The sequence below is a fragment of the Streptomyces sp. NPDC048297 genome (assembly GCF_043201585.1).
Classification (GTDB): domain Bacteria; phylum Actinomycetota; class Actinomycetes; order Streptomycetales; family Streptomycetaceae; genus Streptomyces.
Genome location: NZ_JBICZA010000038.1, coordinates 1 through 56,543, shown reverse-complemented (window position 1 = coordinate 56,543; position 56,543 = coordinate 1). Strand labels below are relative to the sequence as shown.

General features: G+C 70.8%; 54 protein-coding genes, 1 pseudogene and 1 riboswitch (1 of these 56 running past the window's edge). Of the genes and pseudogenes, 13 read left to right on the top strand and 42 right to left on the bottom strand.

What is annotated here, in order from left to right:
- Positions 1-526 carry the start of a PucR family transcriptional regulator gene (locus tag ACGFYV_RS31875; protein ID WP_393881988.1) on the bottom strand. It extends 1,064 nt beyond the left edge of the window, so the window shows 526 of its 1,590 coding nt (coding positions 1-526); the start codon lies at positions 524-526; the stop codon falls past the left edge of the window.
- Between the two features lie 149 nt (positions 527-675).
- On the bottom strand, positions 676-2,706 hold the full coding sequence (locus ACGFYV_RS31870) for an ATP-binding protein (protein WP_393881987.1): 2,031 nt from the start codon (positions 2,704-2,706) through the stop codon (positions 676-678).
- 405 nt (positions 2,707-3,111) lie between these two features.
- On the opposite strand from ACGFYV_RS31870, the gene gabT reads away from it, so the two are divergent.
- Positions 3,112-4,446 (top strand): 4-aminobutyrate--2-oxoglutarate transaminase, encoded by a 1,335-nt coding sequence (gene gabT, locus ACGFYV_RS31865; protein WP_393881986.1) that lies wholly within the window; start codon positions 3,112-3,114, stop codon positions 4,444-4,446.
- Positions 4,447-4,815: 369 nt separating this feature from the next.
- A pseudogene (locus ACGFYV_RS31860) lies at positions 4,816-5,490 on the top strand (phosphatase PAP2 family protein); the annotation flags it as partial.
- On the opposite strand, the gene ACGFYV_RS31855 reads toward ACGFYV_RS31860, so the two are convergent.
- From ACGFYV_RS31855 to ACGFYV_RS31820, 8 genes are all read right to left on the bottom strand, one after another.
- Positions 5,432-7,231: a chitinase gene (locus tag ACGFYV_RS31855; protein WP_393881985.1), complete on the bottom strand. Its 1,800-nt coding sequence runs from the start codon at positions 7,229-7,231 to the stop codon at positions 5,432-5,434. The pseudogene ACGFYV_RS31860 and the gene ACGFYV_RS31855 sit on opposite strands and share 59 nt — an antisense overlap.
- 68 nt (positions 7,232-7,299) lie before the next feature.
- Entirely contained in the window at positions 7,300-7,767 is a 468-nt protein-coding gene (locus ACGFYV_RS31850) for a hypothetical protein (RefSeq protein WP_393881984.1), read from the bottom strand.
- 253 nt (positions 7,768-8,020) lie between these two features.
- Positions 8,021-9,451: an NAD(P)/FAD-dependent oxidoreductase gene (locus ACGFYV_RS31845; RefSeq protein ID WP_393881983.1), complete on the bottom strand. Its 1,431-nt coding sequence runs from the start codon at positions 9,449-9,451 to the stop codon at positions 8,021-8,023.
- Positions 9,452-9,483: 32 nt separating this feature from the next.
- Positions 9,484-10,284: an ABC transporter permease gene (locus tag ACGFYV_RS31840; protein WP_393881982.1), complete on the bottom strand. Its 801-nt coding sequence runs from the start codon at positions 10,282-10,284 to the stop codon at positions 9,484-9,486.
- The gene (locus ACGFYV_RS31835; protein ID WP_393881981.1) at positions 10,285-11,214 is read right to left on the bottom strand and encodes an ABC transporter permease; all 930 of its coding nucleotides are present in this window, start codon (positions 11,212-11,214) and stop codon (positions 10,285-10,287) included.
- A gap of 2 nt (positions 11,215-11,216) precedes the next feature.
- The gene (locus ACGFYV_RS31830) at positions 11,217-12,389 is read right to left on the bottom strand and encodes an ABC transporter ATP-binding protein (protein WP_393881980.1); all 1,173 of its coding nucleotides are present in this window, start codon (positions 12,387-12,389) and stop codon (positions 11,217-11,219) included.
- Positions 12,390-12,397: 8 nt separating this feature from the next.
- Positions 12,398-13,645: a PotD/PotF family extracellular solute-binding protein gene (locus tag ACGFYV_RS31825; RefSeq protein ID WP_393881979.1), complete on the bottom strand. Its 1,248-nt coding sequence runs from the start codon at positions 13,643-13,645 to the stop codon at positions 12,398-12,400.
- A gap of 52 nt (positions 13,646-13,697) precedes the next feature.
- Positions 13,698-15,233, bottom strand: a complete 1,536-nt coding sequence (locus tag ACGFYV_RS31820; RefSeq protein ID WP_393881978.1) for a gamma-aminobutyraldehyde dehydrogenase — start codon at positions 15,231-15,233, stop codon at positions 13,698-13,700.
- A 209-nt stretch (positions 15,234-15,442) separates the two neighbouring features.
- Between ACGFYV_RS31820 and ACGFYV_RS31815 the strand changes: the two genes are divergently transcribed.
- Entirely contained in the window at positions 15,443-16,003 is a 561-nt protein-coding gene (locus ACGFYV_RS31815) for an NADAR family protein (RefSeq protein ID WP_393881977.1), read from the top strand.
- 179 nt (positions 16,004-16,182) lie between these two features.
- On the opposite strand, the gene ACGFYV_RS31810 is transcribed toward ACGFYV_RS31815, so the two are convergent.
- The gene (locus ACGFYV_RS31810) at positions 16,183-16,959 is read right to left on the bottom strand and encodes a DUF4190 domain-containing protein (protein ID WP_393881976.1); all 777 of its coding nucleotides are present in this window, start codon (positions 16,957-16,959) and stop codon (positions 16,183-16,185) included.
- 757 nt (positions 16,960-17,716) lie between these two features.
- On the opposite strand from ACGFYV_RS31810, the gene ACGFYV_RS31805 reads away from it, so the two are divergent.
- Positions 17,717-18,778, top strand: coding sequence for an adenosine deaminase (locus ACGFYV_RS31805; RefSeq protein WP_393882000.1), 1,062 nt, complete (start codon positions 17,717-17,719; stop codon positions 18,776-18,778).
- 28 nt (positions 18,779-18,806) lie between these two features.
- A complete protein-coding gene (locus tag ACGFYV_RS31800; RefSeq protein WP_393881975.1) occupies positions 18,807-19,490 on the top strand; it encodes a glycerophosphodiester phosphodiesterase in 684 nt (227 codons plus the stop codon).
- 68 nt (positions 19,491-19,558) lie between these two features.
- Here the strand turns inward: ACGFYV_RS31800 and ACGFYV_RS31795 are convergent, their stop codons facing one another.
- The 4 genes from ACGFYV_RS31795 to ACGFYV_RS31780 all read right to left on the bottom strand — a co-directional run bounded on the left by ACGFYV_RS31795 (position 19,559) and on the right by ACGFYV_RS31780 (position 23,279).
- Positions 19,559-19,765, bottom strand: coding sequence for a hypothetical protein (locus ACGFYV_RS31795; protein WP_393881974.1), 207 nt, complete (start codon positions 19,763-19,765; stop codon positions 19,559-19,561).
- 112 nt (positions 19,766-19,877) lie between these two features.
- Entirely contained in the window at positions 19,878-20,405 is a 528-nt protein-coding gene (locus ACGFYV_RS31790) for a hypothetical protein (protein ID WP_393881973.1), read from the bottom strand.
- A 62-nt stretch (positions 20,406-20,467) separates the two neighbouring features.
- A complete protein-coding gene (locus tag ACGFYV_RS31785) occupies positions 20,468-21,661 on the bottom strand; it encodes a PotD/PotF family extracellular solute-binding protein (RefSeq protein ID WP_393881972.1) in 1,194 nt (397 codons plus the stop codon).
- A gap of 178 nt (positions 21,662-21,839) precedes the next feature.
- Positions 21,840-23,279 (bottom strand): gamma-aminobutyraldehyde dehydrogenase, encoded by a 1,440-nt coding sequence (locus tag ACGFYV_RS31780; RefSeq protein ID WP_393881971.1) that lies wholly within the window; start codon positions 23,277-23,279, stop codon positions 21,840-21,842.
- Between the two features lie 205 nt (positions 23,280-23,484).
- On the opposite strand from ACGFYV_RS31780, the gene ACGFYV_RS31775 reads away from it, so the two are divergent.
- From ACGFYV_RS31775 to ACGFYV_RS31750, 6 genes are all read left to right on the top strand, one after another.
- Positions 23,485-24,003 (top strand): Lrp/AsnC family transcriptional regulator, encoded by a 519-nt coding sequence (locus ACGFYV_RS31775; RefSeq protein ID WP_393881970.1) that lies wholly within the window; start codon positions 23,485-23,487, stop codon positions 24,001-24,003.
- Positions 23,988-25,370 (top strand): aspartate aminotransferase family protein, encoded by a 1,383-nt coding sequence (locus ACGFYV_RS31770; protein ID WP_393881969.1) that lies wholly within the window; start codon positions 23,988-23,990, stop codon positions 25,368-25,370. Before ACGFYV_RS31775 ends, ACGFYV_RS31770 begins: the two co-directional genes overlap by 16 nt.
- A 258-nt stretch (positions 25,371-25,628) precedes the next feature.
- Positions 25,629-26,369, top strand: coding sequence for an ABC transporter ATP-binding protein (locus ACGFYV_RS31765; RefSeq protein WP_393881968.1), 741 nt, complete (start codon positions 25,629-25,631; stop codon positions 26,367-26,369).
- Positions 26,351-27,874 carry a hypothetical protein gene (locus tag ACGFYV_RS31760; RefSeq protein WP_393881967.1) on the top strand — a complete coding sequence of 508 codons (1,524 nt, stop codon included), beginning with the start codon at positions 26,351-26,353 and terminating at the stop codon, positions 27,872-27,874. The genes ACGFYV_RS31765 and ACGFYV_RS31760 overlap by 19 nt, the downstream gene beginning before the upstream one ends.
- 101 nt (positions 27,875-27,975) lie before the next feature.
- The gene (locus tag ACGFYV_RS31755; protein ID WP_393881966.1) at positions 27,976-28,389 is read left to right on the top strand and encodes a VOC family protein; all 414 of its coding nucleotides are present in this window, start codon (positions 27,976-27,978) and stop codon (positions 28,387-28,389) included.
- Positions 28,390-28,576: 187 nt separating this feature from the next.
- A complete protein-coding gene (locus tag ACGFYV_RS31750) occupies positions 28,577-29,284 on the top strand; it encodes an LAETG motif-containing sortase-dependent surface protein (RefSeq protein WP_393881965.1) in 708 nt (235 codons plus the stop codon).
- A gap of 168 nt (positions 29,285-29,452) precedes the next feature.
- Here ACGFYV_RS31750 and ACGFYV_RS31745 read toward each other — a convergent pair whose 3' ends face one another.
- The 10 genes from ACGFYV_RS31745 to rpsB all read right to left on the bottom strand — a co-directional run bounded on the left by ACGFYV_RS31745 (position 29,453) and on the right by rpsB (position 40,540).
- Positions 29,453-30,250 carry a maleylpyruvate isomerase family mycothiol-dependent enzyme gene (locus tag ACGFYV_RS31745; protein ID WP_393881964.1) on the bottom strand — a complete coding sequence of 266 codons (798 nt, stop codon included), beginning with the start codon at positions 30,248-30,250 and terminating at the stop codon, positions 29,453-29,455.
- 24 nt (positions 30,251-30,274) lie between these two features.
- The gene (locus ACGFYV_RS31740; RefSeq protein WP_393881963.1) at positions 30,275-31,297 is read right to left on the bottom strand and encodes an ABC transporter ATP-binding protein; all 1,023 of its coding nucleotides are present in this window, start codon (positions 31,295-31,297) and stop codon (positions 30,275-30,277) included.
- A complete protein-coding gene (locus ACGFYV_RS31735; RefSeq protein WP_393881962.1) occupies positions 31,297-32,898 on the bottom strand; it encodes an ABC transporter permease in 1,602 nt (533 codons plus the stop codon). The genes ACGFYV_RS31740 and ACGFYV_RS31735 overlap by 1 nt, the downstream gene beginning before the upstream one ends.
- 59 nt (positions 32,899-32,957) lie before the next feature.
- Complete coding sequence (locus tag ACGFYV_RS31730) at positions 32,958-34,040, bottom strand: thiamine ABC transporter substrate binding subunit (RefSeq protein WP_393881961.1); 1,083 nt, start codon at positions 34,038-34,040, stop codon at positions 32,958-32,960.
- Positions 34,041-34,107: 67 nt separating this feature from the next.
- Positions 34,108-34,215, bottom strand: a riboswitch (TPP riboswitch).
- Positions 34,216-34,248: 33 nt separating this feature from the next.
- Positions 34,249-35,355: a 23S rRNA (adenine(2503)-C(2))-methyltransferase RlmN gene (rlmN, locus tag ACGFYV_RS31725; RefSeq protein ID WP_393881960.1), complete on the bottom strand. Its 1,107-nt coding sequence runs from the start codon at positions 35,353-35,355 to the stop codon at positions 34,249-34,251.
- 165 nt (positions 35,356-35,520) lie between these two features.
- Positions 35,521-36,879 carry a phosphatidate cytidylyltransferase gene (locus tag ACGFYV_RS31720; RefSeq protein WP_393881959.1) on the bottom strand — a complete coding sequence of 453 codons (1,359 nt, stop codon included), beginning with the start codon at positions 36,877-36,879 and terminating at the stop codon, positions 35,521-35,523.
- Complete coding sequence (gene frr / locus ACGFYV_RS31715) at positions 36,879-37,436, bottom strand: ribosome recycling factor (protein WP_393881958.1); 558 nt, start codon at positions 37,434-37,436, stop codon at positions 36,879-36,881. The genes ACGFYV_RS31720 and frr overlap by 1 nt, the downstream gene beginning before the upstream one ends.
- A gap of 184 nt (positions 37,437-37,620) precedes the next feature.
- Positions 37,621-38,379: a UMP kinase gene (gene pyrH, locus ACGFYV_RS31710; RefSeq protein WP_393881957.1), complete on the bottom strand. Its 759-nt coding sequence runs from the start codon at positions 38,377-38,379 to the stop codon at positions 37,621-37,623.
- Between the two features lie 204 nt (positions 38,380-38,583).
- Complete coding sequence (gene tsf / locus ACGFYV_RS31705; RefSeq protein WP_393881956.1) at positions 38,584-39,420, bottom strand: translation elongation factor Ts; 837 nt, start codon at positions 39,418-39,420, stop codon at positions 38,584-38,586.
- 175 nt (positions 39,421-39,595) lie between these two features.
- Entirely contained in the window at positions 39,596-40,540 is a 945-nt protein-coding gene (gene rpsB / locus ACGFYV_RS31700) for a 30S ribosomal protein S2 (RefSeq protein ID WP_393881955.1), read from the bottom strand.
- A 407-nt stretch (positions 40,541-40,947) separates the two neighbouring features.
- Here rpsB and ACGFYV_RS31695 point away from each other — a divergent pair, with 407 nt between their 5' ends.
- Positions 40,948-41,502 (top strand): murein hydrolase activator EnvC family protein, encoded by a 555-nt coding sequence (locus ACGFYV_RS31695; protein WP_393881954.1) that lies wholly within the window; start codon positions 40,948-40,950, stop codon positions 41,500-41,502.
- Between the two features lie 26 nt (positions 41,503-41,528).
- On the opposite strand, the gene ACGFYV_RS31690 is transcribed toward ACGFYV_RS31695, so the two are convergent.
- The 17 genes from ACGFYV_RS31690 to ACGFYV_RS31610 form a co-directional block, all read right to left on the bottom strand.
- A complete protein-coding gene (locus ACGFYV_RS31690) occupies positions 41,529-42,086 on the bottom strand; it encodes a TetR/AcrR family transcriptional regulator (RefSeq protein ID WP_393881999.1) in 558 nt (185 codons plus the stop codon).
- A gap of 153 nt (positions 42,087-42,239) precedes the next feature.
- Positions 42,240-43,082 carry an RNA polymerase sigma factor WhiG gene (whiG, locus tag ACGFYV_RS31685; protein ID WP_393881953.1) on the bottom strand — a complete coding sequence of 281 codons (843 nt, stop codon included), beginning with the start codon at positions 43,080-43,082 and terminating at the stop codon, positions 42,240-42,242.
- A gap of 364 nt (positions 43,083-43,446) precedes the next feature.
- Positions 43,447-44,547 (bottom strand): DNA-processing protein DprA, encoded by a 1,101-nt coding sequence (gene dprA, locus ACGFYV_RS31680; protein WP_393881998.1) that lies wholly within the window; start codon positions 44,545-44,547, stop codon positions 43,447-43,449.
- A 56-nt stretch (positions 44,548-44,603) separates the two neighbouring features.
- Positions 44,604-46,229: a YifB family Mg chelatase-like AAA ATPase gene (locus tag ACGFYV_RS31675; RefSeq protein WP_393881952.1), complete on the bottom strand. Its 1,626-nt coding sequence runs from the start codon at positions 46,227-46,229 to the stop codon at positions 44,604-44,606.
- Between the two features lies 1 nt (position 46,230).
- A complete protein-coding gene (locus ACGFYV_RS31670; RefSeq protein ID WP_393881951.1) occupies positions 46,231-46,596 on the bottom strand; it encodes a YraN family protein in 366 nt (121 codons plus the stop codon).
- 160 nt (positions 46,597-46,756) lie between these two features.
- Complete coding sequence (locus ACGFYV_RS31665) at positions 46,757-47,065, bottom strand: DUF2469 domain-containing protein (protein ID WP_003965949.1); 309 nt, start codon at positions 47,063-47,065, stop codon at positions 46,757-46,759.
- 56 nt (positions 47,066-47,121) lie between these two features.
- Complete coding sequence (locus ACGFYV_RS31660; protein ID WP_393881997.1) at positions 47,122-47,658, bottom strand: NUDIX hydrolase; 537 nt, start codon at positions 47,656-47,658, stop codon at positions 47,122-47,124.
- 1 nt (position 47,659) lies between these two features.
- On the bottom strand, positions 47,660-48,442 hold the full coding sequence (gene lepB / locus ACGFYV_RS31655; protein WP_393881950.1) for a signal peptidase I: 783 nt from the start codon (positions 48,440-48,442) through the stop codon (positions 47,660-47,662).
- Positions 48,443-48,530: 88 nt separating this feature from the next.
- Positions 48,531-49,538 (bottom strand): signal peptidase I, encoded by a 1,008-nt coding sequence (gene lepB / locus ACGFYV_RS31650; protein ID WP_393881949.1) that lies wholly within the window; start codon positions 49,536-49,538, stop codon positions 48,531-48,533.
- Positions 49,420-50,526, bottom strand: a complete 1,107-nt coding sequence (lepB, locus tag ACGFYV_RS31645) for a signal peptidase I (RefSeq protein ID WP_393881948.1) — start codon at positions 50,524-50,526, stop codon at positions 49,420-49,422. Before lepB (ACGFYV_RS31645) ends, lepB (ACGFYV_RS31650) begins: the two co-directional genes overlap by 119 nt.
- Positions 50,519-51,235, bottom strand: coding sequence for a signal peptidase I (gene lepB, locus ACGFYV_RS31640; protein ID WP_393881947.1), 717 nt, complete (start codon positions 51,233-51,235; stop codon positions 50,519-50,521). Before lepB (ACGFYV_RS31640) ends, lepB (ACGFYV_RS31645) begins: the two co-directional genes overlap by 8 nt.
- A 66-nt stretch (positions 51,236-51,301) precedes the next feature.
- Positions 51,302-51,652, bottom strand: a complete 351-nt coding sequence (rplS, locus tag ACGFYV_RS31635; RefSeq protein ID WP_362119592.1) for a 50S ribosomal protein L19 — start codon at positions 51,650-51,652, stop codon at positions 51,302-51,304.
- A gap of 135 nt (positions 51,653-51,787) precedes the next feature.
- On the bottom strand, positions 51,788-52,621 hold the full coding sequence (trmD, locus tag ACGFYV_RS31630) for a tRNA (guanosine(37)-N1)-methyltransferase TrmD (protein ID WP_393881946.1): 834 nt from the start codon (positions 52,619-52,621) through the stop codon (positions 51,788-51,790).
- Positions 52,621-53,295 (bottom strand): ribosome maturation factor RimM, encoded by a 675-nt coding sequence (gene rimM, locus ACGFYV_RS31625; protein ID WP_393881945.1) that lies wholly within the window; start codon positions 53,293-53,295, stop codon positions 52,621-52,623. Before rimM ends, trmD begins: the two co-directional genes overlap by 1 nt.
- Before the next feature lie 82 nt (positions 53,296-53,377).
- On the bottom strand, positions 53,378-53,617 hold the full coding sequence (locus tag ACGFYV_RS31620; RefSeq protein ID WP_005479813.1) for an RNA-binding protein: 240 nt from the start codon (positions 53,615-53,617) through the stop codon (positions 53,378-53,380).
- A gap of 5 nt (positions 53,618-53,622) precedes the next feature.
- On the bottom strand, positions 53,623-54,051 hold the full coding sequence (gene rpsP / locus ACGFYV_RS31615; protein ID WP_393881944.1) for a 30S ribosomal protein S16: 429 nt from the start codon (positions 54,049-54,051) through the stop codon (positions 53,623-53,625).
- Between the two features lie 298 nt (positions 54,052-54,349).
- Entirely contained in the window at positions 54,350-54,952 is a 603-nt protein-coding gene (locus ACGFYV_RS31610; RefSeq protein ID WP_393881943.1) for a hypothetical protein, read from the bottom strand.
- 512 nt (positions 54,953-55,464) lie between these two features.
- On the opposite strand from ACGFYV_RS31610, the gene ACGFYV_RS31605 reads away from it, so the two are divergent.
- Entirely contained in the window at positions 55,465-56,382 is a 918-nt protein-coding gene (locus ACGFYV_RS31605; RefSeq protein ID WP_393881942.1) for a class I SAM-dependent methyltransferase, read from the top strand.
- Positions 56,383-56,543 lie beyond the last annotated feature (161 nt).

Genomic DNA, 56,543 nt, shown 5'->3' with positions numbered 1-56,543 from the left:
CGCCCGAGGCGTCGTACAGGGCGGCCCATCCGTCGACCTGGGAGGCGAGGGCGGTGAGCAGTCCCTCGGGGCCGGCGTTCAGGGCCTGCTTGGTCAGTTCGCGCTGGGCGGCGAAGCCGGCGGTGACCGCGCGGTACTGGTCGGCGGCGATCGCGGCGGAGACGGCCTTGCTGATGGCGAGGAAGGGGGTGCGGCGGGGCACCTCCAGCAGGGGCAGTCCCTCCGCCTCGGCGGCGTCGACGAGGGCCCGGGGGATCTCCTCGTAGTTGACCCCGACCGCGAACCCGAGCCCGACGACTCCGGCGCCGGCCAGCCGCTTCACGTAGCGCCGCATCGCCTCCGGGTCCTCCGCGTCCAGCTTGAGCGCGGTGACGAGGAGCAGCTCGCCGCCCTCCATGTAGGGCACGGGGTCGGCCAGCTCGCTCACGTGCGCCCAGCGGACGGGGACGTCGAGGCGGTCCTCGCCCGCGCGCACGGTCAGCTTGAGCGCGGAGTGGTGGACGAGCGAGGCGAGGGTGACGGGCATGAGGCCTTCAGGTCGGGGGGATCGGGTGATCGTGGTGATCGTTCGGCCGCCGCACATGAATTTTGGCCGCCGCGTATGAACAGCCTATGCCGATTCTGCCGCACCGTACGATCCCGGGGTGAGCCCTTCTCCCGGCCCCCCGGCACCGCTCATCCCCTGAGGTCCACCAGCAACGGCGGCGCGTGCTCTCCGCGCACCGTCGTCAACGACAACACCGCGTGCCCCGCCGGCACCCCGTGCGCCAACTCCGAAGCCGACCACCGCTCCCTCTCGACCTGCCGGACGGTGACGGCGCGGGCGGTCGGTGCCTGGCCGGTGATGACGCGGCGGACCATGTGCAGGGCCTTGCCCGCGGGGGTCTCGGCGATGATCTGCCGGTCGGTGACGTCCCGGGTCTCGGTCCACTCCTTGCCCCACACCTCGGCGAAGTCCTGGCCGTCCCAGGGGGTGAGCCCGGACAGCGCCACCCGGCACCCGGTCGCGCCGAGCAGCGGACCGCGCAGCGGCCTGGGTGCGTCGTCCAGGGTGCGCAGGGTGAGGACGATCCCCGCGTTCGCGGACCGCAGACGCTGGATGCCGCGCACGGACTCCGGCGTGACGACCCCGCTCGCGTCGTCCAGCAGCAGGCAGGCGAAGAGCGACCGGTCCTCCCGTACCGTCACGCTCGCCGTGAACTGGGCCAGCACCAGGCGGGCCAGGATCCGGGAGGCGTCGGCGTGTCCGCGCTCGGGCAGGTCGATGCGGACACGGACCGGGTGGTCAAGGGCCCTGAGGGAGAACGGCCGGGACCGGCCGGAGGTGTCGAAGAAGGCGGCGAAGGCGGGCCGGTCGAGCAGCGCGATCCGGTCGGCGAGCACCGAGCCGATGTCCCCGGGGTGGCCCATCTGCCGTTCGCGCGCGTCGAGTTCGCGCAGCAGCGAGTCCTGCCCGGTGTCGGTGAGCGCCTTGCGCAGCGCGGCGAGCGGGCCCGGGGTGCCGTCGAGGAGCTGGCGCAGTTCGGGGACGGACGGGAAGCGGCCGTGGACCGCGCGGAACGGGCCGAGCAGCTGGGCGAGGACGGTGGTGGAGCGGCGGGTGTCGCCGCCGGGGTGCGGGTCGGCGAGGTCCCCGACGAGGGCCTCGGCGAGTATCGCGGCGGCCTCGTCGGGGTCGGTGGTGCCGCCGTAGAGGTCGAGGTCGTGGACGGAGTCGGGGTGTCCGATGCGGACGACGACGTCGTACGCATCGGCCGGGCCGAGTCCGGCGCCCGCGGCTCCGACGACCACGACGGCGGCGCGCCCGGCCAGGGCGTGCAGGCACAGCGACTCGGCGAGCGGCCGGACCAGGGTGCCGGTCTTGCCGGAGCCGGCCGGGCCGACGGCGAGCAGTGAGGTGCCGAGCAGTTCGGTGCCGAGGGCGAGTCCGGCGCCCCGGTAGTGGTAGGGGTTGCGCGGGTCGTCGGCGGTGGTGCCGAGCCGGACCTGGCCCGTGAACAGGTCGTGGCGGGCGTGGCGGACGGGCAGGTCGCGCTCGCCGGAGGGGTGCGGGCAGGCGGCGGAGCCGTCCTTGAGCACGGCCGTGGTGAAGGTGGCCAGGTTGTGGGTGCCGGACCACACGCCCTGCCAGGCCCGGCTGATCCGGGCGTGGTCGACGTCCCGCATGAGTCCGGACCTGGCCTCGGTGGCGAGCCGGTCGGCGGCGGCGTGCGCGCCGGCGGCCCGCAGCTCGGGCCATTCGGCGGGGTCCTGCTCAGGTGCGGGTGCCGGTTCGGCGGCCGAGCCGGCCGGGCGCCAGGCGGGCGGCCCGAAACGCCGCCAGAGTTCGCCCCAGCGGCCGAGCCGGCCGACGACGAGCAGGATGACCAGCGCGATGAGCGTGTAGTACGAGTACCAGAGGACGGCGTTGCCGACGTGGCTGTTCTGGCGCCAGGAGTCGGGAGTGAACAGCTCCAGGGGCAGCACCCACCAGCCGCCGAGGTAGCCGTTCCAGAGCAGGGACCACACCAGCCAGCCGACGAGGAACGCGATCAGCGCGCCGCTGAGCAGCTGCCGGGCCGGGGTCAGCTCGGGCTCCTGCTCGGGCCGGGGCCGGTATCCGAACCGCCACACCCCGGGCGCGGCCTTGGGGCGCGGTGTGCGCAGCCAGGTCAGGAAGGTGGTGCCGTCGGGGCGGGGCGGGGCTCCGGGGGGTGCCGGGGGCATGGGGGGGACGGCAGGGGCCCCCAGGGGTGCGGCGGGGGCCTCCAGGGGTGCCGCGGGGCCTCCCAGGGGTGCGGCGGGGGCCTCCAGGGGTGGTGCCGGGCGCGGTACCGGGTTCGCATGTGTGCCGCGCGCGTCCCGCGTCCCGTCGCTGTCCATCGCCGTTGCCCCCTGACCAGCCGTTCCGTCCACCGTCCGCGAGCAATCTAACGCCCCGGCAAGGGGAGTTCACCGTTTACGCGGCCGAGGACCCCTCCGCGACGACGGACGACCGTGACTCACTGTTATGTCCATCGAGGACAACCGGCCTCGCCGACAACGCCCACATGGAGCATGCCCACCCTCCACAGCCCGTCCTAGCCTGCGAGAAAAGAGGTAAGCGTCCGTAATACCCCCCAGGAGCCCCGCATGACCGCACTTCCGCAGGAGCGCCGCGTCGTCACCGCCATTCCCGGCCCCAAGTCGCAGGAGCTGCAGGCCCGCCGCACGGCCGTGGTCGCCCAGGGTGTGGGCTCCACGCTGCCGGTGTTCGTCACCCGCGCCGGCGGCGGCGTCATCGAGGACGTGGACGGCAACAGCCTGATCGACTTCGGTTCCGGCATCGCCGTGACCTCGGTCGGCGCCTCCGCCGAGGCCGTCGTCCGCCGTGCGAGCGCCCAGCTCGCCGACTTCACCCACACCTGTTTCATGGTCACCCCGTACGAGGGCTACGTGGCCGTCGCCGAGGCGCTCGCGGAGCTCACTCCGGGTGACCACGCGAAGAAGTCCGCGCTGTTCAACTCCGGCGCCGAGGCCGTCGAGAACGCCGTCAAGATCGCGCGTGCGTACACCAAGCGGCAGGCCGTGGTCGTGTTCGACCACGGGTACCACGGCCGGACCAACCTGACGATGGCGCTGACCGCGAAGAACATGCCGTACAAGCACGGCTTCGGTCCGTTCGCGCCCGAGGTGTACCGCGTCCCGGTCGCCTACGGCTACCGCTGGCCGACCGGCGCCGAGAACGCCGGCCCCGAGGCCGCCAAGATGGCCATCGACCAGATGACCAAGCAGGTCGGCGCGGACAACATCGCCGCGATCATCATCGAGCCGGTGCTCGGCGAGGGCGGCTTCATCGAGCCGGCCAAGGGCTTCCTGCCCGAGATCGTGAAGTTCGCCAACGACAACGGCATCGTCTTCGTCGCAGACGAGATCCAGTCCGGCTTCTGCCGCACCGGCCAGTGGTTCGCGTGCGAGGACGAGGGCATCGTCCCGGACCTGATCACCACCGCCAAGGGCATCGCGGGCGGTCTGCCGCTCGCCGCCGTGACCGGCCGCGCCGAGATCATGGACGCCCCGCACGCGGGCGGCCTGGGCGGCACCTACGGCGGCAACCCCGTGGCCTGCGCCGGTGCGCTCGGCGCCATCGAGACGATGAAGGAGCAGGACCTCAACGCCAAGGCGAAGAACATCGAGGCGATCATGAAGTCGCGCCTCACCGCCATGGCCGAGAAGTTCGACATCATCGGTGACGTCCGTGGCCGTGGCGCCATGATCGCCATCGAGCTGGTCAAGGACCGCGCCACCAAGGAGCCCAACCCGGAGGCCGCCGGCGCGCTCGCCAAGGCCTGCCACGCCGAGGGCCTGCTGGTCCTGACCTGTGGCACCTACGGCAACGTGCTCCGCTTCCTGCCCCCGCTGGTCATCGGTGACGACCTCCTGAACGAGGGCCTGGACATCATCGAGCAGGCGTTCTCGCGCATCTGAGCGAACACCGCGGCCCGGACGGGCCGGCTGCGGCAGGCCGTGTGAAGAAGGTGTGCGAGGTGGATGTCGGGACGCCGTTCCGGCTGCCCAAGCGCGACGGCCTACCGTAGGTTCTCAGATGAGAGATACACCCCGCCCACAGGGGACTGTGGGCGACTTCAGGACGAGGCCTCCCCAGCTTCGCCCTGGTCGTGCCCTCGCGCACACAACCGGTGCCTGACGGCTCCGGGATCTCCTCACCGATCGGACGGTCGCCGCCCCAAACCCCCCGGGGCGCGCGACGTTCCGGTCCGGACGGCCGCCTCGGAACCATCCCCCCTGTTCCGGGGCGGCCGACCTCCTTCCGCCCCCCGCGGGCCCGCACCTGCGATGCTGGGCGCCGTGTCGACCGTTCTCCGCCGTGCCCTGCTCCTGGGCGTCCCGGCCGTGCTCCTCGCCCTGTTCACCTGGCAGGTCCTGGCGCACGGCCCGCTGCTGCGTCTGGACGCCCGTGTCAGCGGGGCGCTCGTGCGTCCGGACGACGTCTCGGAGGCGCTCTCCGATCTGGGGAACGTCCAGGTCGCCGTCCCGGTGCTCGCGCTCGCCCTCGGCTGGGTCCTGTGGCGCGCACGGACGGCCGGTGCCGAGCGGTGGTGGCTGCCGGCGCTCGCCGCGGCGGTGCTCATGGCCCTGGTCCCGGCGCTCGTCGTACCGCTCAAGGACTGGACCGCACGGCCGGGGACCCCCGTGGTGCCCCCGGCCGTCGGCTACTTCCCCTCGGGCCACACGGCCACGGCGATGGTCGCGTACGGCTCCGCGACCCTCGTCCTGCTGCCCTGGCTGCGTTCGGCTCTCGCCCGCCGCCTGCTGGTCGCGGGCTGTGTGCTGCTGGTCCTCGGGGTGTCGTACGGCCTGGTCCGGCGCGGCTATCACTGGCCGCTGGACGTGGTGGCCGCGTGGTGTCTGTGCTCCGTGCTGCTCACCGCCCTGTCCCTCGTGCCGGGCGTCAGCCGAAGTAGGCGTCGAAGTTCTGCTGGAACTCCCAGTTCGCGTAGCGGTCCCAGTTCACCGACCACGTCATCAGACCCCGCAGGGCGGGCCAGGTGCCATGGGTCGGGTACGAGCCGCAGTTCGTCCTCTTCGTGAGGCAGTCCAGGGCCTTGGTGACCTCGGCGGGAGCGACGTACCCGTTGCCCGCGTTCACGGACGCCGGCATGCCGATCGCCACCTGGTCCGGGCGCAGCGGCGGGAAGGCGTTGTTCGCGTCGCCCGCGACCGGGAAGCCGGTGAGCAGCATGTCGGTCATGGCGATGTGGAAGTCGGCGCCTCCCATGGAGTGGTACTGGTTGTCCAGGCCCATGACCGGGCCCGAGTTGTAGTCCTGGACGTGCAGGAGGGTGAGGTCGTCGCGCAGGGCGTGGATGACCGGGAGGTAGGCGCCGCAGCGCGGGTCCTGGCCGCCCCACTTGCCGGTGCCGTAGTACTGGTAGCCCATCTGCACGAAGAAGGTCTCCGGTGCCATCGTCAGGACGAACCGGTCGCCGTACCTGGCCTTCAGGGTCTTCAGCGCCGAGATCAGATTGACGATCACCGGGGTCGTCGGGTTCCTGAAGTCGGTGTCGTTCGCGTCCAGGGACAGGGAGTGGCCCTCGAAGTCGATGTCGAGGCCGTCCAGGCCGTAGGTGTCGATGATGTCCGAGACCGAGGAGACGAAGGTGTCGCGGGCGGCCGTCGTGGTCAGCTGGACCTGGCCGTTCTGGCCGCCGATGGAGATCAGCACCTTCTTGCCGGCCGCCTGCTTGGCCTTGATCGCGGCCTTGAAGTCGGCGTCGCTCTCGGCGTTCGGGCACACGGTGGCCGGGCAGCGGTTGAAGCGGATGTCGCCGGAGGTGGCCGAGGTGGGCTCGCCGAAGGCGAGGTCGATGACGTCCCAGCTGTCGGGTACGTCGGCGAGGCGGGTGTAGCCGGAGCCGTTGGCGAAGGTGGAGTGGAGGTAGCCGACCAGGGCGTGGGCGGGCAGGCCGGGTGTGCCACCGCCGCCGGTGCCGGCCGTGGTCGTCGCGGTCACCGTGTCCGACCTCGCGGACTCGCCGGCGTCGTTGCTCGCGGTGACCTGGAAGGCGTACGCCGTCGAGGGCGCGAGGCCGGTGACCGTGGCCGAAGTGCCGTTCACCGCCTGGGTCTTGGCTCCGTCGCGGTAGACGGCGTAGCTCGTCGCACCGGTCACGGGTGACCAGGACAGGGCGACGGAGGAGGACGTGACGGTGCCGGCCGTGAGACCGGTGGGGGCGGCGGGCGGCTGGGTGGTGCCGCCGCCCGGTCCGAGAAGGGAGATGTCGTCGGCGTAGTAGGCGCCGGTGCCGTACCAGCCGTGCGTGGAGATGGTCACCTTGGTGGTGCCGGGGCCGGTGGTGAAGGTGGTCGTCAGTTTCTGCCAGTCGGGGGCGGACGGGGTCCAGGTGGAGACGTCGGTGGTGCCGGTGCCGGTCGCGCCGAGGTAGACGTAGGAGCCGCGGACGTAACCGGACAGCGTGTAGGGGGAGTTCGGCTGGACGGTCACGGTCTGCGTGCACTGGGCGTTGTCGCTGCCGGCCGGGGTCGCCCGCAGCGCGGAGCCGCCGCTGTGCACGGGTGAGCCGACCGTCGTGGCGGCGGTACAGGTCCAGCCGGACAGGCCGGACTCGAAGCCGCCGTTCACCGCGACGTCCGCGTCGGCCGCGCGGGCGGCCGACGAGAGCGCGGTGATGCCGGGCAGGGCGAGGGCCAGGACCGCGAGGAGGGCGACCAGGGGTCTGGAGCGTTCCACAAGTGCCTCCGGGCTCGGGGGGTTTGGAGGGTGGAGCGCACTCAACTTGGTCCAGACCAATTGCGTTGTCAAGGTGTCCGACCGGCACCGTCCTCCCGTCTGGCCAGTCGCGCCGCCGCCTCGTGCATGGCCAGCTCCAGCAGCGCCGGGTCGGTGAGCGTGCCGGATCCGTCCGGCTGCACCAGCCAGTGCACGGCCCGCGTCGCGCGGCCGGGATACGGCACCACGATCCAGGTGCCGGGTCCGGCCGTGCGGATACCGGTGCCGAGCCAGCGGGTCGCGGTGCCCGGCGGCACGAAGAAGCCCACCCTGTCGTCGCCGAAGTCGGCCAGCACCGGGCCGGGCCGGTCGAGCACGCGGGTCAGCACGTCGAGGGTGGGACAGCCGAGTTCACCCGGGAGAATGAGCACGTCCCAGGTCTTGCCGGCGGGCAGCAGGGCGATACCGAGAGGGTTGCGCTCCCACTCCCAGCGGCACGCCTCGGGATCGGGTGCGGCGGACGCCAGCCATTCCAGCGCCGTCTTCGTCCCAGCCATGAAAGGACCTCCCTGACTCTCCGGACGCGATCGCGCCCGCGGGAGAGAGGGAGGTCACATGGGGGGCATTACGCGGGTTGCCGCATTTCCTTGAAGTGACCTGGATCACATCGGCAGTTCCCGTGCGGGTGGGCGGAGCCCGGGGCTTCCGGAGAATCCGGGGATCCCCGGGAGCCCGGGGCTCCGCAAGAGCCCGGGTCTCCCCGAGAGGCCGGAGCTCCGCAAAAACCCGGAGCTCCCCGAGAGGCCAAGCTCAGCTGTCGAAGCCCAGGCCCAGCCGGTCCATCGTGCGCAGCCACAGGTTGCGGCGCCCGCCGTGCTCGTCGGCGCGGGCCAGCGACCACTTGGTCAGCGCGATCCCGGTCCAGGCGAACGGCTCCGGCGGGAACGGCATCGGCTTCTTGCGCACCATCTCCAGCTCGGTCCGCTCGGTGCGCTCCCCGGCCAGCAGGTCCAGCATCACGTCCGCGCCGAAGCGCGTGGCGCCCACGCCGAGCCCGGTGTAGCCGGCCGCGTACGCCACCCTGCCCTGGTGGGCGGTACCGAAGAACGCCGAGAAGCGGGAGCAGGTGTCGATCGCGCCGCCCCAGGCGTGGCTGAAGCGGACGCCCTCCAGCTGCGGGAAACAGGTGAAGAAGTGGCCCGCGAGCTTGGCGTACGTCTCCGGGCGGTCGTCGTACTCCGCCCGCACCCGGCCGCCGTAGTGGTGGACCGCGTCGTAGCCGCCCCACAGGATCCGGTTGTCGGCGGACAGCCGGAAGTAGTGGAACTGGTTCGCCGAGTCCCCGAGCCCCTGGCGGTTCTTCCAGCCGATCGACGCCAGCTGGTCGGCACTGAGCGGCTCGGTCATCAGCGCGTAGTCGTAGACCGGGACGGTGTACGAGCGCACGCGCCTCAGCAGGTTGGGGAAGATGTTGGTGCCGAGCGCGACCCTGCGGGCGCGGACGGCGCCGTACGGGGTGCGCACGGCCATGCCGGCGCCGTACTGCTTCAGGGTCAGGGCGGGCGTGTGCTCGTACACGCGCACACCGAGCCGGACGCAGGCCTGCTTCAGGCCCCAGGCCAGCTTCGCCGGGTGCAGCATGGCCACACCCCGGCGGTCCCACAGGCCCGCCTCGAAGGTGGGCGAGGCGACCTGCTCGCGCACGGCATCGGCTTCGAGGAACTCGATGCCGTCCGCGAGGCCCTTCTCCTCCAGCTCCCGGTGCCAGTCGCGCAGTTCCCGGGCCTGGTAGGGCTCGGTGGCGACGTCGATCTCACCGGTGCGCTCGAAGTCGCAGTCGATGCCGTGCCGGGCGACGGCGGCCTCGATCTCGTCGAGGTTGCGCCGGCCCATCTCCTCCAGCTTGTGGATCTCGTCCGGCCAGCGGGTGAGCCCGTTGGACAGGCCGTGGGTGAGGGAGGCGGCGCAGAAGCCGCCGTTGCGGCCCGAGGCGGCCCAGCCCACCTCGCGGCCTTCCAGCAGGACCACGTCCCGCTGCGGGTCGCGCTCCTTCGCGTTCAGCGCGGTCCACAGTCCGCTGTAGCCGCCGCCGACGACCAGCAGATCGCAGGTCTCGGTGCCCGTGAGGGCGGGCTCGGCGTGGGGCTTGCCAGGGTCCTCCAGCCAGTACGGGACCGGCTGGGCCTCGGAAAGAGAGGCGATCCAGTTGTCTTTGCCACGACTCATGGCGCTCGGGGCCATGATTTCAACTCCCCACAGGGCTTTACGCCGTCTTACGCCTTCTGCTTGTTACGGCGATTGCTGATGACCATCGAGGTCAGGACGAACAGTACGGCGACCAGGAACATGGCCGTACCGATGACATTGATCTGGACGGGTGTTCCGCGCTGCGCCGATCCCCACACGAACATGGGGAAGGTGACGGTGGAGCCCGCGTTGAAATTGGTGATGATGAAATCGTCGAAGGAGAGCGCGAAGGACAGCAGCGCGCCCGCGGCGATTCCGGGTGCCGCGATCGGCAGGGTGACCCGCACGAAGGTCTGCACCGGGCCGGCGTACAGGTCCCGGGCGGCCTCCTCCAGACGCGGGTCCATCGACATCACGCGCGCCTTGACGGCGGTGACGACGAAGCTCAGGCAGAACATGATGTGCGCGATCAGGATCGTCAGGAAGCCGAGCTGGGCGCCCATGTTGAGGAACAGGGTGAGCAGCGAGGCGGCCATGACGACCTCGGGCATCGCCATCGGCAGGAAGATCAGCGAGTTGATGGCGCCGCGGGCGCGGAAGCGGTAGCGGACCAGCGCGAAGGCGATCATCGTGCCGAGGACCGTGGCGCCGATGGTCGCCCAGACGGCGATCTGGAGGCTGATGGACAGCGAGCCGCACATGTCGGCGACGCCGCACGGGTCCTTCCAGGCGTCGGTGGAGAACTGCCGCCACTGGTAGTTGAAGCGTCCCTTCGGTTTGTTGAAGGAGAACACCGTGACGATGACGTTCGGCAGCAGCAGATAGGCGAGGGTCAGAAGTCCCGCGATGACGACGAGACGGCGCTTGAGCCAGGTGACGACGGTCATTTAGACCAGGTCCTCCGTCCCGGATCGGCGGATGTAGATCGTGACCATGGCCAGGATGGCGGCCATGAGGATGAAGGAGAGGGCCGCGGCCGTCGGGTAGTCCAGAATTCTCAGGAACTGGGTCTGGATCACGTTTCCGATCATGCGGGTGTCGGTCGAGCCGAGGAGTTCGGCGTTGACGTAGTCACCGGCCGCGGGGATGAACGTCAGCAGCGTGCCGGAGACGACGCCCGGCATCGACAGCGGGAAGGTCACCTTGCGGAAGGTGGTCCACGGCTTGGCGTACAGGTCGCCGGCCGCCTCGTGCAGCCGCCCGTCGATCCGCTCCAGCGAGGTGTAGAGCGGCAGGATCATGAACGGCAGGAAGTTGTACGTCAGTCCGCACACCACGGCGAGCGGGGTGGCGAGCACGCGGTCGCCGGCCGTCCAGCCGAGCCAGCCGGTGAGGTCCAGGACGTGCAGCGCGTTCAGGGTGTGCACGACCGGGCCGTTGTCGGCGAGGATCGTCTTCCAGGCGAGCGTGCGGATCAGGAAGCTGGTGAAGAACGGCGCGATCACCAGGATCATGATCAGGTTCTTCCAGCGGCCCGCGCGGAAGGCGATCAGGTAGGCGAGCGGGTAGCCGAGCACCAGGCACAGCAGGGTCGCGGCGGCGGCGTAGAAGACCGAGCGCAGGAACTGCGGCCAGTACTCGGACAGCGCGTCCCAGTAGGTCGCGAAGTGCCAGGTGACCTTGTAGCCCTGCTCCAGGGAGCCCGTCTGCACGGACGTGGAGGCCTGGTAGATCATCGGCAGCGCGAAGAAGACGACCAGCCACAGGATGCCGGGCAGCAGCAGCCAGTACGGCGTGAACCGGCCGCGTTTGCGCGGGGCTTTCCGCGCCGGCTCGGCGGGGGCGAGAGGCGGGGGCGCCTCGGTGAGCGTCGACATGGTCAGGCCGCCTCTTCCTCGACGGTCTCCACGCCGGCGGAGCCCGTTGTCCCAGCAAGCAGGGACTGGGCGGCGTCGAGTCCGAAGGTGTGCGCCGGGCTCCAGTGCAGGACGACGTCGGCGCCGGGGACGAGGCGTCCGTCGCGCTCGACGTTCTGCACGTAGACGGCGAACTCGTCGCAGACCGGGGTGTCGATCACGTACTGCGTGGAGACGCCGATGAAACTGGCGTCGGCGATCTTGCCGGTGACGCGGTTGCGGCCCTCGGGGATCTCGCCCGCGTCGTCCGCGTGGGTGAGGGAGATCTTCTCCGGGCGGATGCCGACCAGCACCTTGCCGCCGGTCGTCGTACGGGCCGAGCAACGCGCCTCGGGCAGCACCAGCTTGCCGCCGCCCGCCTTCAGCACGATGTCGTCGCCGCTCTTGGAGTCCACCTCGGCCTCGATGAGGTTGGACGTGCCGAGGAAGTTCGCGACGAAGGTCGTCTGCGGGTTCTCGTACAGGTCGGTGGGCGAGCCGAGCTGCTCGACGCGGCCCGCGTTCATCACGGCGACCGTGTCGGCCATGGTCATGGCCTCCTCCTGGTCGTGCGTGACGTGGATGAAGGTGATGCCGACCTCGGTCTGGATGCGCTTGAGCTCCAGCTGCATCTGGCGGCGCAGCTTGAGGTCGAGGGCGCCGAGCGGCTCGTCGAGCAGAAGCACCTTCGGGTGGTTGATCAGCGCGCGGGCCACGGCGACGCGCTGCTGCTGGCCGCCGGAGAGCTGGTGCGGCTTCTTGCGCGCCTGCTCGCCGAGCTGGACCAGCTCCAGCATCTCCTCGACCTGCTTCTTCACGCTCTTGATACCGCGCCGGCGCAGGCCGAAGGCGACGTTCTCGAAGATGTCGAGGTGCGGGAAGAGGGCGTAGGACTGGAACACCGTGTTGACGGGCCGCTTGTACGGCGGCAGGTGCGTGACGTCCTGCTCACCGAGGTGGACGGTGCCGCCCGTCGGCTCCTCCAGGCCCGCGATCATGCGCAGGGTGGTCGTCTTGCCGCAGCCCGAGGCGCCGAGCAGGGCGAAGAAGGAGCCCTGGGGCACCGTCAGGTCGAGCGGGTGCACGGCGGTGAAGGAGCCGTAGGTCTTGCCGATCTTGGTGAGGCGGACGTCGCCGCTGTGGTCTGTCGTCGTCATCGTCGTCGTCACGCCCCTGTGAGCTTCGAGAACTGCTGCTGGTACGCCGTCTCTTCCTTCTGCGTCAGGGCGCGGAAGGAGCGAGACCTGGCCTGCATGGCCTTGTCGGGGAGGATCAGCGGGTTGTTCGCCGCGTTTTTGTCGATCTTGGCAAGGTACGGCTTCACTCCCGCGACCGGGCTCACGTAGTTGACGTAGGCGGCGAGTTCGGCGGCCGGCTCGGGCTCGTAGAAGTAGTCGATGAGCCGTTCGGCGTTCGTCTTGTGACGCGCCTTGTTGGGGATGAGCATGTTGTCGGTCGCGGTCATGTAGCCGTGGTCGGGGATGACGTAGCCGACGTCCGGGTTGTCCGCCTGGAGCTGGATGATGTCACCGCCCCAGGCGACACAGGCGGCGAAGTCGCCCTTGGTGAGGTCGGACGTGTAGTCGTTGCCGGTGAAGCGGCGTATCTGGCCCTTGTCGACGGCCTTCTGGAGGCGCGCGATCGCCGCGTCGAAGTCGTCACCGGTGAACTTCTCCGGGTCCTTGCCCATGTCGAGCAGGGTCATGCCGACGCTGTCGCGCATCTCGGTCAGGAAGCCGACGCGCCCCTTGAGCTTGGGGTTGTCGAGCAGGTCGGAGACCGACTTCACCTCGATGCCGTCGAGCGCCTTCTTGTTGTACGCGACGACGGTCGAGACGCCCTGCCAGGGGTACGAGTAGGCGCGGCCCGGGTCCCAGTCGGGGGCGCGGAACTGGTCCGACAGGTTGGCGAAGGCGTGGGGCAGGTTGGAGGCGTCCAGCTTCTGGACGTACCCCAGCCGGATCATGCGGGCGGCCAGCCAGTCGGTGAGGATGACGAGGTCGCGGCCCGTGTCGTGGCCGGCGGCGAGTTCCGGCTGGATCTTGCCGAAGAACTCGTCGTTGTCGTTGATGTCCTCGGTGTACTTGACCTTGATCCCGGTCCGCTCGCCGAAGGCGTCGAGCGTGGGATGCGTCTTGGTCTTGTCGTCAACGTCGATGTACTCGGGCCAGTTGGAGAAGTTGACGACCTTCTCCTGCTTCGAGTGGTCGTCGGCGGCCACGCCGCCCTGGTTCTTGCTCGCCGCGGGGATGCCGCAGGCGCTCAGCGCTCCGATGCCGCCGACCGCGAACGCGCCGCCGGCGGAGGCGCGCAGCAGTGACCGGCGGGACATGGCGGCCCGCCCGTTTCGCAGGCTGCGCCGCAGGGCGGCCACTTCGACCGGGGTCAGGGGGTCGGCCTCGAACTGCTCCATGCTCGTGGTGCCCTTTCGGGAGGGGTCGGCCTGGTGGGAGGCCGGGTCGGATCTAGCGGTCCCCGAAGATGGTGCGGTGCCAGTCCTTCCTGGCCACCGCGGTGTTGTCGAACATTACGTGCTTGACCTGCGTGTACTCCTCGAACGAGTACGCGGACATGTCCTTGCCGAAGCCGGACGCCTTGTAGCCGCCGTGCGGCATCTCGCTGATGATCGGGATGTGGTCGTTGATCCACACGCAGCCCGCCTTGATCTCGCGGGTGGCGCGGCCCGCCCGGTAGACATTGCTGCTCCAGGCGGAGGCGGCCAGACCGTACGGAGTGTCATTGGCCAGACGAATGCCGTCATCATCACTGTCGAAGGGCAGGACGACCAGTACCGGGCCGAAGATCTCCGACTGGACGATCTCGCTGTCCTGGTCGGCGTCGGCGACGAGGGTGGGCCGGTAGTAGGCGCCGTCCGCGAGTTCCCCCTGCGGGGCCTCGCCGCCGGCGACCACGCGCGCGTAGGCGCGGGCCCGGTCCACGAAACCGGCGACGCGGTCGCGCTGCACGTGTGAGATGAGCGGCCCGAGGTCGGTGCCGGGGGCGAACGGGTCGCCCACCCGCACGGTCTCCATCAGGGCGGCGGTCCGCTCGACGAAGGCCTCGTAGAGGGGGCGCTGCACGTACGCGCGCGTGGCGGCCGTGCAGTCCTGCCCGGTGTTGATGAGCGAGCCCGCGACGGCGCCGTTGACCGCGGCCTCCAGGTCGGCGTCGTCGAAGACCACGAAGGGGGCCTTGCCGCCGAGTTCCAGGTGGATGCGCTTGACGGTGGCCGTGGCGATCTCGGCGACCCGCTTGCCCACGGCCGTGGACCCGGTGAAGGAGGTCATCGCCACGTCCGGGTGCCCGACCAGGTGCTCGCCGGCCTCCTTGCCGGTCCCGGTGACGATGTTGATCACACCGTCGGGGATGCCCGCGTCGGTGGCGGCCTGAGCGAAGAGCAGCGAGGTCAGCGGGGTCAGCTCGGCCGGCTTGAGCACGATCGTGTTGCCCGCGGCGATCGCCGGGAGGATCTTCCAGGCGGCCATCTGGAGCGGGTAGTTCCAGGGCGCGATCGACCCGACGACACCGATGGGCTCGCGGCGCACGTACGACGTGTGGTCGCCCGAGTACTCGCCGGCGGACTGCCCCTGCAGATGCCGGGCGGCGCCCGCGAAGAAGGCGGTGTTGTCGATGGTGCCGGGTACGTCGAACTCGCGGGTGAGCTTCAGCGGCTTGCCGCACTGCAGGGACTCGGCGCGGGCGAAGTCCTCGGCACGCTCCGCGAGCACGGCCGCGAAGCGGTGCAGGGCGTCGGAACGCTCGCCCGGGGTGGCCGAGGACCAGCCGGGGAAGGCCTCGCGCGCGGCGGCGACCGCCGCGTCGACGTCCTGCGGACCGGCCAGTTCGTAGGTGTACACCTCCTCACCGGTCGCGGGGTCGACCACGGCGTGATGCCGGCCCGAGGTGCCCTTCGTCAGCCGGCCGGCGATGAACTGCGCGCCGTCCGCGAAGCGGTCCTGTGCGGGGAATCGTTCCGGGGTGGCGGTGCCCGGGTTGTGCATGTCGCTCTCCTCCGCCGTTCGCCCCGCCCAGAGGGGTGGGCGGCGTAGCTCCAGCTCGATTTGAGTGCCGATCCTGACAGAGCAGTACGGCACCAACAAGTGATTCCGTTGTTGCCTTTTGGTTACGCGACGGAATCTGTCGACCAGGTGTCGAGTCGACACGGAAAAGGACGGACGGAGTGTCAGTGGTGCGTGCCACACTCGCGTGCATGGAGACGATCAACGGAGTGGAAGCGCTGATCAGGGAGGTTCGGGCGGGGGCCCGGATCAGGTACCTCCACTTCTGGGGGCACCGGCCGCGACCCGACGGGCGGATCGGCGCGAGCTGTCTGAGCCAGTGGTGGCCGTCACTCTTCGTGGTCGACGGGGTGGAGTACGCGACGGCCGAGCACTGGATGATGGCCGGCAAGGCGCGGCTGTTCGAGGACGCGGAGGCGGAGCGGCGGGTGCTCGACGCCGGGCATCCCGCCCAGGCGAAGAAGGCGGGGCGGCTCGTCCGGAACTTCGACGAGCGGATATGGGAGCGGGAGCGCTTCGGGATCGTCGTCGAGGGCAGCGTCCACAAGTTCTCGTCGGACGCCGGCCTGCGCGCGTTCCTGCTGGGCACCGGAGACCGGGTGCTGGTGGAGGCGAGCCCCGTGGACCGCGTGTGGGGCATCGGCCTCACGGCGGACGACGCGGCGGCGTCGGATCCCGAGCGGTGGAAGGGGCCCAACCTGCTGGGGTTCGCGCTGATGGAGGCGCGGGAGCGGATTCGCCGGGGCGTGTGAGCGGGGCGGGGGTTGGCGGGGCGGGGCTGGGCTTGGTGGGGCTGGGCTTGGTGGGGCTGGGCTGAGCTTGGTGGGGCTGGGCACAGCGAGGCCCGCTCGCCTCGGGGGAGGCGGGCGGGCCGGGGACAGCTGCTCAGCGCCGGATCACTGGGATCAACGCGATCAACGGGATCACCGGATCACTGGGGAAGGACCGGTGCCGACACGCTCGGGGCGGAGTTGTAGTACGGGTCCGTGCCGGAGTCGCTGTTCCCGTCGTCGTTCACGGCGGCGATGATCACGATGGCGTAGAACGTGACCGCCGCAACACCCAGGACGGTGCCGATGATGCCGGTGATGAAGCCCGCCTGGGCCTGACTCCGGTTGGTGGCCTCGCCGCGGTCCGCCCGCTTCTTGCCCTTGACGCCGAGGATCACGGCGGTGATGCCGAGCGCCAGCGAGGGCAGGCCGTAGAAGCAGAACAGAACGCAGGACAGGATGCCGAGCACCATCGCGGCGGTGCCCATGCCGTTCTGCGGGGCCATCGGCATGCTCCAGCCGTACCCCTGCTGGGGGTATCCCTGCTGGCCGTACCCGTGGGGGTAGGACGGATAGGCGGGGTAGCCGTAACCGCTGGGGGCCGCCGGGGCGACGGGCGGGGGCGGGACAGTGGGTCCGCCCCAGCCCTGCCCGGGAGCCGACGGCGTGCCGGGCTGACCGTAAGCCGGGGTGCCGGGGGCGGCGGGCTGGCCGTAAGCCGGAGTGCCGGGGGCGCCGGGGGTCCCGTAGCCGGGGGTCGGCATGGAGATCATCGTGGCCTGGTCGTGCACGGACGGCGGCCCCGCCGGGGGCACCTGGCCCTGCACCGGCGGCTGCTGTCCGGGCGCCTGCTTCTCCAGTGAGGGCTTGCTCTCGGGCGGCGCCCACGGGTCAGAACCCGCTCCCCCGCCCGCACCCGGCTGCGTCCCGTCCGTCACGTCCCCATCCCCCTCGTTCTGATCGTCAGATCATGGTAGATCCTCCGCCCGAACCCCCGGTTCCCAGCCCACCACCCACCCCGCCCCACAACCATCCGGACCAGCCCCAGACCATCGGCATCGGCATCGGCACCCAGGCCGACTTCCTCCCCCAGCCCCATCTCCGCCAGTACAGACCCGGCCACCGCAGCCGGCCCACCACCACCCCACGCGACCACGGCACCGGTCACCACGCCCCGCCCCCGTCGGTCCCCACACCCGAACCCCGACCCACCGCACCGCTCGGCCCACACCCGAACTCCGCACCACCGACCACCGCACCCGACCTCACGCTGTGCTCGACCGCCCACCGCACCCGCACCCGACCCCGACCCACCACTCCGCCGGACTCCCGCCCCCGAACACCGCGCCCACCACACCACCCGGCCATCGCACCCGACGCCCCCTCCACCAGCCCACCGACCCCACGCCCACGACCCCGCCGGGCCCCACACCCGAACCCCGCCGGCCCCACACCCGAAGCGCTCGACCGGCCGCCGCCCCCAGCCCGCCCCAGCCCTTCCCGCCTTCCTCCCCACCCCCGCCCCGGCTCCCCGCCTCCGCCTAGGATGAGCCCGCATCATCGATCAGCCGATCACCCGCGCCCGCCGCACGGACCATGTCCCCGGGGGGCGCCGCATACGGGGAGGACCCCTTGACCGAGCGCAGCACCGAGCGCACCGAGCGCTTCGAGACCCGCACCGAGCGCGGCGCGGACATCGGCGCCGTTCCCGCCGCCCGCGCGGGCGACCGCGATCTGCATGCCTTCGTCGCCGGGCTGCCCAAGGCCGAACTGCACGTCCACCACGTCGGCTCCGCCTCCCCCCGGATCGTCTCGGCGCTGGCCGCCCGGCACCCCGACTCCAAGGTGCCCACGGACCCCGAGGCCCTGGTCGACTACTTCACGTTCACCGACTTCGCGCACTTCATCGAGGTGTACCTGTCGGTGGTCGACCTCGTCCGCACCCCGGAGGACGTCCGGCTGCTGACGTACGAGGTCGCCCGGGACATGGCCCGCCAGCAGGTGCGCTACGCCGAGCTGACCATCACCCCCTACTCCTCGACCCGGCGCGGTATCGACGAGAAGGCGTTCATGGACGCGATCGAGGACGCCCGCAAGGCGGCCGAGGCCGATTTCGGGACCGTGCTGCGCTGGTGCTTCGACATCCCGGGCGAGGCCGGCCTCCAGTCCGCCGAGGAGACGGCACGGCTGGCCACCGACGACCGGATCCGCCCGGAGGGCCTGGTGTCGTTCGGGCTCGGCGGGCCCGAGATCGGCGTGCCCCGGCCGCAGTTCAAGCCGTTCTTCGACCGGGCGATCGCGGCCGGCCTGCACTCGGTCCCGCACGCCGGCGAGACGACCGGCCCGCAGACGGTGTGGGACGCGCTGACCGAACTGCGCGCGGAGCGCATCGGGCACGGCACCAGCTCGGCCCAGGACCCGAAGCTGCTCGCCCACCTCGCCGAGCACCGCATCCCGCTGGAGGTCTGCCCGACCTCCAACATCGCCACCCGCGCGGTGCGCACCCTGGACGAGCACCCGATCAGGCAGTTCACCGAGGCCGGCGTGCTGGTCACGATCAACTCGGACGACCCGCCGATGTTCGGAACCGACCTCGACAACGAGTACGTGGTGGCCGCCCGCCTGCTGGGCCTGGACGAGCGGGGCGTGGCCGGACTCGCGAAGAACGCCGTAGAGGCGTCCTTCCTGGACGAGGCGGGCAAGGCGCGGATCGCGGCCGAGATCGACACGTACACCGACACCTGGCTCGCCCCCTGACCCCTGGGCCGTGGTCACAATGGGAGCCATGCAGACCGTGACTGCCGTCGCCCACCGCGGCGACCCCTACCTCGTCCGCGAGAACACCCTCGACTCCCTGCGGTCCGCGCTCGAACGGGGCGCGGACGCGGTCGAGATCGACGTCCGGCTCACCCGCGACGGCGTCCCCGTGCTGCTGCACGACGAGACGCTGAAGCGGTTGTGGGACGTCGACCGGCCGCTGTCCGCGCTGTCGGCCGAGGAGGTGCGCGATCTGACGGGCGGCGGCGTGCCGACGCTGGCGCAGGCGCTCGCGGCGACGGACGGCAGCCGGGTCATGGTGGACATGTGCGGCCGGGTGGGCCGGCGGGTCGCGGAGCGGGTCGTGGACGTCGTCCGGCAGGAAGGCGCCGGGGAGCGGGTGTACTACACGGCGGAGGCGGAGGCCATGCTCGCGGTCCGCGCCGCCGACCCGGCCGCCGAGATCGCCCTGACGCGCAAGACCCTGGCCCCGCCCCGGGCCGGCGTGCTGGAGGCGGTGAAGCCGCGCTGGCTCAACTACCGTTTCTCGCTGGTCGACCGGGAGCTGGCGGCCCGCGTCCACCACGACGGCTATCTGCTGTCGGTGTGGACCCCGGACACGCGCCGCTCCATGCGCCGCCTCCTCGACCTGGGCGTCGACTCCATCACCACGAACCGGATCGACACTCTGTGGACACTCAGGCAGCCGTAACCAGCCCTGGGCAGCCATAGCTCAGTCCTGGGCAACCTTGGGCAACTCCCGAGGGGGCGGCGGGGTGATCACCGGCGCGTGCCGCGTTCGCCGCCGCCCATGTCGCCGCTCCCTGTGTCGTCGCCCCGCTCGCCCTCCGCCTGGGACGGCTGGGTCCTCGGGACGTCGGGGTGCTGTTCGGGCACGGAGCGCTCACCGGTCTCGTCGCGTTCGCCCTCGGCCTGCGAGGGTGTCCGCGCGTACCACGTGTCGTCATCCGAGGCTCGGGATGTCATGACGGCCTCCTTCCCTGCACCCCCTCCATGCTCCCCACCCCTCTATGCTCCCTCCCCTCCATGCTCCCTCCCCTCCATGCTCCCTCTCCTCCATGCTCCCTCTCCGCGTGCCTCACGGCGAAACGGGTTCGAGCCGGTGGTCCGTCCCGGTCAGCGCCTCCAGCCGCTTGATCTTCCGCCGTACGACGTACAGCGGGATGACCCCGAACACCCCGAACGACATGTCGATCACGGTCCACCAGAAGGGGATCCCGCGCACCGGTCCGCAGATCAGCGCGAGCGGGATGATGCCGGCGCAGGCGATCATGCCGAACTCGACGACCCAGATGTTGCGGACGGGGTCGCGGTACGGGCCGTAGAAGGCGACCGCGATGACGAGGTGCGCGAACGCCAGCCAGTCCGTGCCGTACAGCACGAAGGGGTATTCGGCGTCGACGGTGTCGAGCCCCTGACGCACCCTCACGATCCAGTCCGTCAGCGCCGGCAGGCGCTGCGGCACGGACAGGGCCCGCAACACGTCCTCGGTCCAGTGGAGTTCGTGCACCAACGGGAACGCGGTGGCCCCGCTCAGCACGAGGCACACGACGAAGAAGGCCAGCCAGGCGCGTATGCCCTTGAGTTGGGCGGCTCTGTCGCTCATGACAGGAGCGTACGCCCGGAATTGAACATGTTCAAAAGGTGGGGACGGCTCCCACGGCTCCCCTACAGACCCACGATCTTGTTCCAGCGCTGGGCGTACTCCACCCGCTCCGTGGACGTGATGTCACGGGCGATGGCCAGACGCCTGCGCATGGTGTCGTCAGGGAAGATCAGGGGGTTGTCGGCGAGGGCGGCCGTGTCCTCGTCCTTGGAGGCGGCAAGGACGTCCTTGGCGGCGGGGACGGGGCACACGTAGTTGACCCAGGCGGCGAGTTCCGCCGCGACCTCGGGGTCGTAGTAGTAGTCGATCAGGCGCTCGGCGTTGGCCTTGTGGCGGGCGCGGTCGGGGATCATCAGGGAGTCCGACCACAGCTCGGCGCCCTCCTCGGGGACGACGAACTGGATGTCGGGGTTGTCCGCCTGGAGCTGGATGACGTCACCGGAGTAGGCCTGGCAGGCGAGGACGTCACCGCTGACCAGGTCCTTGGTGTAGTCGTTGCCGGTGAAGCGGCGGATCTGGCCCCGGTGGACCTCCTTCTCCACGCGGTCGCAGACGCGGTGGAAGTCGTCCGCGGTCCACCGGGTGATGTCGACGCCGTCGCCCTGCATCAGCAGCGCGAACGACTCGTCGAGGCCGGACAGGAGGGTCACGCGACCCTTGAGGTCGTCGGCCCAGAGGTCGGAGACATGGCGGATCTCGCGGCCCAGCTTGCGGCGGTTGTACGCGATACCGGTGATGCCCGACTGCCAGGGCACCGTGTGCAGGCGGCCCGGGTCGAAGGCGGGTGAACGGAGCAGCGGGTCGAGGTACTTGGCCACGTTCGGCTGGTCGGCCCGGTCCATCCGCTGCACCCAGCCGAGGCGCACGAACCGCGCGCACATCCAGTCGCTGATGACGATCAGGTCGCGGCCGGTGGACTGGTGGTTCATCAGCGCGGGGCTGACCTTGCCGAAGAACTCGTCGTTGTCGTTGATCTCCTCGGCGTAGTCGACGGAGATCCCGGTGCGCCCCCGGAACGCGTCGAGGGTGGGCCGCTTGTTGGGGTTGTCGTCGTCGGTGTCGATGTACAGCGGCCAGTTCGCCCAGGTCAGCTTCTTGTCGGTGGCGGAGTCGTCGCGCACGGCCCGGTCGGCGGGCTTCACATAGGCCGCGGGCACCCCGCAGCCGGCCAGAGCGCCGAGGGCGGCGGTGCCGCCGAACGCACGCAGAAGGGAACGGCGGGACACGGGACGCGGAAGCGAGGATGTCTGGGGCACCAAGGAAGGATGCCGTGCCCCCGCACGCAGCGACAATCGACGCTGCGTCAAGCACGCCGGGTGGGACCCGACACCTTGTCGATCACCACCGCGGGGCACGAAGAAGCGGCCCCGGACAGGGAGGTGAACCTGTCCGGGGCCGCAGGGCGCTTGGGACCCTTACGAGTCCTTGGGACCCTTACGAGTCCAGCGACGTCATCACGTGCTTGATCCGCGTGTAGTCCTCGAACCCGTACGCCGACAGGTCCTTGCCGTAGCCGGACTTCTTGAAGCCGCCGTGGGGCATCTCGGCGACCAGCGGGATGTGGGTGTTGATCCACACGCAGCCGAAGTCGAGCTTCTTGGACATGCGCATCGCGCGGCCGTGGTCCTTGGTCCACACGGAGGACGCGAGGGCGTACTCGACGCCGTTGGCCCACTCGACGACCTGGTCCTCGTCGGTGAAGGACTGGACGGTGATGACGGGGCCGAAGACCTCGTTCTGGATGATCTCGTCGTCCTGGTTCAGACCGGAGACGACCGTCGCCGCGTAGAAGTAGCCCTTCTCGCCGACCCGGTGACCGCCGGCCTCGACCTTGGCGTGGGCGGGCAGCCGGTCGATGAAGCCGGACACCTGCTTCAGCTGGTTCGGGTTGTTCAGCGGGCCGAAGGCGACGTCCTCGTCGTCCGGCAGGCCCGTCTTCGTCTCCGCCGCCGCCTTCGCGAGCGCGGCGACGAACTCGTCGTGGATGGACTCGTGGACGAGGACACGGGTCGCGGCCGTGCAGTCCTGGCCGGCGTTGAAGTAGCCGGCGCCCGCGATGCCCTCGACGGCCGTGGCGATGTCGGCATCCTCGAAGACGACGACCGGGGCCTTGCCGCCCAGCTCCAGGTGGACGCGCTTGACGTCCTTGGAGGCGGACTCGGCGACCGAGATGCCCGCGCGGACGGAGCCGGTGATGGAGGCCATCGCCGGGGTCGGGTGCTCGACCATCTGACGGCCGGTCTCACGGTCGCCGCACAGGACGTTGAAGACGCCCTTGGGCAGGATCGAGCCGATGATGTCGGCGATCAGGACGGTCGAGGCGGGGGTGGTGTCCGAGGGCTTCAGGACGACCGTGTTGCCCGCGGCGATGGCCGGGGCGAACTTCCACACGGCCATCATCATCGGGTAGTTCCACGGCGCGACCTGGGCGCAGACGCCGACCGGCTCGCGGCGGATGATCGAGGTCAGACCGTCCATGTACTCGCCGGCCGAGCGGCCCTCGAGCATACGGGCCGCGCCCGCGAAGAAGCGGATCTGGTCGACCATCGGCGGGATCTCCTCGTCCCGCGTGAGGCCGGTCGGCTTGCCGGTGTTCTCGACCTCGGCGGCGATCAGTTCCTCGGCACGCTCCTCGAACGCGTCCGCGATCTTCAGGAGGGCCTTCTGGCGCTCGGCCGGGGTCGAATCGCGCCAGGCCGGGAAGGCCGCGGCGGCGGCTGCCATCGCGGCGTCGACGTCCGCCTGCCCGGACAGCGGCGCGGTCGCGTACGCCTCACCCGTGGCGGGGTTGACCACCTCGGTGGTCCGTCCGTCGGCGGCGTCCCGGAACTCACCGTCGATGTAGTTGCGCAGACGACGCAGCTCGGTGCTCACTGCCGGCCTCCTGATCTGTTCGAGGGTTCGATCTCTGCAGCGTGTCCGGCCCGTGTGGCCGTCCGGTCGCTGAGACAACCCAACCCTAGTCGGCCGACCCACGTTTTCAACACCCCTGACGCCATCAGTTCTGCGAAATCCGCAAGCTTCGGAGCCTGAAACAACGAATTTCATTGCTCGGGCCTTGCGAAACTGTCGAGGTCTCGTGCACAGTGAGGTCGTGGCCAGTCGAAGCGCAGACCAGAGGGACTCGTCCCGCGAGTCCAGGAACGGCACTCCTACGTTGGATGCCGTCTCCCTCGCCATCATTCAGCAGCTCCAGGAGGACGGCCGCCGGCCGTACGCCGCGATCGGCAAGGCCGTCGGCCTGTCGGAGGCGGCGGTGCGCCAGCGCGTCCAGAAGCTGCTGGACCAGGGCGTGATGCAGATCGTCGCCGTCACGGACCCGCTCACCGTGGGCTTCCGCAGGCAGGCGATGGTCGGGATCAACGTCGAGGGCGATGTCGAGTCGATCGCGGACGCGCTGACCGGCATGTCGGAAGTCGAGTACGTGGTGATGGCCGCGGGCTCGTTCGACATCCTCGCGGAGATCGTGTGCGAGGACGACGACCACCTGCTGGACGTCATCAACAAACGCATCCGGGCGCTGCCCGGCGTGCGCTCCACCGAGAGCTTCGTCTACCTGAAGCTGAAGAAGCAGACCTACATGTGGGGAACCCGATAACCGTGACCCAGAAGGACCTCAGCCGCACCGCGTACGACCACCTGTGGATGCACTTCACCCGCATGTCCTCGTACGAGAACTCCCCCGTCCCGACGATCGTCCGGGGCGAGGGCACCTACATCTACGACGACAAGGGCAAGCGCTACCTCGACGGTCTCGCGGGCCTCTTCGTGGTCCAGGCCGGTCACGGCCGCACGGAACTCGCCGAGACCGCCTTCAAGCAGGCCCAGGAGCTGGCCTTCTTCCCGGTGTGGTCCTACGCCCACCCGAAGGCCGTCGAGCTGGCCGAGCGCCTCGCCGACTACGCCCCGGGCGACCTGAACAAGGTCTTCTTCACCACCGGCGGCGGCGAGGCCGTCGAGACCGCCTGGAAGCTCGCCAAGCAGTACTTCAAGCTGCAGGGCAAGCCGACCAAGTACAAGGTCATCTCCCGCGCGGTCGCCTACCACGGCACCCCGCAGGGCGCCCTGTCCATCACCGGCCTGCCGGGCCTGAAGGCCCCGTTCGAGCCGCTGGTGCCGGGTGCGCACAAGGTGCCGAACACCAACATCTACCGCGCCCCGCTCTTCGGTGACGACCCGGAGGCCTTCGGCCGCTGGGCCGCCGACCAGATCGAGCAGGAGATCCTCTTCGAGGGCCCCGAGACCGTCGCCGCGGTCTTCCTCGAGCCCGTGCAGAACGCCGGCGGCTGCTTCCCGCCCCCGCCCGGCTACTTCCAGCGCGTGCGCGAGATCTGCGACAAGTACGACGTCCTGCTCGTGTCGGACGAGGTCATCTGCGCCTTCGGCCGCCTGGGCACGATGTTCGCCTGCGACAAGTTCGGCTACGTCCCGGACATGATCACCTGCGCCAAGGGCATGACCTCGGGCTACTCCCCGATCGGCGCCTGCATCGTCTCCGACCGCGTGGCCGAGCCGTTCTACAAGGGTGACAACACCTTCCTGCACGGCTACACCTTCGGTGGTCACCCGGTGTCCGCCGCGGTGGGTCTCGCCAACCTCGACCTGTTCGAGCGCGAGAACCTCAACCAGCACGTGCTGGACAACGAGGGCAACTTCCTCCAGACGCTGCAGAAGCTGCACGACCTGCCGATCGTCGGCGACGTCCGCGGCAACGGCTTCTTCTACGGCATCGAGCTGGTGAAGGACAAGAACACCAAGGAGTCCTTCAACGACGAGGAGACCGAGCGCGTCCTGTACGGCTTCCTCTCCAAGGCGCTCTTCGAGAACGGCCTGTACTGCCGTGCCGACGACCGCGGCGACCCGGTCATCCAGCTCGCCCCGCCGCTGATCTCCAACCAGGAGACCTTCGACGAGATCGAGCAGATCCTGCGCGCCACCCTCACCGAGGCGTGGACGAAGCTCTGAGTTCTCAAAGGCTTCTGAGTTCCCAGACGCCCTGAGTCCCCGGAAGCCCTGAGCTCTCGAAGCTCTGATCATCCGCCTGGATGATCGCCACCGGCCCCGGCGCCCTCCGTTCGAGTGAGAACGAGGGCCCGGGGCCGTGTGCTGTCCGGCCTCTGTACGGCCTCTGCCTAGCGTGCCAGTGACCGATCGGCCCAGCCTTCGTTCCCCCACACGGGGGACGAAGCACGGGAAAAACGGATCAGAACCGAGGTGTACGCCATGGAGGCCCCGCCGGACAACGACGTGCTCTGGGCACGCTCCCTGCACTACAGGCACCCCGACGGCTCGCCCGGGATCACCGGGGTCTCGCTCGGTGTGCGGCAGGGCGAGATCCTCGCCGTCAGCGGACCGCGCGGCAGCGGCAAGACGACCCTGCTGCGCTGCCTGTCCGGTCTCCACCGGGCACAGCGCGGCGAGGTGTGGTTCAACAGCTCGCCCGTGCACACCCTGGGCCCGATGGCCCGCGAGCGGCTGCGCCGCGACCGGTTCGGCTGGATCGACCCGGCCCCGGCGCTCGTACCGGAACTGAACGTCTGGGAGAACGCCGCGCTCCCCCTGATGCTGCGCGGCACCGGCCGCCGCCGTGCCAAGGTCGCCGCCCTGGAGTGGCTGGAGCGGCTGGACGTCGGCGACCGCGCCCGCAAGCGCCCGCACGAGCTGCTGCACGCGCAGCGCCAGCGCGTGGCCATCGCCCGCGCGCTCGCCACCGGGCCCACGGTGCTGTTCGCCGACGAGCCGACGGCTCCGCTGCACCGCGCCGAGCGCGGGCACGTGCTGCGCACGCTCACCACGGCGGCCCGCTCGCACGGCATCACCGTCGTCCTCGCCACGCACGACGCCGACACCGCGGCCCTCGCCGACCGCACGGTCGCGATGCTGGACGGGCGGCGCGTGAAGACCGTGCACCTGCCGGAGGTCGCCGAGGCGGAAGGCCGGGCCGCGTGCTCGCTCTCCGTCTGACCGGTACGGCCCGGCCCGCCGTACAACTGCGCCGCCTGCTGGTGGCCGCGGCCTCGGCGGGCACCGGCTTCCTCCTGCTCGGCGCCCTCGGCTACGCGATGGGCCACCCCCAGACACCGGGCGCGGCGGTGCTGCGCCTGGCCTGGTGCGTGGTCCCGATCGCCGCGACGGTGTACCTGGCGCTCGCGGTGGCCCGCACGGACCCCGGAACCCGGCCCCGGCCGGGGCTCTCGGCCGTGGGGCTCGGCCCCGCGCGCCTGATGGGCATCTCGTGTCTGACCACGGCGCTCGCCTGCGTCCTGGGCTCGGCGGTCGCCCTGCTGGTCTTCCTGCATCTGCGCGGCGACCTGGACGGCCTGCCCTTCGACGGCGCGGCCTCCCGGTTCCTCGCCGCCGACCGGCCCCTGCCCGTCGGGGCGACGCTGATCCTGCTGGCCCTGGTCCCGGTGGCCGCCTCGGCCGCCGTGGCGCTCTCCCTGCGCCCGAGGGACCCGCGCCCGGAGGTCAGGGGGGCACGGAGATTCGGCCGCTTCGGGTCGTACGGTCATACGACGGGACGGGACACGTTCGGGGCGTACGGCAGGTTCGGCGCGCGGTGGTACACCGCGGTACGGCAGAAGCCGGGCGGGTCCGGGACGAACGCCGAGGCCGGAACCGGGGCCGGAGACGGAGCCGGGGCCAGAGGCGGGGCCGGGGCCCGAGCCGGAGCCGGGGCCGGGGCCAGAGGCGGCAGTGAGCCGGCATCCGCGGTGCAGGACGGCGACGCCGGCCCGGAGGCCCTTGGCACCGGCACCGGCACCACAGAGGTCCCCGGCACCGGCACCGGCGTCACGGAGATCCCCGGCACCGGCGCCCCGGAGGCCGCCGTCCCCGTTGACTGGTCCGGCGTGCTCCCCGCCCCCGCGCCGCCGCGCGAGGTGCCGGCGGGGCTCCCCTGGGGCATCGCCCTGCTCGCCGCCGGGCTCGCCGTGCAGGCCTACGCCGGCCGCTCGACGCCGACGCCGACGCTCACCGACCTGCCCGTCGAGGCGGTCGCGGTGCTGGCCGGCTGGATCGTCACCGCCTTCGGACTGGTCCTGGCCGCGCCGGGGCTCACCTACCTGTGCGGGAGGCTCCTGCAGTCGGCGGCGCCGGGTGCGCTCAGGCTGCTGGCGGGCCGGGTGCTGATGGCGGAGGCGACCCGCATCGGGCGCCCGCTGGGCGTGATCTGCGCGGTGGCCTCCGCCGCCTTCGCCATGACCGCCCGGTACGACGGCTTCAGCCCCTCCTTCGGCCCGCTGAGCACGCTCGGCCTGCTGGTGGTCTCCGGCTGCACGCTGGCGACCCTGCTGACCGCCGCCGTCGAGGCCCGCCAGTCCCGCGCCGACACCATCGCCGCCCTGCTGCGCCTCGGCGCCCCGGCCACGATGCTGCGCAGCGCCGCCGCCCTGCGCGCGGGCGCCCTGCTCGCCCTGTTCGTCCCACTCACGCTGGTGATCGCGAACCTGGCCGTGCTCGCGCGCTGAAGTTGTCCGAAAAAATTTCCGGACCGCCGATGATTCTCGCGACGGCCCGGAGTCTGAAGAGCCGTACGACGACAAACGCACGGACCACAGGGAGAGCCCCGATGTACCAGCAGATGATCTTCGTCAACCTGCTCACCGACGACGTCGCCGCCACGAAGAGGTTCTTCACCGAGCTGGGCTACACGATCAACCCCCAGTTCAGCAACGACGACTGTGCGTGTGTCCAGATCAGCGACACCATCGTCGCGATGCTCATGACCAAGCAGCACTGGTCCCAGTTCACGCAGAAGGAGCTGGTCGACTCGACCAAGGCGAGCGAGGTGCTCCTGTGTCTGAGCGCCGAGAGCCGCGAGAAGGTGGACGAGCTGGTGGACAAGGCCCTCGCGGCCGGCGGCACCGTGCACAGCGAGCCCCAGGACCACGGCTTCATGTACGGTCGCTCCTTCGACGACCTCGACGGCCACACCTGGGAGGTCATGTGGATGGATCCGGCCGCGGTGCAGGCCCAGGGCTGAGCCCCAAACGTCCCGGCGGCTAACAAAACCGTAAAGTCAACGGCCGTTGGTGGCATATGCATTGACAGTTCTTACGGAGCGCTTATAAACCTGTGAGCCTCTTGGGGAAGTTGGGGCCCCGCGTCTCGTCCGGCGCCCCAACTCGCCCACAACCCCCCGCAGTTATGCACTCTGTAAAGGACAAGCGTTGTCCATATCTCGTCGTGGCGCACGTCGTTCCGTGCGCATTCTCGGTGTTGCCTCCGCTTCCGCCGCGCTGGCCCTCGGGGTCGCCGGCCAGGCGCTCGCATGCAACATCAGTGAGTTCTCCGCCGAAGCCAAGTGCGAGGGCGGCAAGGGCAGCATCGTCGTCACCGACAAGGACGGCTCCGGCACCCCGGCCACCATCACCGTGTTCCTGAAGAGCCCTGCCGGTGTCGAGACTCCGGTCGGCCAGCCGCAGGAGGTCAAGGGCTCGCGCGAGGGGACGGCTGTCACCTTCAACGAGGACTGGAAGCCGAACGCGACCTACCGCGTCCACGTCAAGGTCGACACCGACCGGGTCCACATTGACGAGGACATCATCGGCTCGCCTCTGACCACCCCGGCCGAGGGCTGCTCGAAGGACGAGTCGACCCCGCCCGCAACCCCGTCCGCGTCCCCGTCGGAGTCCACTGCGCCTCCGGCCGAGGAGTCCTCGGCCCCGACCCCGTCGGCGTCCGAGAGCACCCCCGCCCCGGCCGCCACCCCCGGCGGCAACGCGCCGTCCCCGGCGACCGGTGACTCGAACCTCGCCGAGACCGGTGCGAACTCCAACACCGGCCTGATCGCCGGCGTCGCCGGTGTGCTGGTCGTCGTCGGCGGTGGCGCGGTCTTCTTCGGCATGCGCCGCCGCGGGGCGAACAACCGCGGCTGACGCCGCACTTCGCCACACCGCTCGTTCAAACGCTGCGGCCCGTCCCCGTATCCCCGGGGGACGGGCCGCAGCCATGTCCGCGGAGGGGCGGGCCGCAGCCGGGGCCACAGGGGCCGTGCCGCAGCCGTGCCCATGCGCGTGGGGGGCGGAGACCGCCCCCGGTCGTGGTCAGCCGAAGCTGGAGCGCTCCAGCCAGAAGTCCAGCACCTCGCGCTCGCCCAGCACGTCGAGGCCGGGGGCCTCCGGCGGCAGCCGCCGGTAGAAGGCGAGCAGGACAGAGGTGAGCGGGCCGCGCAGGGCGACGGTGGCCTTCTCGTGGCCGCGGCGCCAGCCGAAGCCCTCCTCCCCCAGCTCGATGATCCACTCGGCGTTCAGCTCCGGGGCGGCGTCGGTGGGGTGCAGATGGATGGTGCGGCCGGGGCCCCGCAACTCCTTCGCCTGCGCAAGGGCGCCGGTGCGCTGGGCCCACTCCATGAGTTCGAGCCATTCGTCCACCGTGTCGGCGGCGATCTCGGGCGCCACCTCGTAGGGCACGCCGGCCGTGAGCGCTGCGTCGGCGCGGTGCACGGTGATCTCGTGCGTCATGCGCCGGGCCCAGAAGGCGGTGTCGTGGTTCGCCGACCAGGACCACACCTCGGTGTCGGGGCCGGCCTCGCGCAGCGCGGCGACGACCCGTTCCCCGGTCTGTGCCAGCCACGCGTCCAGGGCCTTCGCGTCGCCCCGCTCCCGCGGTCCGCCGCCGCCCGGCACCTGCTCGTGCGGGACGTTCTCCTGCGCCCGGTTCTCCACGATCGCGGTCACCCAGCGCAGGGCACCGCCGGTGTGCCGTACGAGCTTCTCCAGGGACCAGTCCGGGCAGGTCGGCACGGTGGCGGCAAGGTCCGTGCCGGAGGTCACGATGTCCCTCAACTGGCCTACCTGGCGGTCGATTTCCGCGCAGTAGCGGTCGTGCGTGAGCAAGGTCATGTGCTCACCCTAGGGTCACGACGATCATCCGAGCACGACGATTTCGGCCGCGTCGAACACGACGCCCACCTCGGCCGCGACCTCCGGCGCGTCCCGGAGCGTGCAGGCCGCTTCCAGGGACGGACCGCCGCCCCGGGGCCGCAGGCGGACGGCGACATGGGTGCCCCGGAAGGTGCGGGCGGCAACCGTGCAGGGCAGGCCCTCCGCGGCGGCCACGAGCCGTACGCCGGCGGGCCGGACCAGCAGCGACCGCTCGCCCCGGGGCGAGCCGTCGGGCACAGGCAGCTTGCCCCACGGGGTGTCCGCCGCCGCGTCGCCGACGCTCGCCGGGACCACGTTGTCGAAGCCGAGGAAGCGGGCCACGAACTCGTTCGCGGGCTGCTGCCAGACCTCCAGCGGCGTCCCGGACTGGGCGATCAGGCCGTCCCGCATCACCACCACCCGGTCGGCCAGCGCGAAGGCCTCGCCCTGGTCGTGGGTCACGGCGAGTACCGTCGTCCCCAACCTGCCGAACAGTTCCCGCAGTTCGACGACCAGCCGCTCCCGCAGCGAGCGGTCCAGTTGGCCGAGGGGCTCGTCCAGCATCAGCAGCCGGGGCCGGGGCGCCAGCGCCCGCGCGAGGGCCACCCGCTGCTGCTCGCCGCCGGACAGCGCGGCGACGGCCCGCCCGGCGGCACCGGGCAGCCCGACCAGTTCCAGCAACTTCCGTGCCTCGGCGTCCCGTTCGCCCTTCGGCACCCCGTGCGTCCGCAGCCCGAACGCCACGTTGCCGCCGACGTCCCGCTGCGGGAAGAGCTGGTGGTCCTGGAACATCAGCCCGACACCGCGCCGGTGCGCGGGCACGCCCGCCTGGTCGCGGCCGTCGAGCAACACCCGCCCCGAGTCCAGCTGTTGGAGGCCGGCCACCGCCCGGAGCAGCGTGGACTTCCCGCTGCCGCTGGGCCCGAGCACGCACACCACCTCGTGCTCGGCAACGTCCAGGCCGACCGCGTCGAGCACGGGCCGTCCGCCGAAGCGCACGGTCGCGGCCTGAAGGCTCAGCAGCATCAGAACTCCCCCGTCCGGTCGGTGCGCAGCCGCTCCAGGACGAGCAGCGCGGCGGCGCACACCACCATCAGAATGGTCGAAAGGGCCATCGCCTGGCCGTAGTTGAGGTCTCCGGGACGGCTCAGCAGCCGGGCGACGGCCACCGGGAGCGTCGGGTTGTCGGGCCGGGCGATGAACACGGTCGCCCCGAACTCGCCGAGGGACACGGCGAAGGCGAATCCGGCCGCGACCAGCAACGCCCGCCGCACCAGCGGCAGATCGACCTCCCGCCACACCCGCCAGGGCGAGGCCCCGAGCACGGCCGCCGCCTCCCGCAGCCGTTCGTCCACCGCGCGCAGCACGGGCAGCATGGTGCGTACGACGAAGGGGGCGCCCACCAGAGCCTGCGCGAGCGGGACGAGGATCCAGGACTGCCTGAGGTCCAGCGGCGGCTTGTCCAGCGCGATCAGGAAGCCGAAGCCGACGGTCACGGCGGAGACGCCGAGCGGCAGCATCAGCAGCGCGTCGAAGCCGCGCACCAGGCGTCCCGCGTCCCGGCGGGCCAGCGCGGCGGCGGCCAGGCCTCCGACCAGGACGGCGATGGCGGTGGCGGTGGCGGCGTATTCGAGGGAGGTCCACACGGCGTGCAGCGGCGCCACCAGGAAGGTGCCGCCGTCGGAGTCGGTGAGCGCCCGGTAGTAGCCGAGGCCGGGCGCGTCGAGGGAGCGCCGCACGAGCACGGCGAGCGGCAGCACCAGCAGCAGGGCGATCGTGACGAGGACCCCGGCGAGCAGCGTCCACTGCCCGGCGCCGCGCGGCCGGCGGGCGGTGACGGAGGCGTCCACCAGACGCAGCGCGCTCTCCCTCCGCCGTACCGTCCACGCGTGCACGGCGAGGATCGCGCCGACCGCGACGAACTGGACGAGCGTGAGGACCGCTGCCGTGGCGAGGTCGAACAGCTCGGAGGTCTGCCGGTAGATCTCCACTTCGAGGGTGGAGAAGGTGGGCCCGCCGAGGATCTGGACGACCCCGAAGGAGGTGAAGGTGAACAGGAACACCATCAGCGCGGCAGCGCCCACGGCCGGGGCGAGGGCGGGCAGGGTGACCTTGCGCCAGGCGCCGAGCGGTGAGGCGCCGAGCATGCGGGCGGCGTCCTCCTGGCGCGGATCGAGCTGTGCCCACAGGCCGCCCACCGTCCGTACGACGACCGCGTAGTTGAAGAAGACGTGCGCCAGCAGGATCGCCCACACCGTGGTGTCCAGCCGTACGCCCCACAGTTCGTCCAGCAGCCCGTTGTGTCCGACCAGGGCCAGGAAGGCGGTGCCGACGACCACGGTCGGCAGCACGAACGGCACGGTGACCACGGCCCGCAGCACCTGCTTGCCCGGGAAGTCGAGCCGCGCGAAGACATGGGCGGCGGGCAGCGCGAGCAGCAGGGTGAGCGCGGTGGAGGCGAGCGCCTGCCAGGTGGTGAACCACAGCACGTGCCGGATGTCGGGCTGTGTGACGACGTCCGCGATCCGCCCCAGCCGCCAGGTGCCGTCCGCCTTCAGCCCGCGCGTGACGATCGCGGCGACGGGCCAGGCGAAGAACACGGCGAAGAACGCGACGGGCAGGGCCATGAGCCCCAGCCGCGCCGCGCTCCCGCGCCGGTCCCTGACGGCCGCTTCCGTGGGAGCGGCTACTTCAGTACGAGCGACGTCCACGCCTTGACCCACTGGTCGCGGTTGGCGGCGATCTTGTCGGGGGCCATCGTCTCGGGGTGCGCGGCGGCCGGCCCGTACTTCGTGAAGTCGGCGGGGACGGCCGCGCCCTTGACCACCGGGTACACGAACATGTTCAGCGGCATGTCCTCCTGGAACTCCTTGGAGACCAGGAAGTCGATGAACGCCTTGCCGCCCTTGGTGTTCTTCGCGTTGCTCAGCAGCCCGGCGAACTCGACCTGCCGGAAGCAGGTGCCGTTCGACACGCCGGTCGGGGCCGTGCTCGGCCGCTTCTTGGCGTAGATGACCTCGGCGGGCGGCGAGGAGGCGTACGACACCACGAGCGGCCGGTCGCCGCCGGCCTTCCTGCCCTCGGAGGAGCCGGAGAACTCCTGGTAGTAGGCCTGCTCCCAGCCGTCGACGACCTTGACGCCGTTGTCCTTGAGCTTCTTCCAGTAGCCCTGCCAGCCCGTGTCGCCGTACTGCGCGGCGCTGCCGAGCAGGAAGCCGAGGCCGGGCGAGGAGGTGGCCGCGTTCTCCGTGACGAGGAGGTTCTTGTACGCGGGCTCGGCCAGGTCGGCGAAGGTCTGGGGCGGGGTCAGCTTGTGCTTGCCGAAGTACGCCTTGTCGTAGTTGACGCAGATGTCTCCGTGGTCGACGGGCGTGACGCGGTGCTTGCCCGCGTCCAGCTGGTAGGCGGCGTCGACGGTGTCCAGGCCCTTGGTCTCGTAGGGCTGGAAGAGGCCGTTGTCGAGGGCGCGGGACAGCAGGGTGTTGTCGACGCCGAAGAAGACGTCGCCCTGCGGGTTGTCCTTGGTCAGGACGGCCTTGTTGACGGCCTGTCCGGCGTCGCCGTCCTTGAGGACGCGGACCTTGTACCCGGACTGCCGCTCGAAGTCCGTCAGCACGTTCTTGGAGACGGCCCACGAGTCGTGGCTGACGACGGTGACGGTCTTGGAGTCCTTGGAGTCCTTGGGCGACGCGGTGTCCGTCGAGCCGCACGCGGACAGCGTGACGAGGCCGAGCCCGACGGCCACGGCCACGAACGTCTTGTTCTGCACTGGTTGTCCTCCTGGGTGGGCCAGGAAGAACGCGGCCCCGCCCGGTGACCCGGGCAGGGCACGACAGCTTGAGTGATGACCGAACTTCCTACCCAGAATGACCTGGGCGAGGTTCAGAGGGTCTGCGGCCCGATTGCCGCACTCTCAGCGCTGTGGCGCTCCCCTGTCGGAATATGAAGATGTGAGTGTCTGGTCGAACCCGGCCAGATTACCGCTCGGTGGCCGCGAGCTGACCACAGGCCCCGTCGATCTCCTGACCGCGGGTGTCCCGGACGGTCACCGGCACGCCGTGGGCGGCGATGGCCTCCACGAACGCCTTCTCGTCCTCGGGGCGCGAGGCGGTCCACTTGGAGCCGGGAGTGGGGTTCAGCGGAATGAGGTTGACGTGCACGGGCTTGCCCCTGAGCAGCCGCCCGAGCCGGTCACCGCGCCAGGCCTGGTCGTTGATGTCGCGGATGAGCGCGTACTCGATGGAGAGCCGGCGCCCGGACTTCTCGACGTACTCGAACCCGGCGTCCAGGACCTCGCGCACCTTCCACCGCGTGTTCACGGGGACGAGGGTGTCGCGCAGCTCGTCGTCCGGCGCGTGCAGGGAGATCGCGAGCCGGCACTTGAAGCCCTCGTCGGCGAACCGGTGGATGGCGGGCACGAGACCGACCGTCGAGACCGTGATGCCGCGCTGCGAGAGCCCGAGCCCGTCCGGGGCGGGGTAGGTGAGCGCGCGGATGGCGCCGACGACCCGCTTGTAGTTGGCGAGCGGCTCGCCCATCCCCATGAACACGATGTTGGACAGCCGCGCGGGCCCGCCGGGGACCTCACCGTCGCGCAGCGCCCGCATGCCGTCCACGATCTGGTGGACGATCTCGGCGGTGGACAGGTTCCGGTCCAGACCCGCCTGACCGGTCGCGCAGAACGGGCAGTTCATCCCGCAGCCGGCCTGCGAGCTGATGCACATGGTGACCCGGTCCGGGTAGCGCATGAGCACCGACTCGACGAGGGTCCCGTCGAACAGCCGCCACAGCGTCTTACGGGTCTCCCCCTCGTCCGTCGACAGATGCCGTACGACCGACATCAGCTCGGGAAACAGCGCCTCGCGCAGCTTGTCCCGCGAACCGGCCGGGATGTCGGTCCACTGCTCGGGGTCGTGCGCGTACCGCGCGAAGTAGTGCTGCGAGAGCTGCTTGGCGCGGAACGGCTTCTCCCCGATCTCGGCCACCGCGTCCTTGCGCTCGGCGGGCGTGAGGTCGGCGAGGTGCCGCGGCGGCTTCTTGGCTCCGCGCGGGGCGACGAAAGTGAGTTCTCCGGGCTTAGGCATGGCTCTATCAGTGTCGCAGATCGATTGAGTGCCCCCGCTCGCGTCGATCGGGTCCCCGCTCGCGTACGCGGACGGCGCCCGCCGAGGGAGCGGGACGGGCCCCGTCCTGGGGGCAGGACGGGGCCCGGGGAAGCCTGTCGGCCGGGGCGGGGCTGCGGCGTGGGGTCAGCCGCTGCCGACGAAGAGGACCAGCAGGAGCCAGACCACGGGGGCCGTCGGCAGGAGGGAGTCCAGGCGGTCCATGATGCCGCCGTGGCCCGGGAGCAAGGTGCCCATGTCCTTGATGCCCAGGTCGCGCTTGATCATGGATTCGCCGAGGTCGCCCAGGGTGGCGCTGGCCGCGACGGCGAGGCCGAGCAGGAGGCCCTGCCACCAGGTGCCGTCGTCGATGAGGAACTGCATGCACAGCGCGCCCGCGACCATCGCGAACAGCACCGCGCCCAGCAGGCCCTCACGGGTCTTGCCGGGGCTGATGCGCGGGGCGAGCTTCTTCCGGCCGAAGCGCCAGCCGACGGCGTAGGCGCCGGTGTCGCTGACGACCGTCAGGAGCAGGAAGGTCAGGACCCGCCAGGGGCCGTCGTCGGCGGTGAGCATCATCGCGACGAACGTGGCCAGGAACGGCACGTAGAAGGCGGCGAAGACGCCGGCCGTCACGTCCTTGAGGTAGCCCTCGGGTGGTTCCGTCATGCGCCAGACCAGCACCGCGAGGGACGTCAGCGCCATGGCCACCCACGCGCCCTCGGCACCGCGCACGTACCCGGCGACGACCATCGCCGCACCGCCCACCGCGAGCGGCACCAGCGGCGCCTTGATGCCCTTGCGCTCCTGCAGCCTGCTGGTCAGCTCCCACAGGCCGACGACCACGGCCACCGCCACCACGCCGACGAAAACGGCCTTGACGACGAACAGGGACGCGATGATCACCACACCGAGCCCGACGCCGACCCCTATGGCCGCGCTCAGGTCACGGCCCGCGCTCTTCTTCTGCGGCGCGGGCGCCGGCTGTGGGGCGTCGGGCATGGGCTCCGGATTCTGCGAGGGACTCTGGGCGGGGTCCGGGACGGGAGTCGGCGTCGAATACTGCGGCACGTGGGGTGCGTGGGGTGCGTGGTACGCGTGGTGCGCCTGCTGCGGATCGTAGGACGTCTGGTGCGACTCGTACGACACCGGGTGCGGCTCGTACGACGCCTGGTGCACGTTGTACGACGCCTGGTGCACGTTGTACGACGTCTGGTGCACGTCGTACGAGGCCTGCTGTGCGGCGTGCGAGGCCTGCTGCGGGGCGTACTGCGTGTCGTCCCGGAACAAGGGACCGCTCAGCTGAGCGGCCCCCCGGTCCTCGTCCTGGCCGCCGCCGTACCCGGGTCCGTCGGGCACGATGGGCATGGGGCGAGTCTGCTGCGCCTCAGGCGCATCGTATGCGGGACCCGCCGGCGCAGCCCCCTGGGCGTACCCACCGGCGGTGGGCCCCCAGTAACCGGCCTGCCCCGCCGACGGCGGTGCCCCCCAGGAAGAGTCGCTCATCAGACTTCGAGCAGCTCCGCTTCCTTGTGCTTCAGGAGCTCGTCCACCTGGGCGACGTACTTCGCGGTGGTGTCGTCCAGCTCCTTCTCCGCACGGCGGACCTCGTCCTCGCCGGTCTCCTTGTCCTTGACCAGCTTGTCGAGGGCGTCCTTGGCCTTGCGGCGCACGGAGCGGATCGAGACCTTGGAGTCCTCGGCCTTGTTCTTGGCGACCTTGATGTAGTCGCGGCGGCGCTCCTCGGTCAGCTCCGGGAACGTCACCCGGATGATGCTGCCGTCGTTGCTGGGGTTGACGCCCAGGTCGGAGTCGCGGATCGCCTGCTCGATGTTGCGCAGCGCGCTCTTGTCGAACGGCGTCACGACCGCCATGCGCGGCTCCGGCACGGAGAACGAAGCCAGCTGGTTGATCGGCGTCAGCGCGCCGTAGTAGTCGGCAACGATCTTGTTGAACATCGCCGGGTGCGCACGGCCGGTGCGGATCGCGGCGAAGTCCTCCTTGGCGACCACGACGGCCTTCTCCATCTTCTCCTCGGCCTCGAGGAGGATCTCTTCGATCACCACTTGCTCCTGTGTGTCTTGAGTAAGGCCCGGCTGCGGTTCCTCGATCGGGCGGCGGCCGGCTACGTCGCGTCTTCTTCCTGCACGGTTCCCGACCGGCAGGACATTGTCCATCCCCCGTCCTGGGTGCGTCCCGTCCGTCCACCGGACAGGTGGCGCACCGCGGGCGAGGGGAGTGTGCCGGTCAGGTCCGGCTGCCCTGGTCACCCACCAGCGTGCCGATCTTCTCACCCTTGACGGCGCGCGCGATATTGCCCTCCGCGAGCAGCTCGAACACGAGGATCGGGAGCTTGTTGTCACGGCACAGCGTGATCGCGGTGGCGTCGGCGACCTTGAGGTCGCGGGTGATGACCTCGCCGTAGCCGAGGGCGTCGAACTTGACGGCGTCCGGGTTGGTCTTCGGGTCGGAGTCGTAGACCCCGTCCACACCGTTCTTACCCATGAGCAGCGCCTCGGCGTCGATCTCCAGGGCGCGCTGGGCGGCGGTGGTGTCGGTGGAGAAGTACGGCATGCCCATACCGGCGCCGAAGATGACCACGCGGCCCTTCTCCAGGTGGCGCACGGCCCGCAGCGGGATGTAGGGCTCGGCGACCTGGCCCATGGTGATGGCGGTCTGCACCCGGCTGTCGATGCCCTCCTTCTCCAGGAAGTCCTGGAGGGCGAGGCAGTTCATGACGGTGCCGAGCATGCCCATGTAGTCGGAGCGGGCCCGGTCCATGCCGCGCTGCTGCAACTCGGCACCGCGGAAGAAGTTGCCGCCGCCGATGACGACCGCGACCTCGGCGCCGTCCCGGACGACGGCCGCGATCTCACGGGCGATCTTGTGCACCACGTCGGGGTCCACGCCGAGGCCCCCGCCACCGGAGAAGGCCTCTCCGGACAGCTTCAGCAGAAACCGGCCGCGTACTTTGCCGTCGTCGCTCTTCTGGGCCTTGGTGGTCATGGGGATCCCGCCTCTTTCACGTGGTGCACATACGAAGAAGGCCATTGCCGGTTGGGGTCGCTTTTCGCTCCCATGCGCGGCAATGGCCTCCTCGTCAGATCTGCTGCCGTCCGCCACGTGCCTGGGTGTGGCGGTGTGCGCGGACGACTGCTGTCGACCCTATCGAGATTTCTCCCCGGGTCGCTCGTCGATCGCGGTACGGACTCAGATGCCGACCTTGATGCGCGCGAAGCGCTTCAGGGTGACACCGGCCTCGTCCAGAACCTTCTGGACCGACTTCTTGTTGTCCAGCGCGTACGGCTGGCCGAGCAGCGTGGCGTCCTTGTAGAAGCCGTTCACGCGACCCTCGACGATCTTGGCGATCGCGGCCTCGGGCTTGCCCTCGGCGCGGGTGGTCTCCTCGGCGATGCGACGCTCGGACTCGACGACCTCGGCCGGGACGTCCTCCTTGGAGAGGTACTTCGGCGCGAAGGCGGCGATGTGCTGGGCGATGCCCTTGGCGACCTCGGCGTTCGGCTTGTCCAGCTCGACGAGGACACCGATCTGCGGGGGCAGGTCGGGCATCGTGCGGTGCATGTAAGCGAGCACGAAACCGTCCGCGTACTGCGCGAAGCGGTCCAGGACGATCTTCTCGCCCAGGTTGGCGTTGGCCTCGTCCACGAACGCCTGGACGGTCTTGCCGGGCTCGATCTCGGAGGCGAGGAGCGCCTCGATGTCGGCCGGGGAGGTCTTGGCTACGTGCTCGGCGATGGCCTGGGCCACGGCCTGGAACTTGTCACCCTTGGCGACGAAGTCCGTCTCGCACTTCAGCTCGACGATGACGCCGGAGGAGTTGTCGTCGGCGATGATGGAGACCACAGCGCCGTTCTCGGCGGAGCGGCCCTCGCGCTTGGCGACGCCCTTCTGGCCCTTGATGCGCAGCGCCTCGACGGCCTTGTCGACGTTGCCGTCGGCCTCGTCCAGCGCCTTCTTGCAGTCCATCATGCCGGCGCCGGTGAGCTCACGGAGCTTCTTGACGTCGGCGGCGGTGTAGTTCGCCATGAGTCTGTGAGTCTTTCTCGAAGTCTTGGCAGATCGGAGATCCGCACGGTCGGTGATCCACATGTAGCCACGGATCACGGACGCCGTGCCGACCGACGGGTGAACAGCGGGGGCGGACTTCACCGCGCCGAGGGCGCCGTGACAGTCGGTTCCGCCCCCGCCGTCAACGCTTGCGTCAGGCCTGCTCGCCCTCGGCGGCCGGAGCCTCGGCAGCGGGGGCCTCGGCGGCCGGAGCCTCGGCAGCGGGGGCCTCGGCGGCCGGAGCCTCGGTGGCCGGAGCCTCAGCGGCGGGAGCCTCAGCGGCGGGGGCCTCGGCAGCGGCCTCGGCGGCCGGAGCCTCGTCCTTCTTCTCGCCCTCGAGCAGGTCGCGCTCCCACTCGGCGAGCGGCTCGCCCGCGGCCTTCTCGCCCTTGTCGCCGGTGGCGACGCGAGAGCGGGAGATGAGGCCCTCGGCGACGGCGTCGGCGATCACGCGGGTGAGCAGGGTGACGGAGCGGATCGCGTCGTCGTTGCCCGGGATCTTGTAGTCGACCTCGTCGGGGTCACAGTTGGTGTCGAGGATGGCGACGACCGGGATGTTGAGCTTCCGGGCCTCGCCGACCGCGATGTGCTCCTTCTTGGTGTCCACGATCCAGACGGCGCTGGGCACCTTGGACATCTCGCGGATACCACCGAGGGTCTTCTCCAGCTTGGCCTTCTCGCGCGAGAGCACGAGAAGCTCCTTCTTGGTCAGACCGGACGCGGCGACGTCCTCGAAGTCGATCTGCTCAAGCTCCTTGAGGCGCTGCAGACGCTTGTAGACGGTGGAGAAGTTGGTGAGCATGCCGCCCAGCCAGCGCTGGTTGACGAAGGGCATGCCGACGCGGGTGGCCTGCTCGGCGATGGCCTCCTGCGCCTGCTTCTTCGTGCCGACGAACATGACCGTGCCGCCGTGGGCGACGGTCTCCTTGACGAACTCGTAGGCGCGGTCGATGTACGACAGCGACTGGAGCAGGTCGATGATGTAGATGCCGTTGCGCTCGGTGAAGATGAAGCGCTTCATCTTCGGGTTCCAGCGACGGGTCTGGTGACCGAAGTGGACGCCGCTCTCCAGCAGCTCCCGCATCGTGACGACGGCCATAGCCGTATCTCCTTGAATTTCTCGGTTGTGCCGCGGGTTCCGGACGGATCCCGCGCCTGACGCCCGCGATGCGCCGTGCCACGAAGGACCGAGGGGCGCTGATACGAACCGTCTCCGGATCTCGTATCGGGGCGTGCGAAGTCGACCCGGTGACCCGGATCGCCAGAAGAAGTGTACGGGACCGGCGGGGCACCGGGTGACGCGGCTGTCCACAACCGGCGAGTGGTCCACAGTTCCCGGCCATGATCGACGGATCGCGGGACCGTTCTCGCATGGGACGAGTGATGCGACGCGCGATGCGACGCGCGATGCGACGCGTACCGCGATGTACGGGTGCGGGTGTGAGGGCGGGTGCGGGTGTGAGGGCGCGTGCGGGTATGTGGGCGGTACTGCCACTGGCTCTGGCGATGATCACGCTGACGCCACCGGCTCGGGCCGAGGCGCCGCCGCCCTTGCCCGCGCCGGCGCCGCAGCTTCCGGCGCCGCGACCTCCGGCACCACGACCTCCGGTCCCGGCCGTCGCCCGCGTCTGGCCGGTGGGTGTCCGCCCGGCGGTGCTGCGCGGCTGGGAACCACCGGCGACGGTGTACGGCCCCGGGCACCGCGGCGTGGACCTGGGCGCACCGCCCGGCGCCGCGGTGCGCGCGATCGCGGACGGCCGGGTGACGTTCGCCGGCCGGGTGGCGGGGCGGGGTGTGGTGTCCGTGGAGCTGGCGGGGACGGACCTGCGCACGACGTACGAACCGGTGAGTCCGTCGGTGCGCAAGGGGGACCGGGTGGGGGCGGGCGAGGTGGTGGGCACCGTCGAAGCCGCAGGATCGCACTGTCCCCGTACATGCGTCCACTGGGGCCTGCTCAGAGGCGGCACCTACCTGGACCCGCTGTCCGTGCTCCCGCCGTGGCTGCTGCACAGGGGGCCGTCGAGGCTGCTGCCGGTACTGGGCGTGCCGCTGCCCGCGTAGCCGCGGCGGGCCTCAGCCCTCGGCGCTCAGCCCCGCACGCCCCGCAGCGCCATGGCGACCGCCGCGTCCGTGACCGCCGAAGGCTTCTCCGCCGCCCCCAGCTCGATCCGCCGCACCGCCGCGTCCACGACCCCCTGCAGCAGCATCGCCGCCAGCCGGGGCTGCTCGTGCCCCATCTCCGCCAGCGCCTCGACGATCATCGCGACGAGCCCGCCGTGCGCGGCCCGGATCTTCTCCCGGGCCCCGGCGTCCAGCTCACTCGCGGAGATCGCCACGACGGCCCGGTGCCGCCGGTCCCCCACCAGGGCCAGCTGCTGCCGTACGTACGCCTCGATCTTGCCGTCGGCCGTGTCCGCCCGCTCCATCGCCGCCGCGACCTCCGCCGCCCAGACGGGGAAGTCGACCTCGCACAGCTCCTCGACCACGGCGGCCCGCGACCGGAAGTACTCGTAGACGGACGACCGCGCCAGCCCCGTGCGCTCGGCCAGCGCGGGGAAGGTCAGCGCCTCAGTCCCGCCTTCGGACAGCAATGACCGGGCCGCGTCCAGCAGGGCGGCTCGCTGCATCGACCGGTGCTCGGCCACGGAGGCCGCTCGAATCCTTGGCACGCGACCACTTTACGGACACCTCACCCCGGAAGGGAGGACTCGGCACCCTCGGCGCCCTCAGCGCCCTCGACGTCCCCAGCGTCCCCGGTGCCCTCGGCGTCCCCAGTGCCCTCGGCGTCCTCCGTGCCTTCAGCGCCCGAAGCTCGCCAGCTTGGCCCGGAGCTGGAGCACCGACTTGGTGTGGATCTGGCTGACCCGACTCTCGGTGACCCCGAGCACGTTGCCGATCTCGGCGAGGGTGAGCCCCTCGTAGTAGTACAGCGTGACCACGGTCTTCTCCCGGTCGGGCAGCGTGTTGATCGCCCGCGCCAGGAAGCGCCGCAGTTCGCGGTCCTCGGCCACCTCCACCGGGTTGTCGGCGGCGGTGTCCTCCAGGGTGTCCATGAGGCTGAGCCGGTCCCCGCCCTCACCGCCGACGTGCAGCAGTTCCTCCAGGGCGACCACGTTGGCGAGCGACAGCTGACTGAAGACGGCGTGGAGCTCGTCGACCTCCATGCCCAGCTCGCCGGCGACCTCGCCCTCCGTCGGGGTGCGCCGCAGCCGCGCCTCCAGCGTGGCGTAGGCCCGCTCGACGTTGCGCGCCTTCTGCCGCACCGACCGGGGAATCCAGTCCAGCGCCCGCAGCTCGTCGATCATGGCGCCCCGGATCCGGGTGATCGCGTACGTCTCGAACTTGATCTCCCGGTCGATGTCGAACTTCTCGATCGCGTCGATCAGCCCGAACACCCCGGAGGACACGAAGTCGGCCTGCTCCACGTTGGGCGGCAGCCCCACGCTCACCCGCCCGGCCACGTACTTGACCAGCGGCGAGTAGTGCAGGATCAGCTGCTCCCGCAGCCGATCGTCCCCCGTCGTCTTGTACGACCGCCACAGTTCGTCGAGCGTCGAGGGAGCGGGCGGCCGCATGCTGCCACCGTCGCGGGCGGCTGGGGGGATCGCCGCCCGGTCGGACCCGGAGGTGTGCTGGGGCATTCGTCGCCTTGTGCCGTTCTGCCGTGAAGTGCCGTGAAGTGCTCTGAAGTGCTGCGGTGTGGTGCGGTGTAGTGCGAAGTGGTGTGGAGTGAGAGGGACTGGGAGGCCGTAGGGCGAAGTGGGCCACCTGGGTGAGCTGTCGGTCTGGTGTCGAGATGACGCGGTCTGCGCCCGAGCTTTGCGTGAGCGTAGCGTGACTGACGAGTCGCGGTGTGCGAACAGTGAGGCACCACCCGTGCGCGGGGCGCGTCCGCCGGTCGCACCACCGCACCCCACGTCTCGCTCTGCGTGACCGCACAAGGGCGCCAACTCCGGGAAAACCCAAGGGCGTAGGGCGTTCCCCCGGACGGCCGAACACGCTTGGTCAGCAACCACCGCGCCCCTCCCGGACCGACATCATGGCCTGGCGTGTCAACTTCCAGCCATCGCCGTGTCGTTCGACGTAACCAAGCGCTCGAAGTTCGTACAGTCTCGCGATCGCCTCGTCCCGGGTGGTCCGCGCGTCGGCGGCGATGTCCTCGGCGGGGGCGGGACGGTCGCCGGGCAGGGCGGCGAGGACGGTGCGGGCCGCCGGATCCAGGAGGTCCCGCGGCAGGACGGGGCCGCGCCTGGGCGGGGCCAGCTCGCCGATGTCGCCCACGAGTTCGACGACTTCTGCGGCGTCGGTGACGAGGACCGCCTCGCCGCGCAGCAGTTCGTGCACGCCGGCGGAGAGGCCGCTGGTGACGGGACCGGGCACGCCCATGGTGAATCTGCCCAGGCGCTGGGCGGCCCGCGCGGTGACCAGGGAACCGCTGCGGCAGGCGGCCTCCACGACGACGGTGCCCGTGGTGAGCGCCGCGATCACTCTGTTGCGCAGGATGAACCGGCTCGGAGTCGGATGATCGCCCGGCGGCAACTCGCCGACCACCAGCCCCTGTTCCGCGATCCTGTTGATCAACGCGGTGTGGCCGCGCGGGTAGGGTCGGTCGACGCCGCAGGCCAGCACGGCGACGGTGGCCCCGCCGACGGCGAGGGCGCCCCGGTGGGCGGCCCCGTCGATCCCGTACGCGCCCCCGGACACGACGACCCAGCCCCGCTCGGCCAGCCCCGAGGCGAGGGAGGCTGCGGTGTGGGCGCCGTACTCGGTGCAGGCGCGTGCCCCGACGACGGCCACGGACCTGAGCGCCCATATCCGCAGACTGGGTGTCCCACGCACCCACAGCCCGACGGGCCGCCCGTCCCCCAGGTCGTCCAGCTGTCCCGGCCACTCCGCGCCCCCCGGACACACGAACCGCATCCCCGCGGCCCGCGCCACCTCCAGATCCCGCTCCGGCTCGGCTCTCCCGGCCCGCGCGACCAGCCCGCCCCACCGCGTCCCGCTGACCCCCGGCAGCGCGTCCGCTCCCTGCCGTAACCGCCGCACCACCTCCCCCACCCCGAACTCCCTCAACCACCGCCCCCCGGCCTCGTCCCCAGGCTCCATCACCCGGGCCAGGAACACCCGCCCGAGCAGTTCACCGTCCTGATCGGATCCGGCGCTCACGTCATGGCTCCGAGGGCCATGGGAACGCCTCGTGGCACTCCGGTGCGCAGTTGCAGAGCGAGACAGACGTCGGTGGCGTCCGGACGGTCGTGGCCGACGAGGTCCGCCACCGTCCAGGCCACACGGAGCACCCGGTCGATCCCGCGAGTCGTGAGCACGCCCCGCTCCAGATTGCGTTCGGCCTCGTCCATCGCGCCCGCGGCGGCGTGGAAACGGCTGCGCAGTTCCCGGCCCGGCACCTCGCTGTTGGTGCGCCACGGGGTTCCGGCCAGGCGGGCCGCGGCCCGCTCCCGGGCCGCTCGCACCCGGTCGGCCACGGTCGCGGTGGACTCTCCCCGGGCACCGGGGTCGGTGAGCTGGGCGCGGGTGACCGGGTCGACCTCGACGCGCAGGTCGACCCGGTCCAGCAGCGGCCCGGACAGCCGGGCCTGGTAGCGGCGGATCGCCGACGGCGGGCAGTCGCACAGGGAGTCGCGCTGCGAGAAGCGTCCGCAGGGGCACGGGTTGGCCGCGAGCACCAGCAGGAACCTCGCCGGGAACCGGACCACGCCCGCGCTGCGCGCGATCACGACGTGTCCCGACTCCAGGGGCTGGCGCAGGGCGTCCAGGGTCTGGCTGTGGAACTCGGGGGCCTCGTCGAGGAAGAGCACTCCGCGGTGGGCCAGCGCCACGGCACCGGGCCGTGCGATGCCGTGGCCGCCACCCACGAGGGACTGCATGGTCGCCGAGTGGTGCGGGGCGCAGTAGGGAGCGACGTCGATGAGCGGTTTGCCCGGGGGCAGCAGCCCCGCCACCGAGTGTACGGCGGTGACTTCCACCGACTCCTCGCGGGTGAGCCGGGGAAGCACGGCGGGAAGCCGCTCCGCGAGCATGGTCTTGCCGGCGCCTGGCGGTCCCTCCAGGAACAGGTGGTGTCCACCGGCGGCGGACACCTCCACCGCCGTGCGCGCCGAGGACTGGCCCACCACGTCGGCCAGGTCCTGGCCCTGCTCGTGCAGTGCGGCGCCGACGCCGTACAGGCCGGTGGCCGCGCCCGTGCCGGGTGCGCGCATACCGGCGAGGAGAGGATCCGGGCGTCCCTGGTCGTCCGGTTCCTCGTCGGGGACGGGCTCTTCGGCCAGGATGGCGATCAGCTGCCGCAGGCTGCGGATGCCGAGCACGGACACGCCGGGTACCAGGGAGGCCTCTGCGGCGGAGCACTCCGGTACGACCACCTGCTCGTAACCGGCGTCGGCGGCGGCCAGCACCGCGGGCAGGACACCGCGGACCGGACGCACCCGGCCGTCCAGACCCAGTTCGCCGATCATGACGATGTCGGCGAGGGACCTGGGGTCGATCCGCTCCGCGGCGCCGAGCACCGCGCAGGCCACGGCCAGGTCGAACCCGGAACCGGCCTTGGGCACTGAAGCCGGGCTGAGTCCGACGGTGAGCTTCTTCTGGGGCCACTCGCCGCCGGAGTTCACCACCGCCGCCCGGACCCTGTCCCGGCTCTCCGTCAGGCTCTTGTCCGGGAGGCCCACCAGGGTGAACGCGGCGACGCCCGGTTCCAGGTCGGCCTGGACCTCGACGACCACGCCCTCGACGCCGACGAGGGCCACGGAGCATGTGCGGGCGAACGCCATGTCAGGCCACCCCCCGCGCGTGCTCGACGACAGGGGCGCCGCGGCGGGGCAGGAGAACGCCGACGAGGTCGATGCGGACGCCTCCGGGCGGGGCCCCTCCGTGGGTCTGGATCCAGCGTTCGGCCAGGCTCAGCAGGCGCCGGGCCTTCTGCGGGGTGAGGGCGGCCATCGGGTGCTGGTAGCCGCCGCCCCTGCGGGTCTTCACCTCGCAGACGACCAGCGTGCCGCCGTCCCGGGCCACGATGTCGATCTCGCCTGACCGTCCGCAGCGCCAGTTGCGCCGCAGGATCGTCATGCCCCTCTCGGTCAGCCGCCGGGCTGCCAGATCCTCGCCGTACCTGCCGAGTCCACTGCGTGCCTTGCTCATGTCGGCACCACCTCCGGTGCCAACCGTCACGCATCACACGAGGAGAAGTGGATCTTGGTGAGTTACCGGGCGGTTGTGGAAAACTCCGTCACCCGCACCGCCCGCTCCGCCCACAGCGCCCGAACCATCCGCGTCACCCACACCACCCGCATCACCCGCATCACCCGCCCGGCAGCTCCAAATCACTCTTGTTCAGCTCCTCGATGTTCACGTCCTTGAACGTGAGGACGCGAACCTGCTTGACGAAGCGAGCCGGTCGGTACATGTCCCAGACCCAGGCGTCCGCCATGGACACCTCGAAGAACACCTCACCCTGGACCGAGTGCACCTGCATCTCGTAGTCGTTCGTGAGATAGAAACGCCGCTCGGTCTCGATCACGTACTTGAACAGACCGACGACGTCTCGGTACTCCCGGTAGAGCTTCAGCTCCATCTCGGTCTCGTACTTCTCGAGGTCCTCGGCGCTCATGGCATGTTCCCCTTCAGCCGTGCGATCCCACCATTGTGCGCCAGTCCGGCGACCTCTCAGACGATTTCCGTGTCAAGGGTCACGGGCCTGGCCGGGGGACCTTCGTCGAGCAGCGTCCGCAGCAGCCCGGCGAGTCTGGTCGGATACACCGTCTCATGCGACCGGGTCAGTTCCTGACACGTCCACCAGCGCGCTCCGGCGACGCTGCGCCGCTCCAGCTCCGTCAGGCCCAGGGCCACGGTGGCCGTCTGGGTCGTACGGGCCAGGTAGAACCACTCGTCCTGGTCCCAGCGTCGCCCCGCGAACGGGAAGGAGCACCGCCGGCGCCACAGCACGGGACCGAGTTCGACCTCGGTGATCCCGGTCTCCTCGGCCAGTTCCCGCAGCGCGGCCTCCTCGTGCGTCTCGGAACCCTCCAGACCGCCGCCGGGAGTGAACCACCAGTCGTCGGCGGGGTCGTCGGGCTCATGGCCGTGCAGGAGCAGGATGCGGTCCTCGGGGTCGAGCAGGACCACCCGGGCCACCTTGCGCGGGCCGCCCTCGGCAGGGTGCTGCCCCGTGCCCTCGCCCGGTCCCGTGGTCGGGGCGGGGATCTCAGCGGACACCGGGGGTCTCCTGACGCGTCTTCGCGCGGGAGCGGCCCATGCGCGCCGCGATCGGGCCGTACGCGCCCCCGGCGAGGACCAGGACGGCACCGGCGACGATCATCAGCTCGATGGTCCGCACCGGGCCGGGCCGGGAGAGGGGGCCGAGGGTCTCGAAGCCGGTGGGGCGCTTGAGCAGGCCCTTCATGGGCCAGACGACGGAGTCGACGCGTGCGGAGACGGCCTCGCGGGAGACCGTGCCGCTGGCGGCGTCGGTGAGGTGGGCCGTGGAGTCCAGAGAGCCCTGGCGTTCGTCACCGAGGAGGAAGAGCCGGCCCTTGGGGACGGTCACGGTCGGGAAGTTCTTGATCTCGGCGAGGGTGCCCGCGGGCAGGTAGGGCTCGTCGATCTGCTTGCCGTTGACGGTGAGCTTGCCGTCGGTGCAGCAGGAGACGGTGTCGCCGCCGACCGCGACGACCCGCTTGACCACGTTGGCGTTGCTGACCCAGTTCTTGTCCTTGAAGACGACCACGTCGCCGCGCCGGACCTCGCCGCCGTCGATCTGCTGGGCGAGGACGCGGTCACCGACGTCGATCGTCGGGGTCATCGAGCTGGTGGGCACGGTGTACGGGCGGTAGACCAGCGCTCCCCAGACGAATCCTCCGAGGAACAGGGCCAGACCCAGGGCGACGGCCACCCCGGACAGCCGCTGTCCGAGCCGGCCGCCGCCCGCCTGTGCCGTGCCTGTGTCCGCGCTGCGCGGGGCCGTACGCGTCGTGCTCTCGCCGCTCATGGACCCGCACCCTACCCGGCGGTACCGAGCGGGTGCAGCCCCCTGTTCCGCGGCCTCGACCGCCGCTTACCGGTTCGTGGTCCGCCGCTTACCGCTTCGTGGTCCCGGGGGCGTCCGCACGCCTGCGCAGCCACACCGCGACCGGCAGTACCGCGGCCACCGCGATGCCCTCCGGTGCCACCGTGAGCGACTGGGACGCGGAGGACTGCTGACCGAGACCCGGCTGGTCGAAGGTGTCCGGCACGGGCAGGGTGCCCCAGCGGTTGATCGGCCAGGCCTTGACGATCGCGCGGCCGACGACCTCCTTCACGGGGACCATGCCGTGGTTCTTGTCGGCCTGGTTGTAGCGGGAGTCGCGGGAGTTCTGGCGGTGGTCGCCCATCACCCAGATGAAGCCCTTGGGCACCTTCACCTTGAACTGGCCGCCCTGGTCGTCCTGGCTGCAGGGGGTGTTGCCGGGGTAGACGTACGGCTCGTTCAGCGCGTGGCCGTTGACCAGCAGCGGGCCGGTGTTCTTGCACTCGACGGTGTCGCCGCCGACCCCGATGACCCGCTTGATCAGGTCCTTCTCCTCGGCGGACGGCATCAGGCCGATCCAGCTGAGGACCTTCTGCACGGCGTTCGGGTTGGGCGCGGGCTCGCCGGCCAGCCAGTTGTCCGGGTCGTGGAAGACGACGACCTCGCCGCGCTCGGGCTCGGAGCCGAACCAGGGGGTGAGCTTGTCGACCAGGACGCGGTCACCCTGCTGGAGGGTGTTCTGCATCGAGTCCGACGGGATCGAGAACGCCTGCACCAGGAAGGTCTTGATCAGCAGGGCCAGGACCAGCGCGATGCCGATCAGGATCGGCAGCTCCTTCCAGAAGGAGCGGGGTTTCCTCGGCTCGGACGCGGCCGACCGCGTGCCCGCGCCGCCGTCCGTCCCGTCAGTGCCGTCAGTCCCGTCGGGTCGGGGCCGCGGCTCGTCCGGCGTGCCGTCGTCAGCCGCCGCGAAGCCGTTTCCCGAGTTCACGGCGCCGTCCGCGGCGGGGCCGCTCGCGTCCACAGGGTGCCCGCGGTCCTCCTCGCCGTCGTGTCCCGACCGTGCGCCAACCGCCACATCCCCCACGCCAACTCCTTACTCCGTGCCGCCGCCTGCCCCATAGCCGGTGCAGGCCCACCACTCCCATAACGAGCGGGAGTTCCGCAGGGATCGGGAGCTTGGTCATTCCGTTCGGATCGTCGGGGGCAACCCTATGCGACGGTGCGGAGCCCGCCGTCGCCCCGGACACGGAGTCGGCAACGCTTGCGAAGGTTTTAGGTTCCTCCAGGCGCGTCCAGTGGCCGATGGGCCAGCCGATGACCATGGCCCGGCCGACCACCAAGTCCACGGACACGGTTCCCCCGTACGGGGTGTTCTGGTGGAAACGGGAGTCCGCGGAGTCGCCCCGGTGGTCGCCCATCACCCACAGGCGCCCCTGGGGGACGGTGATGTCGAAGCGCTGCTCGGAAGGGACGTCACCCGGGTAGATGTAGTCGCCCTCGGTCAGCGGCACGCCGTTGACGGTGATACGGCCCTGCGCGTCGCAGCACTTCACATGGTCGCCGCCGACCCCGATGACCCGTTTGATCAGGTCCTTCTCGTTGGCGGAGGGCAGCAGTCCGATGAAGGTGAGGCCTTCCTTGAACTGCTTGACGACGACCGGGTCGTCCGGCTTGGCGGTCTGCTCGTCGGCGAGCCAGCCGCCCGGGTCGTGGAAGACGACGACGTCTCCGCGCTGCGGCTCGGAGCCGAACCACGGGGTGAGCTTGTCGACCAGGACGCGGTCCCCGATCCGGATCGTCTGCTCCATGGAGCCGGACGGGATCACGAACGCCTGGACGAGGAAGGTCTTCAGCACCAGCGCTATGAGGACGGCGACACCGACCAGGAGGGGGATCTCCCGAACGGCTGAACGCCTGCGCTTGCGCTTCACCTTGCGCTGGAGTTTGCGCCGCTCCGCGCGCGTGCGGCCGCCGGCCGCGGTGGAGGTGCGCCGGGAGCCGGTGGGCAGCAGGTTGTCGGCGGGCGAGCCGGACACCCCGCGGGGCCTGCCCCGGTTACCCATGGCCACCCGACCCCGCAGGCCGAGGCGCGCCGGGCGCCGGCACGCGCGCGTAGGCGGTGGGGCGCCGCAGGTGCGTCCAGTGGCTGTACGGCCAGGCGATCCAGTCGGCGCGGCCGATGACGCGGCCGACGGGGATCATGCCGCCGCCGGGCGAGCCGAGGTGGTCGCGGGAGTCGCTGGAGTCGTCGCGGTGGTCGCCGAGGAGAAAGAGCCGGCCCTCGGGCACGACGACGTCGAAAGGCACGGTGGACGGGGCGTCCCCGGGGTACAGGAACGCCGTCTCGTCGACCGACCGGCCGTTCACCTGGAGCTTCCCCTTCCTGTCGCAGCAGACGACGTGGTCGCCGCCCACTCCGACAACGCGTTTGATGTAGTCGGCGTCCCCGAAATACCCGGATCCGTCGAAGACAACCACGTCACCGCGGCTGGGCCCGCCCCCGAAACGGTATGCCGCCTTGTTGACGAGAACGCGGTCCCCGATCCTCAGTCCCTGCTCCATGGACCCGCTCGGGATCTGGAACGGCTGCACCACGAACGTGTTGAGGACCAGCAGGAACGCCAGGCAGGCGAAGGCGGTGACGGTGATTCCACCGCCCGGCAGCCAGTTCGCGATCCGGTCCGGCAACGCGAAACGCGACCGGCCCTCCGGCCCCGGAGTTCCGGGGTGGGAGGAGCGGTCGCGTTCCGTCGGCTGCGCTTCGGTGTCCATCGGGGCCAGATGCTATCCGGCCCCGCTGTGACACCGCGTTTCCCGGTGTCGGTCCCGGGAAGACGCTCAGTTCTCGCGCTTCTCCTTGATCTTCGCGGCCTTGCCGCGCAGCTCACGGAGGTAGTACAGCTTGGCGCGGCGCACGTCACCACGGGTGACCAGCTCGATCTTCTCGACGATCGGGGTGTGCACCGGGAAGGTGCGCTCGACGCCGACGGAGAACGAGACCTTGCGGACCGTGAAGGTCTCGCGGACACCGGAGCCCTGGCGACGAATCACCACGCCCTTGAACTGCTGCACACGGGAGCGGTTGCCCTCGATGACGCGGACGTGGACGTTGACGGTGTCACCCGGGCGGAAGGCCGGGATGTCACTGCGCAGCGACGCGGCGTCGACGGTGTCGAGCAGGTGAGACATTTCGTCTGCTTTCTTCGCTGATGCCACAGGTCATCAACGGGAACTAGGTGTACAAGAGGTCTGCCGTGCGGGTCGGGACGGGCGTCGTGTCCCCCTGTGGCAGGGGCGCACGCCGGACCGGCGCACAACAGCGCCCTATTCTTCCACGGCCTCGGTTCTGCGCCAAAATCGGCCGTACGGCTCGCCCGCCGGGTCCGGGGACCAGCCGAGGATGGAGAGCATCTCGCGGTCCTTCTTGTCGAAGGCCTTGGGCTCGCAGCGTTCGATCAGGTCGGGCCGGTGGGCCGTCGTACGCCGCAGGGCCTCGTCGCGGCGCCAGCGGGCGATCTTGCCGTGGTGGCCGCTGAGCAGCACCTCGGGGATGTCCCGGCCGCGCCAGATCGGCGGCTTGGTGTAGACGGGGCCTTCCAGGAGGCTCGCCATCGCGCCGGGCGCGAAGGAGTCGTCCCGGTGGGACTCGGCGTTGCCGAGGACGCCGGGCAGCAGCCGGGCGACGGCCTCGGTGATGACAAGGACGGCCGCTTCGCCGCCGGCGAGGACGTAGTCGCCGATGGAGACCTCGTAGACCGGGATCCGGGTGGCGTACTCGTCCATCACGCGGCGGTCGATGCCCTCGTAGCGGGCGGGCGTGAAGATCAGCCAGGGGCGCTCGGAGAGCTCGACGGCGAGTTCCTGGGTGAACGGCCGGCCGCTGGGGGTGGGGACGATCAGGGCGGGCGCCTGGGAGCCCGTCTCGTAACCGTCGGCCAGGGCCGAGTCCAGGGCATCGCCCCAGGGGTCGGTCTTCATGACCATGCCGGGGCCGCCGCCGTAGGGCGTGTCGTCGACCGTGTTGTGCCGGTCGTACGTCCAGGACCGCAGGTCGTGCACGTGGACGTCCAGCTGCCCGCGCGCGCGGGCCTTGCCGACGAGGGAGACGTTCAGCGGTTCGAGGTACTCGGGGAAGATCGTGACGACGTCGAGGCGCATCAGGACTCGCCCTCCGACGTGTCCCCGGCCGTGCCCTTCGCCGCGTCCCCGGCTGCGTCCTGCGCCGCGTCGACGACCGTGTCCTGGACCGTGCCCTTCGCCGCGTCGCCGGCCGTGTCCTGGGTCGTGTCCTCTGCCGCGTCCCGGGTCGAGTCGATCACCGCGCGGTCGTCGATCAGGCCCGGCGGGGGCGCGATGACCGCCCGCTGCTCCTCCAGGTCGATCCCGGTGACGATCTCCTCCACGAACGGGATCAGCACCTCGGTGCCGTCGGGGCGCTCGACGATGAACAGGTCCTGGGAGGGCAGGTGCGAGACCTCGGTGATCCGGCCGACCTCCACCCCGTCCTCGGTGACCACGTCGAGGTCGATGAGCTGGTGGTCGTAGTACTCGTCCTCGCCCTCGGGGAGTTCCTCGGGGTCGATCTCGGCGATCAGGAGGGTGTTGCGCAGGGCCTCGGCGCCGTTGCGGTCGCCGACGCCCTCGAAGCGCAGGAGGAGACGGCCGCTGTGCACGCGGCCGGTGGCGATGGTGAGCGGCCCGGCGGAGGCCGGGTCGGTGGCCAGGACGGCGCCGGGGGCGAGCCGCAGCTCCGGCTCGTCGGTACGTACCTCGACGGTGACCTCGCCCTTGATGCCATGAGCACGGCCGATCCGCGCGACTACCAGCTGCACGAGTACTGATCTCCTGTCATACGACTGCGGGCCGGGGACGGCCCAGTGGCCCTCCCCGGCCCGAGCCGGTTGCGATGAAGCGTCAGCGGACGTGGTCCACGTCGACGAGGTCGACACGGACACCGCGGCCGCCGATGGCGCCCACGACGGTGCGCAGAGCGCGCGCGGTGCGGCCGTTGCGACCGATCACCTTGCCGAGGTCGTCGGGGTGGACCCGGACCTCCAGCACGCGCCCGCGGCGCAGGTCGCGCGAGGCGACCTGCACATCGTCAGGGTTGTCGACGATGCCCTTCACGAGGTGCTCAAGCGCCTCTTCGAGCATGCTGCTCAGGCCTCGGTCGACTCAGCCGCAGAGGACTCAGCGGCCGCCTCGTCCTTCTTCTCAGCCTTCTTCTTCTGGGTGATCGCCTCACCCTTGCCCTCGTCGTCACCGCCGAGAGCCTCGAACGACGGACGCGCGGCCTTCGGCTCGGCGACGAGCAGCGGCGCGGGAGCCGGCTCGCCCTTGAACTTCTGCCAGTCGCCGGTCTTCTTCAGGATGGCGAGAACCGGCTCGGTCGGCTGCGCGCCGACACCCAGCCAGTAGGCGACGCGGTCGGCGTCCACCTCGATGACCGACGGGTTGTAGGTCGGGTGGTACTTGCCGATCTCCTCGATGGCCCGGCCGTCACGGCGGGTACGGGAGTCGGCGATGACGATGCGGTAGTGAGGCGAACGGATCTTGCCCAGACGCTTCAGCTTGATCTTGACTGCCACGGGAGTGGAATCTCCTGGTTTTGACGTGGTTGGGCACGGCAGGTTGCCGCGTGGGGTTGCGGTACCCGAGTGCCCGATGGACGCGTCAGCCGGAGGAGAGAGGGGTCCTGTGCGGCTGTCGAGTACAGCTGGCTATTCTGCCACACCCCGCGGGTCGCTTTCGGCCGAGGGGTCGAGGTGATCTTGGGCATGCCCGGGGAGGCACCCGGCGCGGGGGTGAGGTGCGTCGGGTGCGTGCCGCCCGGCACGTGCGGTGGGCGTCAGGCTGGGTCCGCGGCTGCCACGAGCAGTCGCGGACTCAGCTTGCCGCGGCTCCCACGACCTCCGGGATACGGAACGGCTTGCCGCAGCCCCCGCAGACGATGGGCGCCTGGGCGAGGACCGAGGGGACCACGCGGACGTTGCGGCCGCAGTCGCAGACCGCCTTGACGCGGACGCCGCCGCCGGAGGAGCCGTGGCGGGCGGCCGGGCCCCGGAAGGTGCGGCTCGTGTCGGCGGAGGTGGCCACCGTGTGGGCCTTCAGCGCGCGCTGGAGGCGGTCGATGGTCGGACGGTAGCGCCGCTTCGCCTCGGGATTGAGCGTGACCAGGGAGAAGCCGCTGCTCGGATGCGGTTCCTCGGGGTGGTCCAGGCCCAGTTCCTCGGCGACGGCCAGGAAGCGGCGGTTGTGGTAGCGGCCGGCGCGGGAGGTGTCGCGGATCCCACGGGCGGCGGCGATGCCGTGGACTGCCTCATGGAGCAGTCGCTCGAAGGAGAGTTCGTGACCGCACGCGGACGACGACTCCCCGATCAGGGACTCTGGCGCGGCAAGGTCCGGCAGCTCGGGGTGGTACCGCTGAATGTCGGCCCACGCCTGTGCCAGCTCTGCGGCGAGAACAGGTGGTGTCTGTGTCGTGCTCACGTAAGGACAACGAGCGGGGGTGCCGCTGTGTTCCGATTCCGGGGCATCCCAAATATTTTGCACTTACCCGTCAGTTGCCGCTGATGTGTCCTGACGAGGGCGGGTGCGCTGATCTGCGGAGAAGCCTCGCAGCTCGTACCAAGCCGGTGCGTAGAGTGACGTACGACCCCTCACGTAGACCCGCTCCGCGCGGTGGTACGGCTGTGGTCGCGGGATGCGCAAGGGGTGTTTCGGCCGCTGTCGCGCAAGGGCCCGCTGTCTATCTCAGCGCCGGGTACGACGGCGACGTTACCGGGTGGCTGCGCTGCGCCCCGCACCGGCCCGTCCCCCAGGTTTCGGGGACGTGAAATCTCGCCGGAGCGGGCGCCGGTAGGCAAGCGGGGCTCCACACCCACTGGACGACACCGCGAGCCGGGAGTTACCTGACATACGTGGGAAGTGCGCGCGCACGGGCACGGGGGCCACGCAATCGGGCACTGCGGCGATCTGTCGGCGGAATGGGGCGCTTACCTATGACACCTACGACGCTCGTGCGGGAGCGTTTGTCCCACCCGGGTTCTTCCGAACCGCCGGGCGAGGACCTGGGCGCACGCGCGCGTGACTGGTCCGAGATCCAGGAGCGGATGCTGGTCCCGCTCCACGAGGCCGTGTACGACCGGCTGGAGGTGGGCCCGGCCACACGGCTGCTGGGGCTGCGCTGCGGCACGGGGCTCGCTCTGCTGACGGCGGCTTCCAGAGGGGCCGCGGTCACCGGTGTCGACTCCTCGCCCGAGCGGCTCGCCCTCGCACGCGAGCGGCTGCTGGCGGGCGGGGCGCCCGGCACGGGCGGGCCTGGTGAGCGGGGTGAGCGGGGTGAGCAGGGTGACGCGCGGATCGTGGAGGGATCGCCCGCGGAGATCTTGCCTGCGGCCTCGGACGCGGCACATGCGGCTGTGGACGCGCCCGCGTACACCCTGGTGACCGTCTTCGAGCCGATCGGCTGTCGCGCCGGTGATGCCGACGGGATCGGTGAGCTGCTGGCCTCCGCGGTGCCCCTGGCGGGGCGGGGGGCCGCCGTGGTGCTGGTCGGCTGGGGCCCGCCGGAGCGGTGCGCCACGTCCTCGGTGCTGCGGGTGGCCACGAAGCTGGCGGATCCCCTGCGGAGCGCGCGCAGCTGGCGGCCGGCTCGCCGTGACGACCTGGAGGAGGTCGCCCAGCGGGCCGGGTTGAAGCCGGACGGCTCCGGGCGGGTGGCCTGTCCGTTCGGGTACGCCGATGTCGACAGTGCGGTGCGGGGGCTGGTGTCGACGGGGCTGTTCGACGCGGCGATCGCGGCGACGGATCGTAAGCAGGTGGACAAGGAGCTGGTGGAGGCGTTGCATCCGTACCGGCGTGGTGATGGGACGGTGTGGATGGGGAATGTGTTCCGGTATGTGATCGCCCGGGTGTAGCGGCGGCTGGTTCGGCAGTGGTTTCGTGCGGGTTCGTTGTGGCTGGTCGCGCAGTTCCCCGCGCCCCTTACTGATCGTTTCAGAATGAGGTTCGTAGGCGGCGGAGGCATATGAGACTGCAGGCCAGTTCGAGCAGGCCCTGGTGGAGATCGGCGCGTCGT

Bases quoted from the DNA above. Each gene is read 5' to 3' on its own strand.
- ACGFYV_RS31870 (WP_393881987.1), bottom strand. From the start codon at position 2,706: ATGCCCCCGGCACCCCCCGGAGCCCCGCCCCGCCCCGACGGCACCACC.
- gabT (WP_393881986.1), top strand. From the start codon at position 3,112: ATGACCGCACTTCCGCAGGAGCGCCGCGTCGTCACCGCCATTCCCGGC.
- ACGFYV_RS31850 (WP_393881984.1), bottom strand. From the start codon at position 7,767: ATGGCTGGGACGAAGACGGCGCTGGAATGGCTGGCGTCCGCCGCACCC.
- ACGFYV_RS31845 (WP_393881983.1), bottom strand. From the start codon at position 9,451: ATGGCCCCGAGCGCCATGAGTCGTGGCAAAGACAACTGGATCGCCTCT.
- ACGFYV_RS31840 (WP_393881982.1), bottom strand. From the start codon at position 10,284: ATGACCGTCGTCACCTGGCTCAAGCGCCGTCTCGTCGTCATCGCGGGA.
- ACGFYV_RS31835 (WP_393881981.1), bottom strand. From the start codon at position 11,214: ATGTCGACGCTCACCGAGGCGCCCCCGCCTCTCGCCCCCGCCGAGCCG.
- ACGFYV_RS31830 (WP_393881980.1), bottom strand. From the start codon at position 12,389: ATGACGACGACAGACCACAGCGGCGACGTCCGCCTCACCAAGATCGGC.
- ACGFYV_RS31825 (WP_393881979.1), bottom strand. From the start codon at position 13,645: ATGGAGCAGTTCGAGGCCGACCCCCTGACCCCGGTCGAAGTGGCCGCC.
- ACGFYV_RS31820 (WP_393881978.1), bottom strand. From the start codon at position 15,233: ATGCACAACCCGGGCACCGCCACCCCGGAACGATTCCCCGCACAGGAC.
- ACGFYV_RS31815 (WP_393881977.1), top strand. From the start codon at position 15,443: ATGGAGACGATCAACGGAGTGGAAGCGCTGATCAGGGAGGTTCGGGCG.
- ACGFYV_RS31800 (WP_393881975.1), top strand. From the start codon at position 18,807: ATGCAGACCGTGACTGCCGTCGCCCACCGCGGCGACCCCTACCTCGTC.
- ACGFYV_RS31795 (WP_393881974.1), bottom strand. From the start codon at position 19,765: ATGACATCCCGAGCCTCGGATGACGACACGTGGTACGCGCGGACACCC.
- ACGFYV_RS31790 (WP_393881973.1), bottom strand. From the start codon at position 20,405: ATGAGCGACAGAGCCGCCCAACTCAAGGGCATACGCGCCTGGCTGGCC.
- ACGFYV_RS31765 (WP_393881968.1), top strand. From the start codon at position 25,629: ATGGAGGCCCCGCCGGACAACGACGTGCTCTGGGCACGCTCCCTGCAC.
- ACGFYV_RS31755 (WP_393881966.1), top strand. From the start codon at position 27,976: ATGTACCAGCAGATGATCTTCGTCAACCTGCTCACCGACGACGTCGCC.
- ACGFYV_RS31745 (WP_393881964.1), bottom strand. From the start codon at position 30,250: ATGACCTTGCTCACGCACGACCGCTACTGCGCGGAAATCGACCGCCAG.
- ACGFYV_RS31740 (WP_393881963.1), bottom strand. From the start codon at position 31,297: ATGCTGCTGAGCCTTCAGGCCGCGACCGTGCGCTTCGGCGGACGGCCC.
- ACGFYV_RS31735 (WP_393881962.1), bottom strand. From the start codon at position 32,898: ATGGCCCTGCCCGTCGCGTTCTTCGCCGTGTTCTTCGCCTGGCCCGTC.
- rlmN (WP_393881960.1), bottom strand. From the start codon at position 35,355: ATGCCTAAGCCCGGAGAACTCACTTTCGTCGCCCCGCGCGGAGCCAAG.
- ACGFYV_RS31720 (WP_393881959.1), bottom strand. From the start codon at position 36,879: ATGAGCGACTCTTCCTGGGGGGCACCGCCGTCGGCGGGGCAGGCCGGT.
- pyrH (WP_393881957.1), bottom strand. From the start codon at position 38,379: ATGACCACCAAGGCCCAGAAGAGCGACGACGGCAAAGTACGCGGCCGG.
- tsf (WP_393881956.1), bottom strand. From the start codon at position 39,420: ATGGCGAACTACACCGCCGCCGACGTCAAGAAGCTCCGTGAGCTCACC.
- rpsB (WP_393881955.1), bottom strand. From the start codon at position 40,540: ATGGCCGTCGTCACGATGCGGGAGCTGCTGGAGAGCGGCGTCCACTTC.
- ACGFYV_RS31695 (WP_393881954.1), top strand. From the start codon at position 40,948: ATGATCACGCTGACGCCACCGGCTCGGGCCGAGGCGCCGCCGCCCTTG.
- whiG (WP_393881953.1), bottom strand. From the start codon at position 43,082: ATGCCCCAGCACACCTCCGGGTCCGACCGGGCGGCGATCCCCCCAGCC.
- dprA (WP_393881998.1), bottom strand. From the start codon at position 44,547: ATGGAGCCTGGGGACGAGGCCGGGGGGCGGTGGTTGAGGGAGTTCGGG.
- ACGFYV_RS31675 (WP_393881952.1), bottom strand. From the start codon at position 46,229: ATGGCGTTCGCCCGCACATGCTCCGTGGCCCTCGTCGGCGTCGAGGGC.
- ACGFYV_RS31670 (WP_393881951.1), bottom strand. From the start codon at position 46,596: ATGAGCAAGGCACGCAGTGGACTCGGCAGGTACGGCGAGGATCTGGCA.
- ACGFYV_RS31665 (WP_003965949.1), bottom strand. From the start codon at position 47,065: ATGAGCGCCGAGGACCTCGAGAAGTACGAGACCGAGATGGAGCTGAAG.
- lepB (WP_393881950.1), bottom strand. From the start codon at position 48,442: ATGAGCGGCGAGAGCACGACGCGTACGGCCCCGCGCAGCGCGGACACA.
- lepB (WP_393881948.1), bottom strand. From the start codon at position 50,526: ATGGGTAACCGGGGCAGGCCCCGCGGGGTGTCCGGCTCGCCCGCCGAC.
- lepB (WP_393881947.1), bottom strand. From the start codon at position 51,235: ATGGACACCGAAGCGCAGCCGACGGAACGCGACCGCTCCTCCCACCCC.
- rplS (WP_362119592.1), bottom strand. From the start codon at position 51,652: ATGTCTCACCTGCTCGACACCGTCGACGCCGCGTCGCTGCGCAGTGAC.
- trmD (WP_393881946.1), bottom strand. From the start codon at position 52,621: ATGCGCCTCGACGTCGTCACGATCTTCCCCGAGTACCTCGAACCGCTG.
- ACGFYV_RS31620 (WP_005479813.1), bottom strand. From the start codon at position 53,617: ATGCTCGAAGAGGCGCTTGAGCACCTCGTGAAGGGCATCGTCGACAAC.
- ACGFYV_RS31605 (WP_393881942.1), top strand. From the start codon at position 55,465: ATGACACCTACGACGCTCGTGCGGGAGCGTTTGTCCCACCCGGGTTCT.